General features: G+C 46.6%; 54 protein-coding genes. All 54 read left to right on the forward strand.

What is annotated here, in order from left to right; genetic code table 11:
* A partial coding sequence (fliN, locus tag L693_RS0121330; RefSeq protein ID WP_025719809.1) for a flagellar motor switch protein FliN occupies positions 1-532 on the forward strand: 532 nt, incomplete at its 5' end.
* 29 nt (positions 533-561) lie between these two features.
* A complete protein-coding gene (locus L693_RS0121335) occupies positions 562-927 on the forward strand; it encodes a response regulator (protein ID WP_010346372.1) in 366 nt (121 codons plus the stop codon).
* A gap of 12 nt (positions 928-939) precedes the next feature.
* Complete coding sequence (locus tag L693_RS0121340) at positions 940-1473, forward strand: flagellar biosynthetic protein FliO (protein ID WP_025719811.1); 534 nt, start codon at positions 940-942, stop codon at positions 1471-1473.
* Entirely contained in the window at positions 1470-2225 is a 756-nt protein-coding gene (fliP, locus tag L693_RS0121345) for a flagellar type III secretion system pore protein FliP (RefSeq protein WP_025719813.1), read from the forward strand. Before L693_RS0121340 ends, fliP begins: the two co-directional genes overlap by 4 nt.
* Before the next feature lie 37 nt (positions 2226-2262).
* Entirely contained in the window at positions 2263-2532 is a 270-nt protein-coding gene (fliQ, locus tag L693_RS0121350; protein ID WP_007430038.1) for a flagellar biosynthesis protein FliQ, read from the forward strand.
* A gap of 10 nt (positions 2533-2542) precedes the next feature.
* Positions 2543-3328, forward strand: coding sequence for a flagellar biosynthetic protein FliR (fliR, locus tag L693_RS0121355; protein ID WP_025719815.1), 786 nt, complete (start codon positions 2543-2545; stop codon positions 3326-3328).
* Positions 3328-4440 carry a flagellar biosynthesis protein FlhB gene (flhB, locus tag L693_RS0121360; protein ID WP_049825247.1) on the forward strand — a complete coding sequence of 371 codons (1113 nt, stop codon included), beginning with the start codon at positions 3328-3330 and terminating at the stop codon, positions 4438-4440. Before fliR ends, flhB begins: the two co-directional genes overlap by 1 nt.
* 23 nt (positions 4441-4463) lie before the next feature.
* The gene (gene flhA, locus L693_RS0121365; protein ID WP_025719818.1) at positions 4464-6497 is read left to right on the forward strand and encodes a flagellar biosynthesis protein FlhA; all 2034 of its coding nucleotides are present in this window, start codon (positions 4464-4466) and stop codon (positions 6495-6497) included.
* On the forward strand, positions 6494-7924 hold the full coding sequence (gene flhF, locus L693_RS0121370) for a flagellar biosynthesis protein FlhF (protein ID WP_025719819.1): 1431 nt from the start codon (positions 6494-6496) through the stop codon (positions 7922-7924). Before flhA ends, flhF begins: the two co-directional genes overlap by 4 nt.
* Positions 7921-8808, forward strand: coding sequence for a MinD/ParA family protein (locus tag L693_RS0121375; protein WP_025719821.1), 888 nt, complete (start codon positions 7921-7923; stop codon positions 8806-8808). Before flhF ends, L693_RS0121375 begins: the two co-directional genes overlap by 4 nt.
* A gap of 30 nt (positions 8809-8838) precedes the next feature.
* The gene (locus L693_RS0121380; RefSeq protein ID WP_025719823.1) at positions 8839-10377 is read left to right on the forward strand and encodes a chemotaxis protein CheB; all 1539 of its coding nucleotides are present in this window, start codon (positions 8839-8841) and stop codon (positions 10375-10377) included.
* Positions 10378-10410: 33 nt separating this feature from the next.
* A complete protein-coding gene (locus tag L693_RS0121385; RefSeq protein WP_025719825.1) occupies positions 10411-12504 on the forward strand; it encodes a chemotaxis protein CheA in 2094 nt (697 codons plus the stop codon).
* A gap of 62 nt (positions 12505-12566) precedes the next feature.
* Entirely contained in the window at positions 12567-13028 is a 462-nt protein-coding gene (locus L693_RS0121390) for a chemotaxis protein CheW (RefSeq protein WP_013370696.1), read from the forward strand.
* 3 nt (positions 13029-13031) lie between these two features.
* Positions 13032-13658, forward strand: coding sequence for a chemotaxis protein CheC (locus L693_RS0121395; RefSeq protein WP_025719827.1), 627 nt, complete (start codon positions 13032-13034; stop codon positions 13656-13658).
* Complete coding sequence (locus L693_RS0121400; protein WP_025719828.1) at positions 13651-14148, forward strand: chemotaxis protein CheD; 498 nt, start codon at positions 13651-13653, stop codon at positions 14146-14148. The genes L693_RS0121395 and L693_RS0121400 overlap by 8 nt, the downstream gene beginning before the upstream one ends.
* 2 nt (positions 14149-14150) lie before the next feature.
* Positions 14151-14564, forward strand: coding sequence for a hypothetical protein (locus tag L693_RS0121405; RefSeq protein ID WP_025719830.1), 414 nt, complete (start codon positions 14151-14153; stop codon positions 14562-14564).
* A gap of 14 nt (positions 14565-14578) precedes the next feature.
* The gene (locus tag L693_RS0121410; protein WP_007430050.1) at positions 14579-15367 is read left to right on the forward strand and encodes a FliA/WhiG family RNA polymerase sigma factor; all 789 of its coding nucleotides are present in this window, start codon (positions 14579-14581) and stop codon (positions 15365-15367) included.
* A gap of 44 nt (positions 15368-15411) precedes the next feature.
* Complete coding sequence (locus L693_RS0121415) at positions 15412-16821, forward strand: DUF342 domain-containing protein (protein ID WP_025719834.1); 1410 nt, start codon at positions 15412-15414, stop codon at positions 16819-16821.
* 79 nt (positions 16822-16900) lie between these two features.
* Positions 16901-17221 (forward strand): hypothetical protein, encoded by a 321-nt coding sequence (locus L693_RS0121420; RefSeq protein ID WP_025719836.1) that lies wholly within the window; start codon positions 16901-16903, stop codon positions 17219-17221.
* A 41-nt stretch (positions 17222-17262) separates the two neighbouring features.
* Positions 17263-17895 (forward strand): hypothetical protein, encoded by a 633-nt coding sequence (locus tag L693_RS0121425; RefSeq protein WP_025719838.1) that lies wholly within the window; start codon positions 17263-17265, stop codon positions 17893-17895.
* On the forward strand, positions 17892-18539 hold the full coding sequence (locus L693_RS0121430; RefSeq protein ID WP_025719839.1) for an endolytic transglycosylase MltG: 648 nt from the start codon (positions 17892-17894) through the stop codon (positions 18537-18539). Before L693_RS0121425 ends, L693_RS0121430 begins: the two co-directional genes overlap by 4 nt.
* A gap of 255 nt (positions 18540-18794) precedes the next feature.
* Complete coding sequence (gene rpsB, locus L693_RS0121435; RefSeq protein ID WP_025719840.1) at positions 18795-19493, forward strand: 30S ribosomal protein S2; 699 nt, start codon at positions 18795-18797, stop codon at positions 19491-19493.
* A 132-nt stretch (positions 19494-19625) separates the two neighbouring features.
* Positions 19626-20276, forward strand: coding sequence for a translation elongation factor Ts (tsf, locus tag L693_RS0121440; protein ID WP_025719842.1), 651 nt, complete (start codon positions 19626-19628; stop codon positions 20274-20276).
* 119 nt (positions 20277-20395) lie between these two features.
* Positions 20396-21124 (forward strand): UMP kinase, encoded by a 729-nt coding sequence (gene pyrH / locus L693_RS0121445; RefSeq protein ID WP_013309918.1) that lies wholly within the window; start codon positions 20396-20398, stop codon positions 21122-21124.
* The gene (frr, locus tag L693_RS0121450; protein ID WP_025719844.1) at positions 21124-21678 is read left to right on the forward strand and encodes a ribosome recycling factor; all 555 of its coding nucleotides are present in this window, start codon (positions 21124-21126) and stop codon (positions 21676-21678) included. Before pyrH ends, frr begins: the two co-directional genes overlap by 1 nt.
* A gap of 84 nt (positions 21679-21762) precedes the next feature.
* The gene (locus L693_RS0121460; RefSeq protein ID WP_025719846.1) at positions 21763-22530 is read left to right on the forward strand and encodes an isoprenyl transferase; all 768 of its coding nucleotides are present in this window, start codon (positions 21763-21765) and stop codon (positions 22528-22530) included.
* Between the two features lie 17 nt (positions 22531-22547).
* Positions 22548-23339, forward strand: coding sequence for a phosphatidate cytidylyltransferase (locus L693_RS0121465; protein WP_025719847.1), 792 nt, complete (start codon positions 22548-22550; stop codon positions 23337-23339).
* Positions 23340-23492: 153 nt separating this feature from the next.
* A complete protein-coding gene (locus L693_RS0121470) occupies positions 23493-24632 on the forward strand; it encodes a 1-deoxy-D-xylulose-5-phosphate reductoisomerase (RefSeq protein ID WP_025719848.1) in 1140 nt (379 codons plus the stop codon).
* 109 nt (positions 24633-24741) lie between these two features.
* Entirely contained in the window at positions 24742-26013 is a 1272-nt protein-coding gene (gene rseP, locus L693_RS0121475; protein WP_025719850.1) for an RIP metalloprotease RseP, read from the forward strand.
* A gap of 51 nt (positions 26014-26064) precedes the next feature.
* The gene (gene proS, locus L693_RS0121480; protein WP_025719851.1) at positions 26065-27513 is read left to right on the forward strand and encodes a proline--tRNA ligase; all 1449 of its coding nucleotides are present in this window, start codon (positions 26065-26067) and stop codon (positions 27511-27513) included.
* Between the two features lie 254 nt (positions 27514-27767).
* A complete protein-coding gene (locus L693_RS0121485) occupies positions 27768-32084 on the forward strand; it encodes a PolC-type DNA polymerase III (RefSeq protein WP_025719852.1) in 4317 nt (1438 codons plus the stop codon).
* A 311-nt stretch (positions 32085-32395) separates the two neighbouring features.
* Entirely contained in the window at positions 32396-32857 is a 462-nt protein-coding gene (rimP, locus tag L693_RS0121490) for a ribosome maturation factor RimP (protein WP_025719853.1), read from the forward strand.
* A gap of 98 nt (positions 32858-32955) precedes the next feature.
* Positions 32956-34053: a transcription termination factor NusA gene (nusA, locus tag L693_RS0121495; RefSeq protein WP_007430066.1), complete on the forward strand. Its 1098-nt coding sequence runs from the start codon at positions 32956-32958 to the stop codon at positions 34051-34053.
* Between the two features lie 23 nt (positions 34054-34076).
* A complete protein-coding gene (gene rnpM / locus L693_RS0121500) occupies positions 34077-34385 on the forward strand; it encodes an RNase P modulator RnpM (RefSeq protein ID WP_007430067.1) in 309 nt (102 codons plus the stop codon).
* Complete coding sequence (locus L693_RS0121505; RefSeq protein WP_007430068.1) at positions 34378-34701, forward strand: L7Ae/L30e/S12e/Gadd45 family ribosomal protein; 324 nt, start codon at positions 34378-34380, stop codon at positions 34699-34701. The genes rnpM and L693_RS0121505 overlap by 8 nt, the downstream gene beginning before the upstream one ends.
* Entirely contained in the window at positions 34694-37264 is a 2571-nt protein-coding gene (infB, locus tag L693_RS0121510; protein WP_025719855.1) for a translation initiation factor IF-2, read from the forward strand. The genes L693_RS0121505 and infB overlap by 8 nt, the downstream gene beginning before the upstream one ends.
* A 20-nt stretch (positions 37265-37284) precedes the next feature.
* Positions 37285-37635, forward strand: a complete 351-nt coding sequence (gene rbfA / locus L693_RS0121515; RefSeq protein WP_025719857.1) for a 30S ribosome-binding factor RbfA — start codon at positions 37285-37287, stop codon at positions 37633-37635.
* A gap of 51 nt (positions 37636-37686) precedes the next feature.
* Positions 37687-38664 carry a DHH family phosphoesterase gene (locus L693_RS0121520; RefSeq protein WP_025719858.1) on the forward strand — a complete coding sequence of 326 codons (978 nt, stop codon included), beginning with the start codon at positions 37687-37689 and terminating at the stop codon, positions 38662-38664.
* Positions 38661-39593 (forward strand): tRNA pseudouridine(55) synthase TruB, encoded by a 933-nt coding sequence (gene truB, locus L693_RS0121525; RefSeq protein ID WP_025719860.1) that lies wholly within the window; start codon positions 38661-38663, stop codon positions 39591-39593. The genes L693_RS0121520 and truB overlap by 4 nt, the downstream gene beginning before the upstream one ends.
* A gap of 159 nt (positions 39594-39752) precedes the next feature.
* Positions 39753-40691, forward strand: coding sequence for a bifunctional riboflavin kinase/FAD synthetase (locus L693_RS0121530; protein WP_025719862.1), 939 nt, complete (start codon positions 39753-39755; stop codon positions 40689-40691).
* A gap of 132 nt (positions 40692-40823) precedes the next feature.
* Complete coding sequence (gene rpsO / locus L693_RS0121535) at positions 40824-41093, forward strand: 30S ribosomal protein S15 (protein ID WP_007430074.1); 270 nt, start codon at positions 40824-40826, stop codon at positions 41091-41093.
* A gap of 230 nt (positions 41094-41323) precedes the next feature.
* Positions 41324-43426: a polyribonucleotide nucleotidyltransferase gene (gene pnp / locus L693_RS0121540; protein WP_025719863.1), complete on the forward strand. Its 2103-nt coding sequence runs from the start codon at positions 41324-41326 to the stop codon at positions 43424-43426.
* Between the two features lie 227 nt (positions 43427-43653).
* The gene (locus L693_RS0121545; protein WP_025719865.1) at positions 43654-44658 is read left to right on the forward strand and encodes a polysaccharide deacetylase family protein; all 1005 of its coding nucleotides are present in this window, start codon (positions 43654-43656) and stop codon (positions 44656-44658) included.
* 66 nt (positions 44659-44724) lie between these two features.
* Positions 44725-45984: a M16 family metallopeptidase gene (locus tag L693_RS0121550; protein ID WP_025719867.1), complete on the forward strand. Its 1260-nt coding sequence runs from the start codon at positions 44725-44727 to the stop codon at positions 45982-45984.
* A complete protein-coding gene (gene dut / locus L693_RS0121555; RefSeq protein ID WP_025719868.1) occupies positions 45968-46414 on the forward strand; it encodes a dUTP diphosphatase in 447 nt (148 codons plus the stop codon). Before L693_RS0121550 ends, dut begins: the two co-directional genes overlap by 17 nt.
* A 137-nt stretch (positions 46415-46551) precedes the next feature.
* Entirely contained in the window at positions 46552-47451 is a 900-nt protein-coding gene (gene dpsA, locus L693_RS0121560) for a dipicolinate synthase subunit DpsA (protein WP_025719870.1), read from the forward strand.
* Positions 47448-48041, forward strand: a complete 594-nt coding sequence (locus tag L693_RS0121565) for a dipicolinate synthase subunit B (protein WP_025719871.1) — start codon at positions 47448-47450, stop codon at positions 48039-48041. The genes dpsA and L693_RS0121565 overlap by 4 nt, the downstream gene beginning before the upstream one ends.
* 135 nt (positions 48042-48176) lie before the next feature.
* Positions 48177-49214 (forward strand): aspartate-semialdehyde dehydrogenase, encoded by a 1038-nt coding sequence (locus tag L693_RS0121570; RefSeq protein ID WP_025719872.1) that lies wholly within the window; start codon positions 48177-48179, stop codon positions 49212-49214.
* Between the two features lie 36 nt (positions 49215-49250).
* Positions 49251-50468, forward strand: coding sequence for an aspartate kinase (dapG, locus tag L693_RS0121575; RefSeq protein ID WP_025719874.1), 1218 nt, complete (start codon positions 49251-49253; stop codon positions 50466-50468).
* Positions 50469-50508: 40 nt separating this feature from the next.
* Positions 50509-51390, forward strand: coding sequence for a 4-hydroxy-tetrahydrodipicolinate synthase (gene dapA, locus L693_RS0121580; protein WP_025719876.1), 882 nt, complete (start codon positions 50509-50511; stop codon positions 51388-51390).
* Positions 51391-51733: 343 nt separating this feature from the next.
* Positions 51734-53413 (forward strand): ribonuclease J, encoded by a 1680-nt coding sequence (locus L693_RS0121585; protein WP_025719878.1) that lies wholly within the window; start codon positions 51734-51736, stop codon positions 53411-53413.
* Positions 53414-53643: 230 nt separating this feature from the next.
* Complete coding sequence (locus L693_RS0121590) at positions 53644-54492, forward strand: ClpP family protease (protein ID WP_025719880.1); 849 nt, start codon at positions 53644-53646, stop codon at positions 54490-54492.
* Positions 54489-54701 (forward strand): YlzJ-like family protein, encoded by a 213-nt coding sequence (locus L693_RS0121595; protein ID WP_025719882.1) that lies wholly within the window; start codon positions 54489-54491, stop codon positions 54699-54701. The genes L693_RS0121590 and L693_RS0121595 overlap by 4 nt, the downstream gene beginning before the upstream one ends.
* Before the next feature lie 103 nt (positions 54702-54804).
* On the forward strand, positions 54805-57477 hold the full coding sequence (locus L693_RS0121600; RefSeq protein WP_025719884.1) for an FtsK/SpoIIIE family DNA translocase: 2673 nt from the start codon (positions 54805-54807) through the stop codon (positions 57475-57477).
* Positions 57478-57671: the final 194 nt, after the last annotated feature.

Here is a 57671-nt window from a genome sequence, read left to right on the forward strand (position 1 = left end):
TCAGGCTCCGCAGCAACCGCCAGCACCAACCTACCAGCAGCCGCCAGCAGCCGCTCAGGCGCAGCAGCCGCCGACATATCCTCAAGACCCGGGATATGGACAGCCAGGGACTCCAGGCTATGGATCACCGGGTTATGGAATGCCAGCTGGTGTACCGCCGCAAGCTCCTTATGGGACACCTCATCATTACGGTGCAATACCGGGACGTAATGTAAATGTGCAGCCTGTACAATTTTCTAACTTGCAGTCTGGTGCATTTGCGCAAGTGGATGAAAACAATTTAAATTTATTGATGGACATTCCCCTTAGAGTCACCGTAGAATTAGGAAGGACCCAAAAGCAAATTAAAGATATTCTGGAGCTCTCACAAGGTTCAATTATTGAACTGGACAAACTTGCCGGGGAGCCGGTCGACATCCTAGTTAACAACAAACTGATTGCTAAGGGCGAGGTTGTCGTAATCGACGAGAACTTTGGCGTGCGTGTAACAGATATTGTAAGCCAATGGGACCGTATTCAAAAATTACAATAATAGCATAATTTAGGGAGGATTTATTTCAGATGGCAAACCGTATTTTGATCGTGGACGATGCTGCATTTATGAGAATGATGATTCGGGACATCCTGTCCAAAAATGGATTTGAAGTAGTAGGAGAGGCCCAGGACGGATCACAGGCGATTGAGAAATTTAAGGAGCTTCGTCCGGACCTGATTACGATGGATATTACGATGCCCGAAATGGACGGCATTGCCGCTCTGAAGGAAATCAAACAAATTGACGCCAACGCAAAGGTTATTATGTGTTCTGCGATGGGACAACAGGCGATGGTTATTGATGCTATTCAAGCTGGCGCAAAAGATTTTATCGTTAAGCCTTTCCAATCGGATCGGGTTATCGAAGCCATCAACAAAACACTGGGTGTCTAAGGCGCACCCGGTATGGATACAAAACAGGGTGCCTCTGACGCATTGAGTACATCCAGCAATATAGGCAACATCGCCTGGGTCCTTTTCGTGCTAATCTTGATCATCGTACTGATCGTGTACTTGATACGGTTTTTGAGTAAAAGAAATCAGAGCTGGTTCAGCAACCGCTCCGTTCGCATACTGGGAGGCGTGGGGCTGGGCCCCAATAAATCTCTTCAGCTTGTTGAAGTTGGTAGCAGTGTGTACCTCATTGGTGTAGGAGAGGATATCCGGCTTGTTGACAAAGTATCCGATCCTGAAGAAGTGGAGCAAATTTTGGCCGCACTGGAGCAGGAAGCTTCTCTGCAGCGCGGCCCAATTGCCCCGCTATTCGCTAAAATTGCGGATAAGCTTCGCCGGAACAACGCGGCACAGCAGCAATCTGAAGAAGAAACGTCGTTTCACGAGATGTTTGAATCCAAGCTTCGGCAGATGCCGAATCGCAAGGAAAAACTTGAAAAGCTGCGCAATGAGGAGAATACTACAGATCGGTCGGGAGATTCATGAGAAAAAAGATTATACTAGCATGTTTGCTGCTTGTCTTGTTCAGCTTCATTTCGGTGACGGCGGCCTCTGCAGAACCGATTCCGAACATTGATATTCAAGTCGGCAATTCGGACAAAGGACAGCCCGGTGCCACCTCGCTGTCTATTATTTTACTTATAACAGTCATTAGTGTAGCGCCAGCGTTACTTGTGCTTATGACAAGTTTTACACGAATTGTGATTGTGCTTGGCTTTGTGCGAACCTCGCTGGGAACGCAGCAGATGCCGCCCAATCAGGTGCTTGTCGGTCTGGCTTTGTTTCTCACTTTATTCATCATGGCACCGACGTTCTCGGCGATGAACGAAACTGCGCTTCAGCCTTATCTCAAGGGAGATATAACACAGTCTCAGGCGCTGGACAAGGCATCGGTACCGATCAAGACTTTTATGTTCTCTCATACACGTGAGAAGGATCTACTGCTTTTTATGAAATACACCAAGATGGAAAAACCAAAAAATTATCAGGAAATTCCATTAACGGTAATGGTTCCGGCTTATGCAATCAGTGAGTTGAAAACGGCATTTCAAATGGGCTTTATGATTTTCATACCATTTTTAGTTATAGACATTGTAGTGTCGAGTACACTCATGGCTATGGGGATGATGATGCTGCCACCGGTAATGATTTCACTTCCTTTTAAAATACTGCTGTTTGTGCTTGTAGATGGTTGGTATTTGGTCGTCAAATCATTGCTTCTAAGTTTTAACACATGAATATTTCCTGCAAGGACAGCAATCAAGGAGGACGGCAATGACTTCGGAGTTTATTATTTCCCTGGCTGGACAAGCGGTGTACATTGTACTCAAGGTGAGCGCTCCGATGCTGATTTTGGGGCTAGTCGTGGGTTTGATTATCAGCATTTTTCAGGCGACAACCCAAATTCAGGAGCAGACACTGGCCTTTGTTCCGAAGATTGTCGCCGTATTGCTGGCGTTGCTTTTGTTCGGACCCTGGATATTGACCACATTAGTGGACTTTACGTATAACATTCTGGACAATTTGTACAAATATATAGGTTAGGCTGAAAGCTATGAACATAGTGTTACAGAGTTTTCCTGTTTTTTTGCTGATTTTTTGTCGGATTGCCTCGTTTTTTGTAGTAGCGCCTATCTTTTCAACCCGAGGAGTCCCTAATATCTTTAAAGTTGGAATTTCAGGCTTTTTGGCTTTGATTGTGTATCTTACCTACGGTACACATCAACAGGTACCGACCGATGTAGCGTATGTGCTGTTAGTAGGTCGTGAAGTGCTGATTGGGCTGCTGTTGGGGTTTACTGCATATTTGTTCATAACAGCGATCCAGACCGCAGGTTCATTTATTGATCTACAGGTGGGTTTCGGGATGGCCAGCGTGTTTGATCCCATGACAGGGGCTTCAACGCCTTTAACGGGGAATTTCAAGTTTGCCATCGCTGTATTGTTCTTTTTAAGTATAAATGGACACCATCACCTGCTAAATGCGATCTTATATAGCTATGATTGGGTACCGCTGACAAATGATTTTTTTGTGAAGCTGTATGGTGGCAGTGTAACTGAATTCCTGGTACGTTCCTTTGCGGAATCATTTTTGCTAGCCTTCCAAATTGCTGCTCCTATTGTAGTAGCTACCTTTCTGACGGATGTGGGACTCGGCTTTTTAGCAAAAACAGCCCCTCAGTTTAACATTTTCGTTATTGGTGTACCGCTTAAAATTATTGTGGGGTTGTTCATGTTGCTGCTTCTCATGCCAAGTTTTGCTTTTATTTTCGAAAAATTGTTTTCTGTGATGTTCGAATCCATGCGCAACTTGTTGGATATTATGGGCAACCGTCCTTAATATCTGGTTTGGAGGAACGTAGTTTGTCATTTAAATATGCTATGAACCTGCAGCTGTTCTCAGGGGAAAAAACGGAAAAAGCTACACCCAAAAAGAAGCAAGATGCAAGACAAAAAGGCCAGGTTGCCAAAAGCATGGAGTTGCCCGCCTCTGGCGTCCTGCTGATTACGTTTTTTTGCCTTATGATTTTTGGCGGGTATTTTAAGGATCATGCGGTCCGCTTGTTTCGGGATATATTTATGAATCGCCTCACTATGGAGGTAACGCCAAACACAACGCTGCTGATGATGGGTGAGTATGGCGTGCAAATCATCATTATGCTGGCACCAATTTTTATTGGGGCGATTGTCATCGGGATAGCGGCGAATTACATGCAGATCGGTTTTTTATTAACCGGAGAGGGCATCACGCCCAAGCTTAGCAAGATTGATCCGATTAAAGGCTTCAAAAACATTTTTTCCATGAGATCATTGGTTGAATTCCTTAAATCTGTTTTAAAGATGACCGTCATTGGTTATCTGGTGTACAGCGTACTTTGGAAAACAAAGGCCGATCTCCCCAAGCTGGCTGAAATGTCAGGCGATCAAATGTTGAGTTTTACAGCTTCACTAACGATGGAACTGGGGCTCAAAATTGGTGTGGTGCTGTTCATTTTAGCGGTATTGGATTATATGTATCAACGCTTTGAGCATGAGAAAAATCTGAGGATGTCCAAACAGGACATCAAGGATGAGTACAAGAAGATGGAGGGTGACCCGCTGATCAAAGGGAAAATCCGCGAACGGCAGCGCCGTATGGCCATGCAGCGTATGATGCAGGAGGTTCCCAATGCAGATGTCATCATCACCAACCCTACGCACTTTGCTGTGGCTTTGAAATATGACGGTTCGGAGATGGAAGCCCCTCAGATTATTGCGAAAGGGCAAGATTACGTAGCACTCCGAATTAAGGAAATTGCCAAGCAAAACGGCGTTATAACGATGGAAAACAAGCCGCTGGCGCGGGCGCTGTTTCAAAGGGCTGAAATCGGAGATGCGATACCAGCTGATCTGTTTCAGGCCGTTGCCGAAGTGCTGGCGTATGTATATAAATTAAAAGGAAAAGTGAAATAAAGGGATCGGAGGCCTAGAGACCCGTGAAAATAAAAGAAATAACTGTCCTTGCAGGCGTCATCGGCATCGTTCTTATGATGATTCTCCCGATCCCTTCATGGCTGCTCGATATTTTACTCGTCATCAATATATCAATTGCTTTGATGATTCTACTTGTTTCTATGAACACGAAGGAAGCTTTGCAATTCTCTATTTTTCCTTCATTGCTGCTTATCACCACGTTGTTTCGTTTGGCGCTTAATATTTCCACGACCAAGCTCATTTTAGGTGAGGGACATGCAGGGGAGGTCGTGGCTACGTTCGGTAGCTGGATTGCAGGGGGACAAATTGCGGTCGGTTTTGTAGTCTTCCTGATTCTGGTGGTTGTGCAGTTTATCGTTATCACCAAGGGGTCTGAGCGGGTTGCTGAGGTAGGCGCACGGTTTACATTGGATGCGATGCCGGGTAAACAAATGAGTATTGATGCTGATCTGAATGCAGGTCTGATCAATGAGCAGCAAGCCCGTGAACGACGCAGTAAAATCGAACGTGAAGCGGATTTTTACGGAGCGATGGACGGTGCGAGTAAATTCGTTAAAGGTGACGCTATCGCCAGTATTATCATTTTGATCATTAACCTGGTCGGCGGCTTTATTATCGGTATGGCCGTTCAGGGAAAAGGATTTCAAGAGGCACTGTCGACTTATTCTGTTCTTACCATCGGTGACGGACTGGTTAGTCAGATTCCTGCACTCCTCATATCCACAGCGTCAGGCTTGATAGTTACGCGAGCTACGTCAGATGGAAACTTGGCAGAGGATTTAACCGGGCAGCTCTTTTCATATCCAAAGCTGATCTACATTGTAGCTGCTACGATTGCATTATTGGGCTTTTTCACGCCAATTCATATTATTACAACCCTCCCATTGGCCGTTCTGCTATTTTTCGCGGCCCGCAGGATGCAGGGCAATATGGAACGCAAGCAAATAGCGGATGAACAACTGGAAGAGGAGCAACAAATTGAAGAGGTACGTAGTCCGGAAAGTGTCATTAATTTGCTTCAAGTTGATCCGATTGAATTTGAGTTCGGGTACGGGCTGATTCCGCTGGCTGATACACAGCAGGGTGGGGATTTACTGGATCGGATTATCATGATCCGCCGTCAATGCGCCCTGGAGCTGGGTTTGGTTGTACCGGTCATTCGTATACGGGATAATATTCAGCTCAAGCCGAACGAATATGTAATTAAAATTAAAGGCAATACGGTAGGCGGCGGAGAACTGCTGCTGAATCATTATCTGGCTATGAGCCCGGGATATGACGACGATTCCATTACTGGTATTGAAACCACGGAGCCGGCCTTTGGATTGCCTGCGCTCTGGATTGATGAGAATACCAAGGATGTTGCGGAGCTATCAGGCTATACCGTTGTTGACCCACCTTCAGTCGTAGCTACTCATCTAACGGAAACGATCAAGAAACATGCTCATGAGTTGCTTGGCAGACAGGAAACACGGTCGTTGGTCGACAACCTCAAGGAAAATTATCCAGTGCTGGTGGACGACCTTATTCCTTCCGTGCTGGCAATTGGAGATGTACAAAAAGTATTGGCTAAGTTATTGAGGGAAAAAATTTCCATACGCGATATGGTGACTATTTTCGAAACGCTGGCTGATTACGGTACTTATACAAAGGATCCCGATGTGTTGACTGAATATGTACGTCAGGCGTTGTCCCGTCAGATTACACAGCAGTTTGCTCAGCAAGGTGAGACGCTGCGTGTCATTACCGTAGGACCGGGACTGGAGAAGAAAATTGCCGAAAGTGTGCAACAGTCTGAGCAAGGAAGCTATTTGGCCCTTGATCCGGTGTCCACGCAAAACGTGTACCAGAAGATGATGGAGCAAATCAATCGTCTCATTCAATCCGGACAGCAGCCGATCGTATTAACGTCACCAACAATCCGCATGTATTTGCGGCAAGTGATGGAACGGACAATGCAGGATGTCCCGGTGCTGTCGTATAGTGAGCTGGAGCCGAACGTTGAAATTCAAAGTGTCGGGGTGGTGAACTTATGAGAGTGAAACGATATGTAGTGGATACCATGCCGGAAGCCATGCTGCAAATCAGAGGTGACTTAGGAACCGATGCCGTCATTTTAAGCACGAAGGAAGTCAAGGTCGGCGGCTTTATGGGGATGTTCAGCAAAAAGAAAATTGAAGTGGTTGCTGCGGTAGAGGAGAAGCAGTCTCAAAAGCCTCAGCGGATGGGAACACCACGACAACAGCCCCTTTCTATAATGAAGGAACCTGAGCAGCCGGAGGTGCCGTCCACGCCTGTGGTTCCCAGACAAACCGCTCCAGAAGCTTACCGACGGGTTACGCAGATGACGGTCAGTCCCAGAGAGGGAATGGGTGATTTAACAGCTGGTTCGGAGCAAACTGCATCAGACAAAGACCATTCATCAACCGTGTCTGATTATAATCAGGAAACAACTGCTCAGCTCCTTAAAAAGGAAGCCTCGCTTTCGAACATGGAAACGACCAGTGAGCTATTAAAGCAACCAATCGAAACAAGGCTTCCAGACAAGAACGGAGCAGCGGAAAATCAGGCTTTGCTCAATGAATTACGGGAAATGAAAGCTATGATGACTCGCTTTTCCCGCAACTCTTCGCTGGAAAGTACTTGGCCGGAGCCATTGCAAGAGATTTGTGAGCGATTGTTGGAACAGGAAGTGGAACGTGATCTGCTGGAGTATTGGGTCGAACGAGTATATGAGCGTCGTAGTGAGCGCCCTTTTGCTCCGGAGTCTTTTGATTGGGAACAAGCCCTTCGTGAAGAAGTGACCGAATTTATTCAGACCAGACTGGACAAGGGCATCTCAAAAGATACCAAAATTGTGTATGTGGCGGGCCCTACGGGGGTGGGAAAAACAACGACCATTGCCAAGCTGGCGGCGGAGCAGTTGTTTAAGCATCATCGCAAGGTTGGATTTATTACCTCTGACACATATCGTATTTCAGCCGTCGAGCAACTGCGTACATATGCTACGATTTTGAATGTACCGCTTGAGGTTGTGCAATCTCCCGGGGATGTTCACAGAGCCATTCAGCGTCTGGAGCATTGTGACCTGATCCTTATGGATACTGCAGGACGAAACTATCGTAATGAATTGCTTGTTTCAGAACTGCAAAGTCTGCTTTCACCTATTAAGGAAAGTGAGACGTATCTGGTGCTCAGTCTGACGTCCAAAAGCAAGGACATGCTCAATATTACCAGTCATTTCAGTAAATTCGGTCTTGGTAAAGTAGTATTTACGAAGATGGATGAGACAGGTAGCTGTGGTGGAGTGTTTAATCTATTGCATCATTTTCCGATGCAACTGGCCTATATCACTAACGGTCAAAATGTTCCTGATGATCTTCTTCATCCAGATACAGAAATGGTGACAAGTATGCTGCTCGGAGCCAAAGCATCATCAGGAGATAACGGAGATTCTGTATGAGTGACCAAGCCCAATCACTTAGACAAATGGTTTCGGACTTGGATAAATACCGATTGCCCCCACGTGATCGCCAAGCGAAAATTGTAACGGTTACCAGCGGTAAAGGCGGGGTAGGAAAATCCAATTTCACGCTCAACTTTGCTCTGGCTTTGCAATCCCTTGGTCGAAGAGTACTTGTATTTGACGCTGATATTGGTATGGCCAACATTGATGTGCTGATGGGGGCTAACTCACAATACAATCTTCTTCACCTGCTGAAACGTGAAAAATCAATTGATGAAATTATTCAAACGGGTGTAGGTGGTCTGCCTTATATTGCCGGAGGATCGGGCTTGAGCGAGCTGTTTTCGCTATCAGATGATGACCTGAATTATTTTGCCGATGAAGTGGAGAAAATGGCGGCAAATTTGGATTATATTTTGTTTGACACCGGTGCGGGTTTGTCCAAAGAAAACCTTAAATTTATCACTTCAGCTGACAAATGTATAGTTGTAACCACACCGGAACCGACCTCCTTAACAGATGCCTATGCGCTAATCAAAGTCGTGAGCGGGTTGCAAAGGGATACGGTATTCAAAATTATAGTCAATCGTGCCGATAACGATAATGAGGCCCGTCAAGTTGCCGATAAGATTGCACTTGTAGCGAGACGCTTTTTGAAGATCGACATCCCGTTGCTTGGACATATCAGTGATGATACTCATGTCATGCAGGCAGTCAAAAGGCAAGTACCTTTTTGGGTTGCCTTTCCGGGATGTGCGGCTTCCAGGGATGTACTGAATCTGGCGCATCGTTTTGCAGCAATGCCGCAGGCTCCGCAATCTGGTACATTGAGCGGAATTAAAGGTTTTATGCAAAAATGGCTGCGACGTTCTGTCCATTGATTTTGATGAGAGGAAACAGAGGTGTTTAACATGTGTGCTTACCGGGTGCTGGTTGTAGATGATTCGGCCTTTATGCGCAAAATTATTTCAGATTTAATTGTAAGGGATGAGTCGTTCAACATCGTAGGTACAGCCGCCAACGGCAAAGAGGCTGTAGAGAAAGTAAAGGAGTTGCAGCCGGATCTGGTTACCCTGGATGTTGAAATGCCTGAAATGAATGGGCTTGAAGCGTTGCCGCTGATTATGGCTGCCCATCCGTTGCCTGTCATTATGCTGTCTGGTATTAATGAGCAAGGCATGAAGGAGACCATCATGGCTCTGGAGGCAGGAGCTTTCGATTTTATAAGAAAGCCATCCATATCTCATGCGCAAGACATTGGGCAGGTAAGCAAGGCGCTGCTGGAGCAGATGCATACGGCTATGCAAGCAGTACGCAGCCGTTTGGAGCGTGAGGAAGCGAATGAGCGCAAAGCTGCGTTGGAGCAAGTGGAAAAAACGCCACTGGAAAAACCTTTAGAAGGACAGGCTGTGACTGAGAAACAAGTGGAAAGTAAAGCGCCGGCTGACAAGGCATCTATAACTCCGCTTGCTTCTCCGCCTGCTCGATCAGTACAGCCTAAGCCAGATGCTGGCAAGCCTGTTCAGGCCAATGCCAGGCCGGAAACGCAACGGCAGCAGTCAGTGCCATCTATGGCGGTCGGTCGCAAAGACTCATCAGCGATTCAGCCAAGCAAGCCAGTGAAAGCATCTGCTGTGCAGCCGAAGCGGGAACCATCCAATGGTACGGGACGAAAGCAAGGGCAACTGAATATTTCCGATACGGCTGCTGCCAAATCGCTGCAGAGTACGGATAAGGCAGGGCTGGTTAAGCCGGAGCATCGGAAGACCGTAACTTCATCCACTCCTGCGGCGACAACTCCTCCGGTAACGGCATCTGCAGCTCCATCTGCCCCCAAGGAGCCGTCTTTTAAAAAAGGTGTGCATACGTCCAACTTTCGCAAGCTGGTGGCGGTTGGATGCTCTACAGGCGGCCCGAGGGCGCTGAAGACGTTGCTGGAGCGCATTCCTGGGGATTTTCCCGCCCCTATCGTCATCGTTCAACATATGCCGCCAAACTTTACTCGTTCGCTGGCGCAACGTCTAAATACGTTGAGTCCTCTTCGAGTGGTGGAGGCAGAGCAGGGAATGACGCTTGAGACCGGTACCGCCTATATCGCTCCAGGAGGTTATCAGTTAAGAATTGTGTCAGGAGCGGGCGGTAAATACACCGTATCACTGAAGATGGAAGAAGCTCGTAATGGCCACCGTCCGTCTGTAGATACGATGTTCGAATCTTTGCTCTCGTTAACCTCGTTGGAACGGCATCTAGTGTTGTTAACCGGTATGGGAAGCGACGGAGCCAAAATGATGAAAAAGCTGTATGATGCAGGGGTGCAGTCCACATTTGCTGAAAATGAGGAAACTTGTGTAGTGTATGGAATGCCCCGCTCAGCGGTGGAGTTAAAATGTGTGCGTCACCTTCTGCCTATGCAGGAGATCGCCCCCAAGCTTGTACAAGTTGTGAAATAATCGGAGTGTAACTCATGGAGGAGGTGTCTCACAATGGACATGAACCAATATTTAAACATGTTTATTGATGAGTCGAATGATCATCTGCAATCTCTTAACGAAAATATGCTTCAACTGGAAAGCAACCCTACAGATCTAGGCATCGTTCAGGTGATTTTCCGTTCTGCCCATACCCTCAAAGGAATGGCTGCTACGATGGGGTTTGAAGATCTGGCATCGCTCACTCACCAAATGGAAAACGTTCTTGATCTAGTTCGTAACAACAAGCTGGCGATGCATGAATTTATATTCGATACCTTATTCAAAGGATTGGATGCTCTGGAGTCCATGGTGCAGAACATTACAGAGGGCGGTGATGGAAAAGCGGATGTTTCCTCCATTGTAGCTTCACTGCAATCCATTGTGAGTGGTGATTTCCAAAAGTCCGGTACGGGCGCTGCTTCTGAGGCTTCTCCATCTACAAAAGTGGACAGTAGCGAAAGTGCTGGGCTTGTTCTGGATCAATTTCAGTATTCTGTACTGGAGCAATCTATTTCCGAGGGACATCGCGTTCACTATATACAGGTGACAATCAGCTCAGACAGCCAGTTGAAGGCGGCACGCGCTTTTATGGTATTCAACACGCTGGAAAACTCCGGTGAAATCGTGAAAGCTTATCCGTCCGTTCAGGATATTGAGCAGGAGAAATTTGAACAAAGCTTCTCGTTATATTACATAACGCAGAAAGAAGTCGGGGAGCTTGAAAAGGAAATTGCAGGTATTTCCGAAATCGACACTGTCTCCGTAGTTCAGCTGGATCAGGAATCTCTTAAACAAATGAGCGAAGTTACTGCCGGACTGGCAGAGGTTGCTGCGGTGCAGGAGGCTGTTGCCGTACAACAACCCGCTCCATCCCAGCCGCAGTCTCCAACTGCGGCCTCTGTCGCTAAGCCAGCCTCGGGTAAAGCACCAGCAGCCAAGGCTCCTGCACCTACACATAACCGTACCATTCGTGTAGATATTGAACGTCTGGACGTACTGATGAATTTATTCAGCGAGCTGCTCATTGACCGAGTGCGGTTGGAGCAGTTGGCGAGTGAGGCCTCCAATCCGGCACTGACAGAAACGGTAGAACACATGAGCCGTGTGAGCAGTGATTTGCAAAACGTCGTGCTTAAATTACGGATGGTCCCGGTGGATACGGTTTTCAATCGTTTTCCGCGAATGGTGCGCGATCTGGCCAAATCACTGGATAAAAAACTGGATCTGATTATTACTGGTGCAGAGACTGAAATGGACCGCACCGTTATCGACGAAATTGGCGATCCCCTGGTGCATTTGCTCCGTAACTCCGTGGATCATGGAATTGAGTCGGTAGCAGATCGTATTGCCGCTGGCAAGCCAGAGACAGGAACGGTGCAATTGCGTGCCTTTCATAGTGGGAACAACGTATTTATCGAGATTGAAGATGACGGGAATGGCATTAATCGCGATAAGGTACTGAAAAGTGCTATTTCCAAAGGAATTTTGACAGAAGAACAGGCAGCCGTCATGACCGATGAAGAAGCCTATCAGGTGCTGTTTGCTCCAGGCTTCAGTACAGCGGCGGTGATTTCAGACGTATCAGGGCGCGGTGTTGGTCTGGATGTTGTAAAATCCAAAATCACTGCTTTGGGTGGCAATGTTACCGTTCACTCTACCCTGGGCAAAGGCACCAATTTCTCTGTACAATTGCCACTGACCCTGTCCATTATTGCAGCAATGATGATACAGATCGGCTCTGAAAAATATGCAATTCCTTTGTCCTCCATTGTGGAGACCGCCATCGTCAAACGAACACAAATTCGTTCGGTACATGGCAATAAAATGATCGCTTTCCGTGAATCCCATATCCCGCTAATCTCCTTGAGTCAGCTGTTTGAGGTACCCGACTTCAATGAAGATGAAGAAGAAGAGACTGAGGTCGTGGTCATCCGCAAGGGAGACCGTCTGGCAGCACTTTCCGTGCAGGACTTTTTGGGACAAAGTGAAATTGTCCTTAAAAATTTGGGCAAGTACCTTCCAAACATTCAAGGAATTTCAGGTGCCACGATTCTGGGTGACGGTCAGGTTGCTTTGATCATTGACCCGAATGTCTTCATTAAATAATGTCTTCATTAAAAATGAAAGAAATGTGAGATTGCTGACATCAATAAGGAGGGTTTTTAGACATGGGAGAAGAAATTAAAGTTATCGTATTTAAGCTTGGTGAAGAGGAGTACGGTGTTGAAGTAGAAAAAGTCCAATCTATTGAACGCATGGTGCCAATTACCCGGGTTCCGAGAACATACGATTTTGTTAAAGGCGTATTCAATATGAGAGGTGTAGTTATCCCGGTCATTGATCTTCGCGGCCGTTTTGGATTGCCAGAAGCTGAATATACGGATCAAACTCGAATCATTATCGTTGCGGTAGGTGAGATGCAAGTCGGCTTTATCGTAGATTCGGCGAATGACGTTATTGACCTGAACACCGATAACATTGAGACACCACCGGAAGTGGTCGGGGGAGTCAAAGCTAAGTACCTTCGCGGAGTTGCTAAAATCGGTGAAGAGCGCCTGTTGATCATGCTGAACTTGTCCGAAGTCCTGAATCGGAGTGAAATGAACCAACTGGAAGGCTTAGAGGATTAATCTATGGAGAATCTTGGTAACCTTGAAGAGTTTAAGTTGGATGTTCTGAAAGAAGTTGGCAATATTGGTTCGGGGAACGCTGCTACAGCGCTCTCCCGGCTTCTCAATAAACCGATAGATATGGGTGTGCCCAAGGTACAAATGCTGCCCTTTGAGGAAATTGCTGAAAAAGTCGGTGGAGATGAGCAGCTTGTTGTTGCCGTGTTTTTTAGGGTCGAAGGGGAAGCCCCTGGCAATCTATTTTTTATATTGCAGCCTCAGGCGGCCAAAAGTCTGCTTTCCCGTTTGGCGAATATTCCCTCAGATGATGAGGACAGCTTTAACGAAATGGAGCATTCAGCCCTGTCCGAAATCGGAAATATTTTAGCAGGTTCATACCTGTCCTCGCTGGCGGATTTCACACGCTTGTCTATGTATCCGACAGTCCCTGCGCTGGCTTTGGATATGGCCGGAGCCATTCTTAGCTACGGACTGCTCCAATTTGGGCAAATGGGGGATGCGGCTTTATTGATTGACACATCGTTTCTGGAAGGTCAGAATCAGATTGAGGGTCAATTTTTCCTGATTCCTGATCCAGAATCGTTCGGGAAAATTTTTAGGTCGTTAGGAGTCCCGATGAACGATGATTGAGGATAAAAGCGTCATTAAGGTCGGTATGGCAGACTTAAATGTAACCAGCAACCCGAATTCGATTCGTACGACAGGACTTGGCTCCTGCGTCGGATTGACCCTCTACGATCCTCATTTGAAACTGGCAGGCATGGCCCACGTGATGTTACCGTCCTCGGATATTGCACGTGAAGGGCAATTAAACATTGCTAAATATGCGGATACAGCACTGCCAGAGCTATTTGAGCGAATGCTGAAATTGGGAGCCGAACGGCGCAGGTTGATTGCCAAAATGGCAGGGGGAGCCCAGATGTTTGCCTTCGCCGGTAGTGGAGATACCATGCGGATTGGTCCGCGCAATGTAGAATCATGTAAGGAAATGCTTGTAGATCTTGGTATCCCTTTGATTGCCGAGGATACCGGTGGTAATTATGGACGAACGATTGAGTTGGACTGTGAAACCGGCGTTTTGAATATTCGAAGCGTACAAAAAGGTGTAAAGGAATTATAATCATGTTATTTGGCAGCTTACGCATTAATCTTTGGTCTGGAGTAGTCGGATTTGTTCTGACTTTTGTGTTGTCCGTTGGCAGCAATCTGCTGACCACGAGCTTAATTCGTGGCTTGATCGCCTTCGTTTTTTGGTTCCTGCTTGCATTTGTGCTGCGCTGGACACTTGGTGTTGTAGCGCGGCCAGATCTGGGGAATGCCCAAAACCGGGCAAGCTCTCAGGTAGATGGCGTAGGTGAGAATCTGGACCTGACGACACCAGACGAAAATGAAAATCTGAATGAATTGCTGAAACCAAAACCAGAGCAGACGGACGGGGAAGAAAATGGTTTCGCACCTTTAAACCCGCCTAAGCTGGTTTCCAACAAGAACCCTGAAGAATTGGCCAAGGCCGTTCGTCACCTGACAGACAAATAAGGAGGGTGAAGCCGATGAACGAGCGAAAAGCCGCTCATTTAAACCATTCCGAGCTGTGGGAGCAATGGAAAGAACACGGTGACAAGGAAGCAAAAAAGCAGTTAATTGAAAAGTATCTTCATATCGTAGAATATGTGTCAGGTCGGCTTGCAGTAGGCTTACCAAAAAATGTATCCAAAGACGACTTGGCGAGTAACGGTGTCATGGGTTTGATTGATGCTTTGGAGAAATTCGATTATGGACGTGGTTTACAGTTTGAGACTTATGCTTCTTGGCGTGTTCGGGGAGCGATTTTGGATGGTCTTCGTCAAGGGGATTGGGTCCCCCGTTCAGTTAGGGAAAAAGCGAAGAAAATTGAAGATGCCTATCAGCATTTGGAACAGAGATATTTGCGCACGGTAAGCGATGAAGAGATGAGCCATTATTTGGATGTTTCCGAAAAAGAGTTTCAAAATATGATTCAGGAAGTCGCCGTTATGTCGATCGTTTCACTGGAGGACCCAATCCGCGAGGAAGAGTCGGAAACACGGCTTTCTCTTTTGGTGGACGAAAAGGCGAAAAATCCGGATCATAAAGTCAATGAATTTACACTTCGTGATGCTCTTGCACAAGGCATTGACAAATTGACTGAAAAAGAGCGTATCGTTGTTTCTTTATTGTATTACGAGGATTTGTCACTCAGTGAAATTGCTGAGGTCATGTCGCTCTCTCCATCGAGAATTTCACAGTTGCATTCCAAGGCAATATTACGCCTGAGAGCGACATTGGACAAACAACGGGATTTGCTAATGCGTAAAGATTAACGTACGGGAGGTTACAGTAACAGTTAGACGGAAGGAGCACCCCTGTGGAGAAGCAATATGCTTTGGACCAGTTTTTAAAAGTGGTTGTCTCACCTGACAAACAAACCGCCTATTTGGAGTTTGCCAAACGTGAAGAAGGCTTTAACTGCACTGTGGAAGAACTAGAGCGTTTTCTGAGCAGCCAAAAAATATCCTATGGTTTAATTACTGATGCGATTCATGCATTTGTGGCACGGCCGGAAGATCATTTCTTCACCAAATTGTTAATCGCTCAGGGAAAGCAGCCGATCCATGGCAAAGACGGAAAAATTAATCTGGCCGAGATCGTGACTGGAGAATATGCACATAAGCCGCTCGAAACCATTGATGGACGGGTGGACTATAAAGAATTAACTCGTTTGAGAAATGTAAAGCGTGGACAACTGATCGCCGAACGGGTTGATCCTCTGCCGGGTGTACCGGGTATTGCTGTAACTGGAGAGGAAATTCCTTTTCTTCCGGGTAGAGAGGCTCGCTTTAAAATTGGAAAAAATGTAGTGATTCATCCAGAAGGCGTTGCGATGTATGCGGCCATTGATGGATTGGTAACTACAACTGAAAAGGGCAAACTTAATGTCTTCCCTGTATATGAAGTGAATGGGGATGTAGATTATAGTGTAGGTAACATTGATTTTGTTGGAACCGTCGTCATTCGTGGGAATGTTTTGACAGGTTTTCGTGTTCGGGCTGCTGGCGATATCCGTGTCATCGGTGGTGTGGAAGGTGCTGAATTGGAAGCGGAAGGTTCAGTGGAAATCAGTGGCGGCATTATTGGATACCACAAGGGTTTTGTCAAAGCAGCACAAAATGTAAAATGCTCCTTTATACAAGACGGTAATGTCATTGCGGGAGGCGATATTCTCGTATCCCAGAGCATTATGCATTCCCAGATTAAAGCGAGTAAAAATGTAATCTGTGAGGGGACAAAAGGACTCATCGTGGGTGGCAATGTACAAGCTGGTGAAAAGGTAGTGGCGCGTACCATCGGTAATACGATGTCCACAGCTACCATTGTTGAAGTGGGTGTGCTTCCAGAACTGCGTGATGAGCTGACAGAGCTGCGTGCACGTTTGAAGCAACAGACAGCCAGCCAGGATAAAACCAATAAGGCCCTCACCATATTGGATCAGCTGGCTGCCAATGGACAGCTTGCACCTGACAGAATGGCCATGCGAATTAAACTGACATCTACTAAAAAATCTAATGAGCATGAGCTTTTGGAAACCAAGTCCAGAATGCTGGAAATTGAACGAACATTGGAAGATACGAGCCGTGCACGGGTAGAAGTAAAAAATGTAATTTACGGCGGCTCTAAAATAGTTATCGGCAGATATACGAAATTTATTAAAGATTCAGTGGAAAGAATGGCGTTTTATTATCATGAGGGAGACATCAGCATGTCCTCTTATGTATAATTTGGTATACAGATTCTAACTCAACATTGTATTCCTCGGAAAACATACACGGATGCTCAATCGGAAAGGGTGTGGTCCAATGAGCTTGAAAGCTGTTGAATTGCAAATTGCTGTGCCTCGTACCAGTGAAGCAGGTAGATACCAAAGTGAGTCCCAGCAGCGGCCGATGAATGACCAGGCACTGCTAGGACAAAAGACCGCGCTGGAGACGGAGAACATGCGTCAGCGAAGCAGTGCGGTAGATGAGTCTGCGGAAACATTTGTTGATGAACGGCAAACAGGAGGCCAGAGCAGGGAATCTTCACAGCAGAACCGTTCACGAACTGCTGAGAACGAGCTGCCAAAAGAGCATCCGGCAGAGCATCCGTACAAGGGACACCACATTGATTTTTCGCTCTGATGACAACAGGGGAGAAGCATAATTAAAGGAGACGATGGGCAGTGGACCAACCATGGATTTATATTGTTCTGCTGGGCGTTGCAGCTGTTGTCTACGCCTGGCTGCTGCCTAAGCGTCAGCCGGATCGGGGAACAGAAGAGGTCGTCGTCCAAAAGGTCGAGGCTATACTGGAGCAATACATGGCCGATATTGAAAGCGATAATGACGAGTTGATTGAACTCGTATCTGGTATGAAGCAGGAACACGCAGCTAAGCAGGCGGCATTACAGGAGCAGGTGGCTGAGCTGCGGAACCGAATCGTCGAGCTCGAGCGACAGACTGCGATTGCTGCGGCCTCTGCTCAAATGGAGCCTGTGTCTGAGGAAATACGCTATACAGGTATTTCTCAACAGGCAGCGGCTGCCTATGGCCAGTTCCACAGACCGCAGTCTTCTATGTCCATACAAGAAGAGCATTCTGTTTCAAACGCTCCTCTTATAGCTGGTCATGACCAGACGGCGTTGCAAGAGCCTGAAACTGAACAGGAGCCAGAATCAATCCGTGATCGTTATCAAGAGCTGTTTGCGCTCTATGAGCAGGGGAAATCGGTGGATTACATAGCTAAGCAATCAGGTATCCAGCGGGGTGAGGTACAGCTCATATTGCAACTGGCAGAACGGGAGGATCTGAAGTGATCAAAAATCGTTCATTTATGCTGGGCATGGGTACCGGACTTGTAACAGGCGCACTGCTGCTGCAACTGGCGATGATCGGTCAGGGACAATCACAGCCATCCTCAATGGATCCGAAAAACATGACCCGTGAGCAATTGGAGAAGGCGGCAGCCGGATTAAATCTTCAGATCAGTGACAGTTCTGATCCGAAGATGACGGAAGAGGAATGGCGAAATAAGGTGATCAAGGAAGGCAGCAAAACACCGACTACACCCCAAAAGGCAAAACCAGCCCAAACGCCATCAACACCAAAAGCACCTGCGAACAGCGCGCCTTCGACTGCTTCCAAGCCTGCGGCCAGTACGACTATAATGAAAAATCCGGAACAGCCGCAAACGAAAGGATCTGGTGCTGCAACTACTCCAGATACCCCTAAGCAGCCTGCTACTCCGCAAGTGCGATATAGCATTGCATCGGGAAGTAATTTGAGAAGTGTGGCATCTGGATTGGAAAAGGCGGGCGTTGTGTCAGATGCCAGTGCATTTGAGGCTGCGGCTAAGGCTCAAAAAATCAATACCAAAATTCGTACCGGTACCTACCAGTTTGCCAAAGGTGAGGATTTCGGTTCTATTATTACTAAAATTACGAAGAAGCCGTCCAACTGACCAGTACGGGAAGTGGACGGCTTTATTTTTTTTGCTAAAAAGCTCGACAGATTGAAGTAAACGGGTCGCTTTTGCATGGATTCAACTATTGTCGAAAAGTTAGTTGCAACGATGCAAGTGTTATGGTATATTAATTGACGGTGTTAAAAACGCACGTCGGTTAATTTCGTAAAGGGTGCTTTCAATAGAAAGTCTTTATGAAAGATGATGTCGGCGGAGGACACACAAAAAACCAAACTTAGGAGGTGTGTGAAGATGGCAGTAATCTCCATGAAACAGCTTTTGGAAGCTGGGGTTCACTTTGGTCACCAAACACGTCGCTGGAACCCGAAAATGGATCGTTATATCTTCACTGAAAGAAACGGTATTTACATCATTGACTTGCAAAAGACAGTGAAAAAGGTTGAGGAAGCTTACAACTTTGTAAAAAGCATTGCAGCTGAGAATGGTACAATCCTGTTCGTAGGCACAAAGAAACAAGCGCAAGATTCTGTTAAAGAAGAAGCAGAACGCGTTGGTCAATTCTACATTAACCAACGTTGGTTGGGTGGAACTTTGACTAACTTCCAAACCATTCAAAAACGTATTGATCGTTTGAAACAGCTTGAATCTTGGGAAGAAGACGGTACATTCGCAGTTCTTCCTAAAAAAGAAGTTATCATTCTTCGCAAAGAAAAAGATCGTCTTGAAAAATTCCTGGGCGGTATCAAGAACATGAAGGGTCTTCCAAGCGCCCTGTTCATCATTGATCCACGCAAAGAACGTATTGCGGTTGCTGAAGCCCGTAAATTGGGTATCCCAATCGTTGGTATCGTTGATACTAACTGCGATCCAGATGAAATCGACTATGTTATTCCAGGTAACGATGACGCGATTCGCGCTGTTAAATTGCTGACTGGTAAAATGGCTGATGCAGTTATGGAAGCAAACCAAGGCGAAGAAACTACAGCATAATATTTCCTTTAGGAAATACCTATATGAATTAAATGAAAAGGGTGGTTGGCAGGTGTATAACCTCTCACTACCCTTTTTTTAAGGGATAAAACTTGTGTATACCACGGAAAACCAAATTTGGAGGGAAATAATATGGCAGTTAATGCTAGCGCAGTAAAAGAGCTTCGTGAAAAAACAGGCGCAGGAATGCTGGATTGCAAAAAAGCGCTTGAAGAAGCAAATGGTGATTTGACAAAAGCGGTTGAAGTTCTGCGCGAAAAAGGACTTGCAGCTGCAGCCAACAAAGCAGGTCGTATTGCTACTGAAGGCGTTGTCGAGTCCTACATCCATGCAGGCGGTCGTATCGGCGTACTGGTAGAAGTAAACTGCGAAACAGACTTCGTAGCTAAAACTGACCAGTTCAAAGATTTTGTACGCGACATCGCAATGCACATCGCTGCATCGAACCCTCGTTATGTTCGTCGTGAAGAAGTGCCACAGGAAGAGATTGAAAAAGAAAAAGAAATCCTGAAAGCACAAGCTTTGAACGAAGGTAAACCAGAAAAAATCGTTGAAAAAATGGTTGAAGGCCGCATCGGTAAATTCTACGAAGAATTCTGCTTGCTGGAGCAATCTTTCATCAAAGATCCAGACAAAACAATCTCCACACTTATCAACGAGAAAATCAGTACGATTGGTGAAAACATTTCCTTGCGTCGCTTTGTTCGTTTTGAGCTGGGTGAAGGTCTGGAGAAAAAAGAAGACAACTTCTACGATGAAGTTATGTCTCAAGTAAAACAATAATTACCAATGAATGGTAATCGAATATAAAAAACGGAAATGGAACACATCAGTGTTCCTTTTCTTGCAACAGGACACTTATCCTGTTACATAAAATATAAATAATATTGGAGGGTGATCATTTGGAAAAACCTGTGTTTAAGCGTGTAGTCCTGAAAGTTAGTGGAGAATCGCTGTCGGGACCAAACGGTTATGGAATTGATGCAGACACGATCGCATCCATTGCCGAGCAAGTCAAAGATGTTGTGGAACTGGGTGTAGAAGTTGCTATCGTATGTGGAGGCGGTAATATCTGGCGTGGTATCGCTGGTAGCGCCAACGGGATTGATCGGGCAACGGCAGATTACATGGGTATGCTGGCAACGGTAATGAACTCACTTGCCTTGCAGGATGCTTTGGAGCAAATTGAAGTACCTACACGTGTGCAGACATCCATCGCGATGCAACAAATTGCAGAGCCTTATATCCGTCGTAGAGCTATCCGTCATCTGGAAAAAGGCCGGGTTGTTATCTTTGCTGCAGGTACAGGGAATCCGTTCTTCTCGACTGACACTACAGCTGCTTTGAGAGCTGCTGAAATTGAAGCCGAAGTGATTCTGATGGCTAAAAATAAAGTGGATGGTGTATATTCAGCCGATCCGTTTAAAGATAGCACAGCCGAGAAATATGAGCAGCTCACGTATTTGGATGTACTCAATAAAAACCTCGGTGTCATGGATTCCACAGCTTCCTCGCTGTGCATGGATAACAATATTCCGTTGATTGTCTTTGCTATTACAGAGCAAGGTAACATTAAACGTGTCGTGCTGGGTGAGAAAATCGGTACGATCGTCAAAGGGAGTGTAAATTAATGCCACAATCCGTGAAAAAAAGCGCAGAAGAGCGCATGCAAAAAGCAATTCAGGCATTGCAACGTGATCTTTCATCTTTGCGTGCAGGGCGAGCGACACCAGCTTTACTGGACCGTGTGCAGGTTGAGTATTACGGCGCAATGACTCCAGTCAACCAACTGGCGAACGTAAACACCCCTGACAGTCGGACCTTGATGATTCAGCCTTGGGACAAATCCTCCTTGGCAGACATCGAGCGTGCTATCCAAAAATCCGATCTGGGTTTGACGCCTTCGAATGATGGGAATACCATCCGTCTGAGCATTCCTGCTTTGACAGAGGAGCGCAGAACTGAGCTGGTAAAGATGACGAAAAAGAACGGTGAAGAAGCGAAGATCGCTATTCGTAACATCCGCCGCGATGCAAATGATGATATCAAAAAAATGGAGAAAAGTGATATTTCCGAGGACGAATCTCGTAAACATCAGGAAGATATCCAGAAGACGACCGATAAATATATCGCTGAAGTGGATAGAGTTTTAGCTGCAAAAGAAAAAGAAATTATGGAAGTCTAAAAGAATGGCAGCCCCTCCCTTACGGTGGGGTTTGTCTCTTTTCAAGCCTGAGGCACATTTTCAGAGAATGCTGGAGGAACTGGAATGATCAAACGGGTTCGGTCTTGGTGGAACAGGGAACAAAATCAGCAAACACCGGCCATTTCAAAAGACAATATTCCGCAGCATGTTGCTGTCATCATGGATGGAAACGGCAGATGGGCCAAACGGATTGGAATGCCGCGGATTGTAGGGCATCAAAATGGAATGAAGGCGGTGAAACGCACAGCAATTGCAGCGGATGAACTGGGCATTAAGTATTTGACTATGTTTGCTTTTTCGACTGAAAATTGGACGCGTCCAAAGGACGAGGTTGATTTTCTAATGAGGCTACCACAGGAATTTCTGGCTATTGAGCTGGATGAGCTGATTGAAAAAAATGTGCAGGTACGTATGATGGGAAACAAGGAACACTTACCTTCTCATACCGTTGATGCGCTGACTGAAGCGATTCGGCGAACCGAAAATAATACCGGACTTGTTCTTAATTTTGCATTAAATTATGGAAGTCGACTGGAAATCACAGAATGTATGCAGACGTTGGGACGCCAAATTGAGAGCGGGAAGCTCAAAGCGGAAGATATAACGTCCGATATGATCGGTAACACATTGCTTTCCAGTGATATGCCAGACCCTGATTTACTGATTCGGACAAGTGGTGAGCTTAGGCTTAGTAATTTTATGCTCTGGCAGCTTGCTTATAGTGAGTTATGGTTTACGGATATTTATTGGCCTGAATTTAAGAAAGAGCATTTATACGAGGCAGTGATCGAATATCAGCAAAGATCACGACGGTATGGCGGACTGAAGTAAATGGAGGATGAAAGCCGTTGAGACAGAGATTAATTACCGGTATTCTGGCAGGCGTATTCTTTTTGGCGATGGTCCTGTGGGGCGGCTTGGCCTACCATTTGCTTATTTTGGCAATGGCCCTTATCGGATTTTATGAGTTCGCACGAATGACGCATGTATCTCCTTTTGGGGGTACGGCATTACTTGGGTACGTGAGCATACTGGCTTTTGTGTTCCCTTATCAACCTTTGGGTTTGCATTCACCACTATCCTTTGCCAGCATGCTTTGGCTGCTAATGATAGCTTTTATGATCATTACAGTAGGAACAAAGAACAAAATCCCTATTCAAACGGTAGCTATGCTATTCCTTGGTACCGTTTATATAGGTTTTGGATTTTCGTATATTGCTGAATCACGTCATATGGAACATGGGCTATTATGGACTTTTTTATTGCTGGCTTGTATATGGGCAAGTGATGCAGGGGCCTATTTTGTAGGTAAAATGGCAGGAAAGACGAAGCTATGGCCTGCGATTAGTCCAAACAAAACAGTCGAAGGGTCCATCGGTGGGATTGTTTTAGCACTGGTTATAGCTCTGCTATTCGCCGGATTGTCAGGAGGACTGCTGCCATGGTCCAAAGCCTTCGGTATTGGCTTGGCTTGTGCGGTTGTGGGGCAACTGGGCGATTTGGTACAATCTGCGTATAAACGAGTGTACGGCATTAAAGATTCCGGTAATCTGCTGCCAGGACACGGCGGGATATTAGACCGCTGCGACAGCTGGATTGTCGTTTTTCCATTTGTACATATGCTGATGCTGCTTCCATGAAACTTACCTGGTGATTATTAGTTCATGCTCAGGATTAATCTCTATGCTGCTCACGCCGCGTCATTCTAAGGATGAAACCAATAGCATAGCTGCCCTGAATAACAAACAATGAGCTCCTGGATAAAAGTGATTTTCAGGATAGGAAGGTGCATCATGAAAAAAATTACGGTACTCGGTTCAACCGGATCTATTGGAACACAAACGCTGGATGTAGTTTCCATGCACCCGGATGAGTTTGCTGTTGAGGCTTTGGCGGGCGGTTCTAATATAAAGCTACTTGCTGAACAGGCGCATTTTTATCAGCCTAAAAAAGTGTCTGTCGGTACCAAGCAGCTGGCGGAGGAAATTCGTCCTTTACTGCCATCCGGCATGGAACTGCATTGGGGAAATGAAGGACTCGTTGAGCTGGCTGCAAATACAGAAGCAGATATGGTTGTGACGGCTGTAATGGGCAGTGTCGGATTGCACTCCACGCTGGCCGCGATTGAGGCTGGGAAGCAGATTGGAGTGGCCAATAAGGAAACACTGGTTACTGCCGGTCATCTGGTCACAGAGCGAGCTCGGGCGAAAGGAGTGCCGTTGCTGCCGATTGACAGTGAGCATTCAGCTATCTTCCAATGCTTGAATGGTGAGCGCATGAAAGATGTGGCACATATCACCCTCACGGCATCGGGCGGTTCTTTCAGAGATTTGACAAGAGAACAGCTTCGTACAGTTACGGTGGAAGACGCACTCAAGCATCCTAATTGGTCGATGGGCGCCAAAATTACGATTGATTCAGCAACGATGGTAAACAAAGGGCTGGAGGTCATAGAGGCACACTGGCTGTTTGGGCTTGACTATGAGCAAATTCACGTGTTGCTTCATCCGGAAAGCATCATTCATTCCTATGTGGAGTTTCAGGATACAAGCATTGTTGCCCAACTAGGGAATCCGGACATGAGAGTACCCATTCAATATGCATTGACTTATCCTGAGCGGATGAAATCCCCGGCAAAACCGCTGTCACTAGCAGAGGTGGGAAAGCTCCATTTTAAGGAAATGGACTTTAATCGTTTTCCTTGTTTAAGACTTGCCTGTGAATGTGGTAAAATGGGTGGTACAGCACCAACCGCATTTAATGCAGCTAATGAGATTGCTGTTACCCGTTTTCTGCGTGGAGAAATTCCTTTTCTGTATATTGAGTCTATTATTGAACGTGTGCTGGAGCGACATGTCAATGTGGCTAACCCTGATCTGTCTGAGATTGAAGCCTGTGATCGTGAAACTCGCAGCATAGCTGCCGGGCTATAAGGCTGACTTGGGATTGGAAAAGCGAAATGTGATTCTCTTGTGCAGGATTGGAGAATAATGATAATCTAGGAGTACAAACTCGATCTCATTGAAAGGGGAACGAAAACGATTGGAAACGATTCAAATAGTGTTGATGACGGTGCTCATGTTTTTCGTCATAGTGACGGTGCATGAATGGGGGCATTATTATTTTGCCAAACGCGCCGGGATTCTGGTACGGGAGTTTGCGATCGGTTTCGGTCCGAAACTGTTTTCTTATAAAAGAAACGAGACGCGATTTACGCTACGATTGTTGCCTTTCGGTGGTTTTGCCCGCATGGCGGGAGAAGATCCGGAGGTCAATGAAATTGAAGCCGGACAAACGATTGCTGTACGCGTAACGGACGGTGTCGTTAAAACCATTTATCTGGATCAGCTGGATAACCGTAAAAATGTAGTGCGTGGTGAAGTGTTGGATATTGATCTGGAACAGGCGCTGACTGTAAAATTGGATGTGGATGGCGAAGATCAGCAATACACTGTGCACCCGCAAGCGATGATGGTAACCAAAGGACAATCCATTCAAATTGCTCCGAAGGACCGGCAGTATGGCAGTAAAACGGTGGGACAGCGTGCAATGGCTATTTTTGCTGGGCCACTGATGAATTTTATTCTTGCTTTTATTCTGTTTGGTCTGCATATCCAAATGGTCGGGATACAAGTGGAAAACCCCACTTATGTTCAAATTAGTGAAATTACAGCGGGGATGCCTGCTGCTGAGGCTGATTTGCATAAGGGAGATATCATTGAATCGGTTAATGGTACTGCAATTGGTGCGAATGTTGAAAATTTGATCAAGCTGATTGCTGATTCTCAGGATAAGCCGATGAAGTGGAAAGTTCGCCGGGATAATCAAACATTCGATCTCACTATAACACCTCGTGCAATGGAGGGGCAAAAGGGCGGCAAAGTAGGTATCGTGCCTGAACTTCCAAAGCGTCAGGCAGGCGTTGGAGAGACGTTTAAATTTGCCGGTCAATCCATGGTAAGAACAACCGATATTATTTTCCAAGGATTTAGCCAGCTCATTCAACGCTTTTCTATTAATGATCTGGGCGGCCCAGTACGTACTTTTGAAGTGACGGGACAAATTGCCAAGCAGGGCATTGAGCAGTTAACGTATTGGACTGCTATCATGAGTCTCTATCTGGGGATATTTAATTTGTTGCCGATCCCGGCACTGGATGGTAGCAGACTTGTGTTCCTCGGTGTGGAGGCGGTTAGAGGACGTCCCATTGATCCGGGTAGAGAGGGAATGGTCCATTTCGTTGGTTTTGCTATGCTGTTCCTGCTTATGATCGCGGTCACGTACAACGATATTTTACGCTTAATTAATGGTTAATTAGAAGCGGACTTATATAAAAACGGTCTGTATGGGAGGACATGCATTTCTATGTCGAACGATAAACAGTTTGTCGAGGAAATTACGCCACAGAGCGAAGATTTTTCCCGATGGTATATTGATGTTATTAAAAAAGCAGAACTGATGGATTATTCCCCGGTTCGCGGGTGTATTGTATTCCGCCCAGATGGTTTTGAAATTTGGGAGCACATCAAGGAAGCCATGGATGTACGTTTCAGAGAAACGGGGCATCGAAATGCCTATTTTCCAATGTTCATACCCGAAAGCTTTTTCCAAAAGGAAAAAGAGCATGTGGAAGGATTTAATCCTGAGCTTCCTTGGGTAACCGAGGCTGGAGGGGAAAAGCTGGAAGAGCGTCTTGCAATCCGTCCGACTTCGGAAACGATGATTGGACATATGTACTCCAAATGGATTCAATCCTATCGAGATCTGCCTGTGCTAATTAACCAATGGGCTAACGTGGTACGTTGGGAAAAACGGACATTGCCTTTCTTGCGTACAAGTGAATTTTTGTGGCAAGAAGGTCACACAGCTCATGAAACAGAGGAAGAAGCACGCGAAGAAACGATGAAAATGCTGGAAGTGTACCGAGAGGTCATCGAAGAAGTTCTGGCTATTCCGGTTATTACTGGGCAAAAAACACCATCTGAAAAATTTGCAGGTGCGAAGGATACCTTCTCATTGGAAGCGATGATGAAGGATGGGCGTGCAGTACAAGCTGGGACTTCCCATTATATGGGGACCAATTTTGCGGTTGCATTTGATATTAAATATTTGAGCCGTGAAAACAATCTGGAGTTCGCACATACAACTTCATGGGGAACAAGTACACGTTTGATTGGTGCACTGATTATGGTCCATGGAGACGATCGTGGTCTGGCTTTGCCTCCTAAAGTTGCACCTACGCAAGTCGTTATGGTTCCAATCGGACCACCTAAGAAGCGTGATGCAGTTATCGCGCGTGCAGATGAACTGTTCACTGAGTTGAAGCAAGCAGGTGTACGTGTGAAAATGGACGACCGTAGCGATGTAAGTCCGGGTTGGAAATTTAATGAATATGAAATGCGCGGTGTACCGGTACGTTTGGAAATCGGACCTCGTGATATGGAAAATGGTGTTTGCGTACTCGTATCCCGTATTAGCGGGGAGAAAAAAATTGTTCAGCAGGACAACCTGGTAGAGGAAGTCCAAGCAATGCTTGCACAGGTACAACTTGAAATGTATGATCGCGCGAAGAATTTTATGGAAGAAAACTTCTATTCCGTCGATACGCTGGATGAAATGAAGGCGCTCATGGAAGAAAAACGTGGCTTTACTTTGGCAGGTTGGTGTGGATCTGAGGAATGTGAAGACAAGGTCAAAGAAGTAACAGGTGCTACAAGCCGTAATATACCGTTTAAAACAACCGAGCAAAAGACCATATGTTTGTGCTGTGGCAAACCAGCCAAGCATACTGTAGTGTTCGCACGGGCGTACTAATAAAGAAGTAAAGCAAACCCATTATACTCGCTTCATTTTCTCTGCCAGCAGTATAACTGTACGTGGCAATGCCCCGTAGGATTTATATTGCCGTGATGGAGGGGTGAGGTGGGCTACGAAAAGCTTTTGCGGTCGGAGATGTTTTTGACGCAGAAGCTTTTCATGTTTTCAGAATGTAGAATTGAACATGAGGAGAACAGCTGTACACTAAGAAGACAGCTAGGCTAGCATCATTAGAAAATGGGGGGAAAGCCATGGGCGGAGCTGAAGAAAAAAGAAAGCGGCTGGAACTGCTGATGAAACAGGTTGTGATGCCTGCAGGAGTGGTTGAACCTTACTTTTTGGACGGTTGGATTGATCAGGTGGAAATTAGTCTTACCAATAAGGATTGGAATATCATCATTGTCAAGGAGACACTTGTCCCTGCTCAGGTGTACCGTACGTTTTGCATTCAGGTACAGGAAAAGATGAATCATATCGCTAAAATAACGTTTCAGTTTCATTATAGTGAGCAGGTTCAACCTGGTGATATTATCGGCGAATACTGGAAGCTTTTTCTGGAGTGGGTGCATCGTGAAATTCCCTCTGTAAACGGTTGGATGAATCGGGCTGTGCATGAGTGGGAAGATGGGCTATTCATACTGACGATGAGCGATAGCATGTCGCTGGAGCTGGCACGTAAAAAACAGATTGACCAAGCTATTATCAAATTTTACGATAAATATTTTGGACTCTCCATGCGCGTTAAAATTCAGGTGGGTGAAAGTAACCAGGAGGCGTTGCAGCAGTTCCAAGAGAAGAAGATGCAGGAAGAACGCGAAGTTATTCAGAAGATGATGGAAAGTATGGAATCTGAAATGCCGCCTGAAGATGAGGAAGAGGGAGATGTCCGGCTTCAATTTGGTTATGAAATCAAAGAACCACCTGTTCCGATGCAGGATATTCAGGACGAAGAAAAGAAGGTCACGTTACAGGGAACAATCTTCGGTCTGGATAGTAAAGAGCTGCGTAATGGCAGTACACTGTTTACATTCTATTTGACGGACTTTAGTGATTCGCTACAGATGAAAATGTTTGCAAAAACAAAAGAAGATCTAAAGATACTTAGCCTGCTGGCTAACGGAAAATGGGTCAAAGTCCGCGGTCGAGTAGAATACGATCGTTTTATGCAAATTCCCGAGCTGGTTATGATTCCTTCCGATCTGGTTGAAGTACAGGCTCCACCTACTCGCAAGGATAATGCAGAGGAAAAGCGGGTTGAGTTCCATCTGCATACGAAGATGAGCGCAATGGACGCTGTAGCCTCGATTGACCAATATGTCAAAACAGCCGCCAAATGGGGTCACAAGGCGATTGCGGTCACCGATCATGGTGGTGTGCAATGCTATCCTGATGCTGCTAAGGCAGCAAAGAAAAACGGAATTAAAATGATCTACGGCATTGAGGCCAATGTGGTTAATGATGCAGTTGAGGTTGTGATGCAGGCGCAGCCGTTAAATTTGAAAACAGCGACTTATGTCGTTTTTGATATTGAAACTACCGGTTTGTCCGTCACGCAAAATAAAATCATTGAGATAGCGGCTGTCAAAATGCATGAAGGCAAGGAAGTTGACCGTTATGCTACCTTTGTTAATCCGCATGAGCGTATTCCCTACAATATTCAGCAATTGACCAACATTAACGATGAAATGGTCAAGGATGCACCCGATGTGGAACCAGTTATGAAGGAGTTCGTAGCTTTTGCTGGCGATGCTGTGTTGGTTGCCCATAATGCGAGATTTGATGTCGGTTTTATCCAGGCAACTCTTCGAAAGATGGGTTTGCCTGAAATGACCAATCCGGTACTGGATACGCTGGAACTGGCCCGTTTGCTTTTTCCAACCATGAAAAATCACCGCTTGAATACACTGACGACCAAATATAAGGTTGCGCTTGAAAGCCATCACCGAGCCATTGATGATACGGTTGCTTTGACAGAGGTGTTGAATGGTTTGCTGAATGATGCGGAACAAATTAAAGGTATGAAAATGCTCGACCGTTTGAATGACTATGTGGGAAAGGATTTATCGACCGCTCGTCCGTTCCACTGCTGCATTTATGCCCTTAATCCGATAGGTAAAAAAAATCTGTACAAGCTGGTATCGATGTCTCACACCGAATATTTTAAGCGTGTGCCTTGTATTCCTAAATCTAAATTGTCTGAAATGAGAGACGGACTGCTCATCATTTCCGGCTGCGAAAAAGGAGAATTTTTCGAGGCCGTGTTGAATAAATCCGAGGAGGAAGCCGAGGAAATCGCCCAGTTTTATGATGTGCTGGAGATTCAACCTTTAACGATGTATATGCATCTGGTGGAAAAGCAGCTGGTAAGCGGACCTGATGCCCTGAAAACGGCCTTACGCAAAGTATGCGAAATAGGAAAACGACTTGATAAGCCCGTGATTGCTACAGGCAATGTTCACTATTTGGAGACTCGCGATAAGCTGTACCGTGATATCACCATTCATGGCATTACGGGATTTAGCCCGCTAAAGGATATCCGTAAGCCGGATGCTCATTTGCGGACAACGGATGAAATGCTGGCGGAGTTCGAGTTTTTGGGTGAGGAAAAAGCTTATGAGGTCGTTGTGACAAACACCAGCGAGCTTGCGGACCGTTTTGAGGAACTGGAACTGTTCCCTGACAAGCTGTTTACGCCATTGCTGGACGGAGCCGACGAGGAAATCCGTAATACATGCTATGAGACGGCTCAATCCATTTATGGTGAACCCTTGCCTGAGGTCGTTGTAGCTCGTCTTGAAAAAGAATTGGAACCTATTATTAAATACGGTTTCTCCGCTAACTATCTCATTTCCGAGCGTCTGGTTAAAAAGTCTAATCAGGATGGATACCTGGTAGGTTCACGGGGGTCTGTTGGCTCATCTGTGGTAGCTACTTTTCTCGGTATTTCTGAGGTTAATCCATTGCCTGCCCATTACATTTGTGGTAATCCTGAATGCAGACACAGCGAATGGTTTTTGGACGGAAGTGTACCGAGCGGGTTTGACTTGCCAGATAAAAACTGTCCGAATTGCGGAGGCAAGCTCAAGGGTGAGGGGCAGGATATCCCCTTTGAAACGTTCCTCGGCTTTAAAGGAGATAAAGTTCCCGATATTGACTTGAACTTCTCCGGAGAATATCAGCCTGTCGCACATAACTATACGAAGGTGCTGTTTGGTGAAAAAAGTGTTTTCCGTGCAGGAACCATCGGTACGGTTGCCGAGAAAACGGCGTTTGGTTTTGCAAAAAAATATGAAGAGGCACACCATAAAAAATGGCGCGGGGCCGAGCTGAACAGGCTGGCTTCCGGCTGTACAGGTGTAAAACGCAGTACGGGACAGCATCCAGGCGGGATCGTTGTTGTTCCCGATTATATTGAGGTCGAGGACATTACACCGGTGCAATATCCGGCTGATGATACGAGCTCGGAATGGAAAACGACGCATTTTGATTATCACGCTTTTGATGCGAATTTACTCAAGCTCGATATTCTGGGCCATGATGATCCGACCATGATGAGGATGCTTCAGGATTTGACCGGGGTTGATCCTACGACAATTCCTATGAATGACCCTAAGGTGATGAGCATGTTCAACTCCACGGAGGCACTCGGTGTAACACCGCAGCAAATCCGTACACCTGTTGCAACCTATGGTGTTCCAGAGATGGGGACAAAGTTTGTACGCCAGATGCTGGTAGAGTCGCAGCCGAGTTCTTTTGCCGATTTACTGCAAATATCCGGTTTGTCTCACGGTACGGGCGTATGGCTGGGGAACGCGCAGGAATTGATCAAAAATAATACCTGCAACATCAAAACCGTAATTGGTTGCCGGGATGATATCATGCTCTTTTTGATTTACAAGGCGGGGATGGATGCAGGTCTGGCCTTTAAAATTACGGAGAGCGTGCGTAAAGGTAAGGGACTTAGTGCCGAATGGATTGAGGAAATGAAAAAATGCAAGGTGCCACAATGGTACATTGATTCCTGTCTGAAAATCCAGTACATGTTTCCAAAGGCGCATGCTGCAGCCTATGTTATTTCAGCGGTGCGTACAGCATATTTCAAGCTGTATCATCCGATTGAATATTATGCGACTTATTTCTCAGTACGTGCAGCCGATTTTGATATTGAGCTGTGCTGTCAGGGGTATGATGCGATCGCGAGGAAGATTGTCGAAATCGAGCAGCTTGGTTTTCAGGCACCGCCAAAAGAAAAAGGGATGCTGCCGATCCTGGAAATGGCTTTGGAAATGACAGCTCGCGGTTTCAGTTTCAAATCCATTGATTTGTACCGTTCCGAAGCTACACGCTTCAAAGTGGATGGAGATTCGCTCATCCCTCCGTTCGGAGCCCTTCAGGGGATTGGTGATAATGCGGCGCGTAACATCGCAGCTGCCCGCGAGCAGGGTGAGTTTTTGTCTGTCGAGGATTTTCAGCAAAAGTCGAAGTCCAGTAAAACCATTGTCGAAATGCTGTCCCAGATGGGATGCTTCCGTGGTCTGCCGGAGAGTAATCAGCTGTCTCTGTTTTAATTCGTACCATAGTAGTCAAGCTCTGGCACTTGTCACATAACTACGGTTATGTTATAATTTTTTTGGTAATCATGGAGATAAAACCGTTGCTAAAAGAGTGGGGAAACCCACTCTTTACTGTTTGATATACAGTTACAACGTGAAAACGTTATTTTTGGGCCAAAACCGGTACGCCGGTTTATTTGCAGTGAGCCCGAAATGAACATTACATCAAATAAAAATGGAAAATGCCGGTGATGAAGAAGCATTGTCCATAGTAATGGGGCGTCTTTTTTCACCACAGGAAAGTTTACTTTTGGAGGTTATAATCTTTGAGCACACCAAAGATCAAATCAGCAGTAGAAGAAATGGCCCAACCTTATCTCGATGAGCATGGCTTTGAACTGGTCGATGTCGAGTATGTTAAAGAGGGCAGCAATTGGTTTCTTCGCGTTTTTGTAGACAAAGACGGAGGAATTGATCTGGACGACTGTAGTATGATCAGTGAGTATCTGGGCCAAAAGCTGGATGAGAATGATCCGGTTTCTACAGCATATTTTCTGGAGGTATCTTCACCAGGCGCCGAAAGACCGCTGAAAAAAGCGGAGGACGTTGCTAAAGCGGTAGGCAAAAATGTATTTGTTACTACATACGAGCCGATCAACGGCCTGAAGGAATTTGAAGGTCGTCTGCTTTCTTTTGAGGATGGAGAGCTTACCGTTCAAAGCGGACAAAAGAAGCATGCCATACCTTATGAAAAGGTAGCTGGTGCAAGGCTCGCGATCATATTTTAATTCGGATTTGATTGTTGCTGTTTGACATCTTCATGTTTTATACCTCGTGTGCTGACCAGGACACAGGTGCCATCATTTGAAAGGGGGAGCAGTAATCCATGAGTATGGATTTTATTGAAGCAATGAACGAGTTGGAAAGAGAAAAGGGGATCAGCAAGGATGTGCTGTTTGAGGCCATTGAAGCAGCCTTGATTTCCAGCTACAAACGGAATTTCAACACTGCACAGAACGTGCGTGTTGATATGAACCGCAACTCGGGAGTCATTAAGGTATATGCACGCAAGCTGATTGTTGAGGAGGTTCTGGACCCTCGCACCGAGATTTCGTTGCCGGCGGCTCGTGAAATTAATCCGCATTTTCAGTTGGAGGATATCGCTGAAATTGAAGTTACACCACGTGATTTTGGACGGATTGCTGCACAAACAGCGAAGCAGGTCGTGACCCAGCGCATCCGCGAAGCGGAACGGGGATTGATCTACAACAAGTTTGTGGACAAGGAAGAAGATATTGTAACAGGAACCGTACAGCGCCAAGACCCGCGCAATATTTATATTGATTTGGGCAAGGTAGAAGCGGTTCTGCCGTTGAGCGAGCTGATGCCGAATGAGAAATTTAATCATCTGGATCGAATCAAGGCTTATATTACCAAGGTAGAGAACACAACCAAAGGGCCGCAAATTATGCTGTCCCGCTCACATCCGGGTCTGCTAAAGCGTCTGTTTGAACTCGAAGTGCCTGAAATTTTTGACGGTGTTGTAGAGATTCGTTCTGTAGCGCGTGAAGCAGGCTTCCGTTCTAAAATCGCGGTTCATTCCCGCAATGAAGAGGTTGATCCGGTAGGCTCCTGTGTAGGACCTAGAGGAACACGGGTACAAACTATTGTGAATGAGCTGCGTGGTGAAAAAATCGACATTGTGCGCTATTCCGATAACGTTGACGAATACGTTGCTAATGCGTTAAGCCCATCTAAAGTACTTGAAGTACAGGTGTTTGAAGAAGAAAAGATGGCACGCGTCATTGTACCGGATTATCAGCTTTCTCTGGCTATTGGCATCAAAGGGCAGAATGCTCGTCTTGCTGCTAAGCTTACGGGCTGGAAAATTGATATTAAGAGTGAAACACAGGCGGAGGAAGAGCTTGGCAGACCAAGAACTTCCACCGATGAAATGCATCAGGATTCCGTGTCAGTAGATTAAGCGGAGTGTAGGGGGGTTAATGCATGAAACAGAGAAAGATACCTTTGCGCAAATGTGTGGCCTGTCATGAAATGATGCCAAAGAAGCAGTTGATCCGTGTCGTCAAAACCCCTGAAGACGAAGTGCTGATTGACTTGACCGGTAAAAAGTCAGGACGCGGCGCTTACTTGTGCGGCAAAGCCGCCTGCTTCAAGCTGGCTCAAAAAAGTAAGGCACTGGATCGAGCATTGAAGCACTCGGTTCATCCTGACATCTATGAGCAGCTAAGTCGTGATTTTGCTGCCGTCGAGGAAGAATTCCTGGCGGCACAAGGCAGCGTGCAGGATGAATAAGGCGCTGTCTGGATTGGGTCTTGCCATGAGAGCTGGCAAGCTGCTAACAGGTGATGAGATCGTTTATAAAGCGATCAGGTCTTCAGAAGCCAAGCTGGTCATTCTTGCGAAAGATGCTTCAATGAATACTCAAAAGAAATTCCGCGACAAATGCGGGACGTACAAAATCCCCTTATTGATAGGATTTGACCGGGAAAGCTTGGGAAGCAGTATCGGCAAACCTGAACGGGTGGTGCTGGCTGTGACAGATCAAGGATTCGCGAAATTGATCATGAAACATGCGGGGATAATGTCGGAGGTGGAGTATATTGAGTAAACAAGAAAGCAAAGACAAAGTGCGGGTATACGAATACGCCAAATCGTTGAACATGAGCAGCAAAGAAATTATCACCATTCTTAAACGGCTGGATATTCCCGTGAACAACCATATGAGCGTCATGGAACATGATGCCGTAGGTAAAGTGGAAAACTTTTTTAAGAATATCAAATCCAATGCTGCGGTCAAGCAAGGTGGAGCAGACACGGCGCAAGTAAGCTCGAACCAGACTCGTTCAAGCCAAACCGGTTCAAGCCAGGCCGCTTCAAGTCAGACCGGTTCAAGTCAGAACAGTAATCATTCAACTGAGCAAACCAAAAATCAACAGGAAAAGCAGGTAAGTATGAATAGGACAAACAACAACCAAAACAGTAATCGAAGCAGTGCTCCAAGAGCGCAGGGTAGTCAGCAGGGCGGTCAAAACCGCAGTCAGCAAAGTACGAATAAACCGAGTGGTCAGCAAGGCAGCCAGAACCGCAGTAATGGTCAACAACAAGGAGGACAACAGCGTTCCACTAGTAGCACAGGTACGCGTTCTCAAGGAAGTAGCCAGGGTGGTACGGCAGTAAGAACATCTTCATCTACGGGGAGCAGCAATGCGAACCGTAATAGTGGTGGTGGCAACCGTACAGGCAGCAGTAACGGTAATAACCGTTCCGGTCAAGGCCGTTTCGATGATAACCGTCAAGGCGGAGGACGCGGTGGTAACGGTGGCCGTGGTGGTAATAACCGCGGTGGTAACAATCGTGGTGGTAAATTTAACAACCGTGGTAAAGGCCAACCGCAGGAGCGTCGTGAGAAGATCGACAACACGCCTAAGAAAATTATTGTGCGCGGTGAGATGACCGTAGGCGAAACAGCCAAGCTGCTTCACAAGGACGCGTCAGAAGTTATCAAAAAGCTGATTATGCTCGGAACAATGGCGACAATCAACCAGGAATTGGATATGGATACCATTCTTTTACTGGCTGGAGATTTCGGCGTTGAAGTAGAAGTGAAGATTCCGGTGGAAGAAGATCGCTTTGAAACTGTGGAAGAAAATGATGATCCAGCGGATCTGAAAACACGTCCACCAGTTGTAACAATCATGGGTCACGTCGATCATGGTAAAACCACTTTGCTGGATGCTATTCGCTCCACGAATGTAACGGGTGGCGAAGCCGGTGGTATTACACAGCATATCGGTGCATACCAGGTTGAAATCAACGGTAAAAAAATCACCTTCTTGGATACACCGGGTCACGAAGCCTTTACTGCAATGCGTGCTCGTGGTGCTCAAGTTACAGATATGACGATTATCGTGGTTGCAGCTGACGACGGTGTTATGCCACAGACGGTCGAAGCCATCAACCATGCTAAAGCAGCAGGCCTGCCTATTATCGTGGCTGTGAACAAGATTGACAAACCGGATGCGAACCCGGATAAAGTGAAGCAAGAGTTGACGGAATATGAGTTGGTACCTGAAGAGTGGGGCGGAGATACTATTTTCGTCAACGTCTCAGCGAAACAAAGAATGGGTCTGGAAGATCTGCTCGAAATGATTCTGTTGGTAGCTGAAGTGAATGAATACAAAGCGAATCCGGACAAACGGGCACGCGGTACCATCATTGAGGCTGAGTTGGATAAGGGGCGCGGTTCTGTAGCTCGTGTGCTCGTGCAGAACGGTACTCTGAAAGTCGGCGATGCCTTCGTAGCGGGGAACTGCTTCGGGCGTGTACGTGCCATGGTCAACGACAAAGGTCGTCGTCTTAAGGAAGCTGGACCTTCTACACCAGTTGAAATTACTGGTTTGACAGAAGTTCCACTTGCTGGTGATCCGTTCATGGTGTTTGAGGATGAGCGCAAAGCCCGTGCTATCGCTGATAGACGTGCGATCACGCAGCGTCAGTCCGATCTGGGCAGCAACACCCGCGTAACGCTGGATGACCTGTTCCAACACATCAAGGATGGTGAGATGAAGGATCTGAACGTCATTATCAAAGGTGATGTACAGGGTTCTGTCGAAGCGCTGAAGGGCTCCTTGAACAAGATTGAAGTTGAAGGTGTACGCGTAAAAATTCTTCACAGTGGTGCAGGTGCAATCACCGAATCCGATATTATTTTGGCTGCGGCTTCCAATGCTATCGTCATTGGTTTTAACGTTCGTCCAGATAATCAGGCCAAATCTACAGCAGAAGCTGAAAAAGTGGACATTCGTCTGCATCGCGTTATTTACAATGTCATTGAAGAAATCGAGCAGGCTATGAAAGGCATGCTGGATCCTGAGTATAAAGAAAATGTGATCGGACACGCTGAAGTACGTAACGTGTTCAAAGTTACTAAAGTCGGTACGATTGCTGGCTGTATGGTGACGTCCGGTAAAATTACCCGTTCAGCAGAAGCACGTCTGATTCGTGACGGCATCGTGATTTTCGAAGGCAAAATCGACTCACTGAAACGCTTTAAGGACGACGCAAAAGAAGTTGCCCAAGGTTACGAATGTGGTATTACCCTTGATGGCTATAATGATGTTAAGGAATCCGACATTATTGAAGCGTTCGTCATGGAAACAGTGGAGCGCTAACGGCAGAGAGGTGAGCATCCATGGCTAAAATACGTACAGGTCGAGTTGGCGAGCAAATTAAGAAGGAACTAAGCCTACTCATACAAACCGAATTAAAAGACCCCCGTATCGGTTTTATTACGGTGACGGGTGTCGATGTCACAAACGATTTGTCCCAGGCGAAAGTATACTTGAGTGTACTTGGGGATGAAGAACAAAAAACTTCTTCCCTGAAGGCATTGGACAAAGCGAACGGTTATCTTCGTTCTGAACTTGGCAAACGGATACGGCTTCGCCATGTTCCTGAGCTGATTTTCAAAATTGACGAATCTATTGCTTACGGCAGTCGAATTGAAAAGCTGTTGAGTGATATCGACAAGGACGAAAAATAGGAATTCCTGTTGGTCCGAAGAAACCATGAACTGAATGTAAAGGAGACGGCAATGCATACCTATGAACAGGCGCTTCAACAAGCGAAGGAATTTATTCTGGAGCATGATGATTACCTGATCGTATCGCATGTACAGCCGGACGGAGACGCAGTCAGCTCCACCGTAACGGTGGGCTGGCTTCTCTCATGTCTGGGGAAGAAATTTACCATGTTGAATGAGGGAGCTATTCCCAAACGCATGGACTTTTTATGGCATGCCGATGAGATTATGGATATGAGCCAGCAACCGCCAGAACGGAAATACAACCGGATCATTTGCGTGGATTGTGCAGACTACCGTCGTGTTGGTTTGACAGAACAGTTTTTTGCGGAAGATGCCGTTATCCTGAATATTGATCATCATCCAACGAATGATGCGTATGGTACGGTGAATGTAATTAAGTCGGATGCAGCAGCAACAGCGGAAATCCTTTTTGATTTACTGGAAATTTTTGCCGTAAAGTGGAACGTTGAAGTAGCGACTTCTGTGTATACAGGACTGCTGACGGATACAGGAGGCTTCCGGTATTCCAACACTTCGCCAAAGGTGATGTCTATTGTGTCACAGTTGCTCACTTATGGTGTAGATGGTCCATCTTTGTCTGAAAATTTGCTGGAAGAAATGACATTCCCGCAAATGAAGGTGCTGACCAAGGCATTGCAGACGCTCACCATGTCGGAGGATGGTAAAGTCGCCTGGGTGGTTGTTACACCTGAGGATATGGAAGAGTGCGGAGCTGTGAACGAGGACTTGGAAGGGATTGTTAACTATCCAAGAAATATTCGTGGCGTTGAAGTAGGCATTTTCTTTAAAGTGATCAATGAACAAGCGGTTAAAGCCAGCATGAGATCGGCAGGCCGTGTTGATGTAGCTGCGTTAGCCCAGTCGTTTGGAGGCGGAGGCCATGTTCGTGCGGCGGGCTGCCGGCTAGAAGGCAAACTGGAGGATATTATCAAGATCGTTGTAGGGCGGGTGAAGGACGAGCTATGAACCCGTTGAAGAAGGAACAGGCAAGTTGGGAAGGCGTTCTGCCCGTCTATAAACCCGCTGGATTTACCTCTCATGATGTAGTGGCGAAGGCTCGTCGTTTACTGGGGATGAAGCGAATCGGACACACCGGAACGCTTGATCCGCAGGTAACCGGTGTGCTGCCCTTGTGTCTGGGACGTGCTACCCGAGTCGTGGAATACATGCAGGAGCGGCCCAAGGAGTATCGGGCTATGCTGAGATTAGGCATTGCAACCGATACCGAAGATCTTACGGGGACAGTTATTGAAGAAAGTGAACGTCCGGTAGAAGTAACGGAACTGGAAGCCAAAGCGACGCTGGAGCGTTTTGTTGGTACGATTTCTCAAGTGCCGCCGATGTATTCCGCACTCAAAGTGAATGGCAAACGTCTATATGAACTGGCTCGAGAAGGCAAAACCGTAGAGCGCAAAAGCCGCGAAGTAGATATTTACGAGCTGGAAATGACAGGATTTGCGCAGACAGGATCATATGTGGACATTTCCTTCCGTGCTTTATGCTCCAAAGGGACATATATCCGTACACTATGTGTTGATATTGGCCGTGCCTTGGGATATCCTTCGACGATGGTCAAGCTGGAGCGAACCATGTCTGCGGGAATTTCCGCAGAACATTGCCTGACGTTCGAAGAGATAGAGCGCTGCGTAGCGGATGGCAGTTTGGGTGAGCGGCTTATTGCAACCGATCAGGCGATTGACTATATGCCTGAGCATACGGTGGCCGAAGCGAAGGCAACTGCAGCTTTGCAAGGCCAACGTTTATCGCTGAGTATGATTTCACCACCTGTGGACGACAGCCAGCCCTTCCGTTTGTATAAAGAGGATAAAACGTTTTTAGGTATATATGGACGAGATGAATCAGGGGCAATTGCTCCAATTAAAGTTTTTTTATAAATTTTCAGCGGAGCTGAACAATTCTATAATTACAAGAAAAGCTTCCGCTGGGCGTGGTCGCTTCTGTGAAAGTAACGTCGATAGACGTTTTTCTTACCCCGAATTGTGCTATAATTTTGACGAAGTTAGTCAAATGATGTGAAATGCAGGTGAATGAATATGATTACCGTTTCGTTGTCTTATCCATTGAGCGATGAGCTTTTACAGCAATGGGGGCGTCCACAGGTCACGGCGATTGGTCAGTTCGACGGTCTTCATCTGGGGCACGCAAGCGTCATACACCAAGCCGTTTCGCTGGCTCGGGAACAGAAAGTGCCGGGTTCTGTCATGACATTTCATCCTCACCCAAAGGAAGTCATGAAGAAAGGTGACTATGAAGGTTATTTAACACCGCTTGCGGACAAGCAGACTATTTTGGCCGAAATGGGTGTGGATGTTCTTTATATTATGAGCTTTAACGAGGATTTTTCCAAGGTCAGTCCTGAGGCGTTTATGACAGATGTACTGCTTCCTTTGCAAATTCAAACGGCAGTAGTGGGCTTTGACTTTCGGTTTGGCTACCGAGGGGCAGGGCATGAGGATACGCTTCGCAAGCTTGGTGGGGAGCTGATGACTGTGCACACTGTACCCCCGTTTGAACTGGATGGGGAAAAGGTGAGCAGCTCTGGCATTCGCCGTGCTTTGCAGACCGGGGATCTAACACAAGCGTCTCGCTGGTTGGGACGTCCTTACCGTATACGGGGGACTGTTATGGATGGAGAGAAGCGGGGTCGTACCATCGGATTTCCGACCGCCAATCTCAAATTAGATGATACTTACGTAATTCCGGTCAAGGGTGTATACGCTGTACGGGCACTCGTAGGCAACCGTTGGATAAGCGGTGTCATGAATGTAGGAGTCAAGCCTACCTTTCATGAAGGCGTGCTGAATCCGTCGTTTGAGGTGCATCTATTTGATTTTGATCAGCAGATTTATGGGGAGTCTGTGCTGGTTGAGCTTCATCATTACATCCGTCCTGAACGTAAATTCTCTTCAGTGGATGAGCTGATCAGTCAAATTGGCAATGACGCACAGACAGCTAAAAAGCTGTTGGGCTAAATTATTTACATAAGACAGGCGCTGTGTTATACTGACTTATGTTGTGTAAACAACGATGAACCTTAGCTTGGTTGTCCGCTTTCACCGGCGGCTACGAGGCTAGTGGCGATTATAATGAAGGAGGTGAACAGGATGGCATTGACTCAAGAGCGTAAACAGCAATTGATCGAGGAGTACAAAACTCATGAATCCGATACAGGATCACCTGAGGTACAAATCGCTATCCTTACTGAAAACATCGTCAACTTGCAAAGTCACTTTCGTTCGCACAAGAAAGACCATCACTCCCGCCGCGGGTTGTTGAAAATGGTCGGTCAGCGTCGTAAGCTTTTGGCTTACCTGAAGAAGACTGATGTTAAACGTTACAGTGCGTTGATCGAACGTCTCGGACTGCGTCGTTAATTTTCAGACATGTAATGTGAAAAGAAGCCTGGTTGTTCACCGCTTGTCCCTGCTAAGGCGACGGCGGACAGCAGCCGGGTTCTTTTTTGAAATGGGAGTCTTTTTTGAAATGAGAAACTTTTTTAAAATTACATATCTTATTTGAATGTGAATTTCTTATGAATAAGACTTGCGCAGGAAATACTGGATATGTATAGAACTTTTACAATGGAACGAAATGGAGGGATACCATGGAGCAACGTGTAGAAATGCAGCTCGGCGGAAGAAAGCTGGTGCTGGAAACAGGACGTCTTGCGAAACAAGCCAATGCGGCAGTTAAAGTAAGCTACGGAGAAACAGTTGTGCTTTGTACCGTGACTGCTTCCCGTGAACCGAAAGATCTGGACTTTTTTCCGCTGACAGTAAACTATGAGGAAAGATTATATGCTGTTGGGAAAATTCCAGGTGGATTTATTAAACGTGAAGGACGCCCAAGTCAAAAAGCGATTTTATCCAGCCGTTTGACAGACCGTCCGATTCGTCCATTGTTTCCAGAAGGCTTCCGGAATGACGTACAGGTATTGAATCTGGTGATGAGTGTTGATCAGGATTGTGAGCCGGAAATTGCAGCAATGATCGGAACCTCGGCGGCACTTAGCATTTCGGACGTGCCTTTTAACGGGCCGATTGGTGGAGTTGCTGTAGGCCGTGTAAACGGACAATTCGTGATTAACCCGGACATTGCCCAACAGAATACCAGCGATATGTACCTGGTTGTAGCCGGAACGAAAGATGCCATCATGATGGTAGAAGCTGAAGGTGACGAAATTCCAGAGGAAGTCATGCTGGAAGCCATTATGTTCGGCCATGACGAGATTAAGAACATTGTCGCAGTCATTGAACAATTGGTTCAAGTGGCAGGTAAAGAGAAAATGCAGGTTAAGCTGCATACTGTTGATGAAAAAGTGAACAGTGAAGTACGTGCTTATGCAGCTGGACGTTTGGTGGAAGCTGTTAAAATTGCAGAAAAACATGCCCGTCAAGAGGCAATTGATGCAGTTAACGAAGAGACAGTTGCCCACTTTGAAGCACAATACATAGAGACGCCTGAGCTTCTGAAAGACGTGAGCGAAGTTCTCTATGATATCGTTAAAGAAGAAGTTCGTCGTCTGATTACGCATGATAAAGTGCGTCCTGACGGTCGTAAGCTTGATGAAATTCGTCCGATCGAAAGCGACACGAGCATTTTGCCACGTACGCATGGCTCGGGCTTGTTCACACGTGGCCAAACGCAAGCGCTTAGCGTTTGTACACTTGGCGCATTGGGTGACGTACAAATTCTGGACGGGATTGATCTGGAAGAAACGAAACGTTTCATGCACCATTACAATTTCCCTCCATTCAGCGTAGGTGAGGCTCGTCCTTTGCGTGCGCCGGGTCGACGTGAAATTGGACATGGTGCTCTTGGGGAGCGTGCGCTTTCCAAAGTAATCCCTTCCGAAACTGAGTTTCCATACACCATCCGTCTGGTTTCCGAGGTGCTGGAATCGAACGGTTCAACCTCCCAAGCTAGTATTTGCGCAAGCACACTGGCTATGATGGATGCAGGTGTACCGATCAAGGCTCCGGTTGCAGGTGTAGCTATGGGATTGATCAAGGACGGAGATCATGTTTCCGTGCTTACGGATATCCAAGGCATGGAAGATCATCTGGGTGATATGGACTTTAAAGTGGCTGGTACAGCAGAAGGTGTAACTGCTATTCAAATGGATATTAAAATTGACGGTATTGACCGTGAAATTTTGAAGGATGCGCTCAAGCAAGCTAGAGAAGGACGTTTGTTCATTCTTAGCAAGATGATGGAAGCCATCCAAAAGCCACGCGAGCAGTTGTCTCCGTATGCTCCAAAAATTATGACGATGCATATTAATCCAGACAAAATCCGTGATGTTATTGGCGCGGGTGGTAAAATCATTAACAAAATCATCGAAGAAACCGGCGTGAAAATTGATATCGAGCAAGATGGCCGTGTGTTCATCGCTTCCACAAACCAAGAGATGAATGAAAAGGCGCGCTCCATTATTGAAGGTATCGTTAAGGAAGTTGTAGTCGGAGAGATTTACATCGGTACAGTGAAACGGATTGAAAAATTCGGTGCATTCGTCGAGATTTTACCGGGTAAGGACGGTCTGGTGCATATTTCTCAACTGTCTACTGAGCGTGTAGCCAAAGTTGAGGATGTAATTGCTATTGGAGATACGATTACGGTGAAAGTAACTGAAATCGATCAGCAAGGCCGTGTCAATTTGTCCCGTAAGGCGGTTCTGACAGCTGAAGCTCCTGCAAAGTCCTAGGTTCTGATACCGCGGACCACAGTAACAGAAAGTCTATCCGTTTTTTACAGAACACGGGATTTGATAGTATTATTTAAGCTTTTGGAAAGAGGCAGAGCTACGTTTCTGGCTCTTTTTTCATACATATGCACAAGTGTGCCGAAGTGGGCTGCTAGAAGCTTACTGCGTCATAGTTCTTGTCCTCTCCGCATACAATGTGGACAAACGGGCGGGAGGATGAAGGGACCATGAGAAGGGCAAAGACAGCGGCGTGGGTTGTAGCCAGTTTGGCCATCACGCTGATCATCGGGCAGTTTAGCGGGGTTCGTGATTACATTGGTCAATTACGTGACGGACAAGGTACAGAAGTTAACGAGCCTGAGGCTGTAACAACGATGGCGGTTGCGGCTTTACCTGATAATGCGCTTATGCAGCGACTACGTACTGAAGCAGCCCGTCAGCGGCGGGAACCAGTTGATGCCAAGATCGACAGAGTATGGAAGGCTATTCCGGGTTATAACGGACTGGAGGTGGATCTGGAGGCGACCTATCGTAAAGCGATAAAGGCCCCAGACCGCCCAATCCAGTATGTGTATCGGCAATTGGCGCCCAAAGTACATTTGAACCAGCTGGGTAATGTGCCAATTTACAGGGGAAATCCCGAGAAGCCGATGGTATCTTTCATGATCAATGTGGCTTGGGGAAATGAGTATATCTTGCCGATACTGAATACGCTGGATCAGGAAAAGGTCAAGGCTACGTTTTTTCTGGATGGAAGCTGGTTGAAAAAAAATCCTGAACTCGCCAAGGAGATTCAAAAAAGAGGACATGAGCTTTCGAATCATGCCTACTCTCACCCCGATATGAGTCGTCTGAGTCGGGAAAGGGCCACACAAGAAATACAGAAGACGGAAGTGCTGCTTCAAGAAACTTTAGGCGTGAAAAACAACTGGTTTGCCCCGCCGTCAGGTGATTTTAATCAGCAAACAGTTGATCTGGCCGCAGAACTCGGACTCAAAACCGTGCTGTGGACATTGGACACCGTAGACTGGAAGCATCCGTCACCAGAATCGGTGGTTAATAAAATCAGCAGCAAGGTTGAGTCAGGCTCCCTGATATTGATGCACCCGACAGATTCCTCAGCGGCGGCTCTTAAAGGCATGATTCATGCGATTCGGAGTAAGGGACTCGTGCTCGGAACTGTCAGTCAGACGCTTTCCCCTGATCGGCAGCTGCCTGCTCCGGTTGAGTGAACGTCTTTTTTCTGTTAGGATTGAACATTATGGCAAAGTATGCAATTCAGTTTAGGAGGGCCAATCGTGGAAAGAATTCAACTCAAAAACGGCCTAAGAGTGGTCATTGAAAAAATTCCAACCGTGCGTTCAGTTTCTTTTGGTATCTGGGTTAAAACCGGCTCCCGGAATGAAACACCGAACAATAGCGGTATTTCTCATTTTATTGAACACATGCTTTTCAAAGGAACAGAGCGCTTCAGCGCAAAGGAAATTGCTGAGCAATTCGACGCCATCGGAGGAAATGTTAATGCGTTCACTTCGAAGGAATATACCTGCTATTATGCAAAAGTGCTGGATGAGCATCTGCCAATCGCGGTCGATGTGTTGTCTGATATGTTCTTTCATTCCAAATTGGATCGTGATGAACTAGCAAGAGAGAAAAATGTGATTCTTGAGGAAATCTCCATGTATGAGGACACACCGGATGATATGGTGCATGATCTTGTATCTCGGGCAGCTTATGGTGAACATCCACTGGCTTTTCCAATTCTCGGAACCGAAGGGCATCTGCTTGCTATGGATAGTTCACATCTCAGCCACTATATGAAGGAGCATTATACCATTGATAATACAGTTATCAGTGTAGCTGGCAATGTGGACGATCGACTGATCGAATTGCTGGAGCAACATTTTGGACACTTTGATAATCATGGCACCGCTTCGCCGCTGACAGTGCCTGCGTTTAACGGTGAGCTGCTGTATCATGAGAAAGCGACAGAGCAAAATCACATTTGCTTGTCCCTGCCCGGATTTGCAACTGGCGACGAACTGCAGTATGCTATGGTCTTGCTGAATAATGCGATCGGCGGCGGCATGAGCTCACGTTTGTTTCAAGAAATTCGGGAAAAGCGCGGGCTGGCTTATTCGGTTTATTCCTATCACAGCTCTCATGCAGATAGCGGCTTGTTCACGATCTATGCAGGGACGGCCCCTAAGCAGACGAAGGACGTGCTGGATTTGACGCTGGAGCTGCTACAGGATGTGGCTATCAACGGATTGGACGCTAATGAGCTTCATAAAGGCAAGGAGCAGTTAAAAGGAAGCTTGATTTTAAGTCTTGAAGGTACAGGCAGCCGGATGAACCGTCTTGGAAAAAATGAGTTGATGCTAGGCCGGCATTACACGCTGGATCAAATGATCGAACATATTGAGCAAGTGACGGCTGATGATGTGAACAAGGTGCTGGATCGGATGTTCTCGGAGCCGTTTGCTCTGTCGATGGTCGGAGCAAGTGATTCAGCGGTTAAGGATATGAGGAGGGACTATTTTGTTAACTTACGTTGAAATTAACAGACTTGAGGGCAATGAAGATATTGAGTTGCCTCGTAAAATGTCAGAGCTTGCATCCGGGTTTGACCTGTATGCAGCGGTACAGGAGGAGCTGGTGCTGGAGCCGGGCAAACGTTGCCTCGTGCCAACCGGATTTGCAATAGCGATGCCAGCGGGACTGGAAGCACAAATCCGTCCGCGTAGTGGACTAGCTCTCAAGCATGGTATTACCTGTCTCAACACACCGGGGACGATAGATGCGGATTATCGTGGGGAAATAAAGGTACTGCTTATTAATTTGGGCGAGGAATCGTTCACGATTACACGTAATGAGCGAATTGCGCAAATGGTATTTCAGGCTGTACCTGAGGTGGAATTGAAACAAGTAGACCAGTTGTCTGAGACAGTGCGTGGTGCTGGGGGCTTTGGCCATACAGGACGCTGAGTCTATGATCATTTTATGCATATAAATACACAAAAAAAGCTGTCCCATCATCATGGGCGGCTTTTTTTGCTTTTCACCCCTTTCCGGGCGCTTGCATAGAATAAAAGCATATCGTGTCTCGGAAAGGAGTGATCCGGATGCTAACAGGAATACGCATCCTTGTTTTGGGTGGCGATGCAAGGCAGCTTGAAGTCATCCGCAAATGTGTGGACATGGATGCTACTGTCAGCGTGGTTGGTTTTGATAAGCTTGAAGCGCCACTTAAAGGAGTATCACTAGAGCCATTGTCAGTCAAGCTGCTGGAATCGTCAGACGCGCTGATTCTGCCGGTTGTGGGATGCGATGAGGAAGGGAACGTGACTGCACTTTTTGGAGCGCAAAAGCTCCAATTTTTGAATGAGCATGCTGCTGCTCTTCCACCGCATTGCGTTGTGTACACAGGGATGGCGAGGACATACTTAAAAGATATTTGTAACAGGCACGATTTGAAGCTAGTGGAGCTGCTGGATAGAGATGATGTAGCCATATACAATTCCATACCTACGGCCGAAGGCGCATTGATGATGGCCATTCAGCATACAGATTTTACGATTCATGGTGCCGATTGCATGGTTCTGGGCATGGGACGGACTGGATTTACCATGGCAAGGGTACTGCAGGGCTTGGGAGCCAAGGTGAAGGTTGGAGTACGGCGGGCAGAGGAAGCGGCGAGAGCGGTGGGAATGGGATGGAGCCCTTTTATGACAAGGGATCTAGCGTGTGAGACACAGGGAGTTGACTTGATTTTTAATACGATACCCTCTATGATAATCACAGCGCAAATCCTGTCTAAATTGCCACTGAGCACCGTGATTATTGATCTTGCCTCCGCCCCGGGCGGATGTGACTTCCGTTATGCGGAAAAACGTGGAATTACGGCTGTGCTTGCCCCCGGCCTTCCCGGTATTGTTGCTCCCAAAACTGCTGGTACCATTATAGCGAATACACTGGTGCAGTTGTTAATGGAAGATAATCCTGAGCGGGGGGATGCACAATGAGTTGGCAAGGGAAAACAGTAGGTTATGCCATTACAGGCTCACATTGCACATTTGAAGAGGTAATGCCTGTTATACAGCGCTTTGTTGATGAGGGTGCTAAGGTCATTCCCATTATATCCAATACGGTACTAACAACGGATACTCGCTTTGGTAGTTCGCAAAGTTGGCAAAAACAGTTGAAAGATATAACAGGGAATGATATCATTTCTACAATTGTGGAGGCTGAACCACTGGGGCCCTCCCAAATGCTCGATGTGCTGGTGATTGCACCTTTGACGGGGAATTCGATGAGCAAGTTGGCGAATGCGATGACAGACAGTCCGGTTTTAATGGCTGCCAAGGCGCATCTACGCAATGGTGGTCCACTTCTTTTGGCCATATCTACTAATGATGGTCTGGGTCTGAATGCTGCCAATATCGCCAAGTTACTCGTAGCTAAAAACATCTTTTTTGTGCCGTTTGGACAGGACAATCCACTTAAAAAGCCAAACTCGCTTGTGGCTAATATGGAGCTGATTCCGGAGGCTGCTTACGAAGCAATGCAGGGCAAACAGCTTCAGCCGATGATTGTGGAACGCAAGACCCTATGAAGTACTATAGTTAACTGCTGAGCATCCCTCGCCTAGAAGATGATTCGATTATGTATCGGGTCTAATTTCTTGTTGGCGGTGGATGCTTTCAGAATAAAAAAATGGTTTTTTAGTCGAGAAGGGGAGATACACCAGATGAGCAATAGAAAGTTTAATGTAGCTGTCGTTGGAGCGACAGGCGCTGTAGGAGAACAAATCGTAAATCTGCTGGAAAAAAGAGATTTTCCTGTGGACAAAGTCAAATTTCTTTCTTCGCCTCGTTCTGCCGGCACGTTAATTAACTTTAAAGGTCAGCAGATTCCAGTAGAGATTGCTACCCCCGACAGCTTTGAAGGAATCGACATTGCCTTGTTTAGTGCAGGTGGAGACGTAAGTAAGGAACTGGCACCACATGCAGTTCGTCACGGGGCAGTTTGCATTGACAATACGAATGCATTCCGAATGGAACCGACAGCTCCTCTTGTAGTACCTGAGGTGAACAGCGACAAAATTGCCGAGCATCAGGGTATCATTGCCAACCCCAATTGCTCCACCATTCAGATGGTAGCTGCTTTGAAACCATTATATGATAAGTATGGCATTTCTCGTATAATTGTATCCACATATCAGGCAGTTTCCGGCGCTGGAAGTCGTGCCATTGATGAATTGAATCGTCAAAGTGCAGCGATCCTTCATGGTGAGGAAGTTCAGCCTGATCTGTTGCCGGTGGGTTCATTGCCAGTGAAGCATCAAATTGCTTTCAATGCTATCCCGCAAATCGATAAATTCCAGGACAACGGTTATACACTGGAAGAAATGAAAATGGTGCGTGAAACGAAAAAAATACTGGGTGACGAATCCGTAGACGTAACGGCAACATGTGTACGTATTCCTGTCGTATACGGTCACTCGGAATCTGTCTATGTAGAGCTTAAAAAAGATTATGATTTAGAAGAAATCCGCAATCTGCTTGCTTCAGCTCCTGGAGTAACGCTGGTGGACGATCCTGCTGCGCAGCTTTATCCGCTGGCATCCGAAGCTGCAGGAAAGCCGGATGTATTTGTGGGACGTGTACGCCGTGATTTGGGCAATAGCCGTGGATTAAATTTGTGGGTTGTATCCGACAATCTGCTCAAGGGAGCGGCATGGAACGCGGTGCAAATCGCGGAAATTATTGCTGCAAATGCGGAGTAACGTTCCCAAGGCAGGGAGTAAGATGGGGGAAGAATGATGGGTATTTTAGTTCAAAAATTTGGGGGGACCTCGCTGTCCACACCCGAAGCACGCCAACTTGTGCTGGGACATGTGAAGAGAGAACTGGAACAAAATGTTCAACTGGTTGTTGTTGTATCGGCCATGGGGAGGAAAGGAGAGCCTTATGCGACGGACACGCTGCTCGATTGGGCGGCGTCTAACGGCGATAGTCTTCCGAAGCGCGAACGGGATTTACTGCTGTGCTGTGGTGAAATCATTTCTGCTGCTACATTATGCAGCCTGATGGAGAAGGAAGGTATTCCTGCTACGGTGCTGACTGGTGCACAGGCAGGTTTTGTTACGGATGATCAATACGGCAATGCCCGTATTTTGGATATAAAGCCGGATCGAATTGTGGAAGAGCTGAATCAGGGCCGGGTCGTTATTGTGACAGGTTTTCAGGGACAGACGGCAAACGGTGATATGACTACACTGGGCCGGGGTGGCAGTGATACATCAGCCACTGCGCTAGGTGCTGCTCTTCATGCGGATATGGTTGACATTTATACGGATGTAAACGGCATATTGACCGCAGATCCGCGTATTGTAGAAAATGCCAAGCCGCTTTCGCATGTTAGCTATACGGAAATTTGTAATATGGCTCATCAGGGAGCAAAGGTTATCCATCCACGTGCTGTTGAAATCGCTATGCAGGCGAATATTCCGGTTCGTGTTCGGTCCACCTTTTCTGAAGGAGAGGGTACGCTGGTTACACACCCTGAAGGCTTCAAGGATGTGAAGGCAGACATCGTAGACCGTTTCGTGACCGGTATTGCGTATGTCGGCAACGTCACTCAAATTACCGTAGTATTAAAGCCAGGTTTGGAACATTTGCAGCTGCAGGTATTCAAAGCTATGGCTGAGCACGGAATCAGCGTTGATTTTATTAATGTCACTCCATCCGGAGCGGTTTATACTGTGTCGGATCAGGATGGAAGCAAAGCAGTTGAAGTATTGAACAATTTGGGTCTAGAGCCTAAGATTCTGGCCGGATGTGCTAAAGTTTCAGTCATAGGTGGAGGTATCAACGGGGTACCGGGCATTATGGCGACGATTGTAGAGGCATTAGCAGATTCAGATGTACAGATTCTTCAATCGGCAGATTCCAACACGACCATCTGGGTACTTGTAAAAAAAGATGATATGGTGCAGGCTGTACGCGCATTGCATAATAAATTCGAACTCCATCAGTAGGCGCATGTCCGTGCTCGGACTTGCAAAAAAAGGAGGCAGCATGGTGAACTTCGGCAGACTGATTACCGCGATGGTGACACCTTTTGATCAGCAAGGAGAGATTGACTGGGCTGCATTGTCCTCGTTAATTGATTATTTAATAGAAGAACAACATTCAGAGTCACTGGTCGTATCAGGGACAACAGGCGAGTCCCCTACTCTGAGTGATGATGAAAAAATCAAGCTATTTGCATTTGTTGTAGAAAAGGCAGCCGGACGATGTAAAATCATTGCCGGAACTGGAAGTAATAATACACGTCATTCAATACACCTGACCCGTGCCGCAGAGCAGGCAGGAGCAGACGGTGTGCTTCTGGTAGTGCCTTATTATAACAAACCGAATCAGGAAGGGATGTTCCGGCATTTTGAAAGCATAGCGAACTCTACTTCCCTTCCAGCTTTATTGTATAATGTTCCAAGTCGCACCGCAGCGAGTCTGACAACTGAAACGACGTTGCGTCTTGCACAAATCCCGAACATTGTGGGCACCAAAGAATGCGCATCACTCGCGCAGGTTACACAGATTGCAGCGGCAGCCCCAGAAGGCTTTGTAGTTTATTCAGGTGATGATGCGTCTGGACTACCCGCTATGGCTGTAGGCGCATACGGTATTATCAGCGTAGCCAGCCACGTGGTAGGCGCAGAAATGAAGCAGATGATCGAAGCACTTGTTGAAGGGCGTGCGCAGGAGGCAACAAAGTTGCATCAGCAGTTGTTTCCGGTTTTCAAAGGCTTGTTTGGCTGTCCTCATCCTCTGCCTAATCCAGTCGCTGTAAAATACGCATTGGAATTGCGGGATGTTAAGGTAGGTTCGGTTCGGCTGCCGCTTCTTCCTCCTACCGAGGAGGAAGCGGAGTTTATTAAGAAGTTATTTACTCGATAATTAAAAATCCCGCAGTGAGAGTTGACTCATAGTAGGAGTATATTGTCAGAGGTAATCCTATCAGCAAAACCGAGAGAATTTATAGCCTGAAGATCCTTCGGCATGAAGGGCGTTCTTATGGAGCGCCCTTTTTGTCGTGCTTTTAACCATCTGTCTAGATAAATGGACTGGACTAATGCTTTTAAACAGCGATGGCAAACCTAACGTAACAGACAGGATGACTTGTTTTTTCGTATTTTAATCATGTATAATGGGGTCAAGTGACTGGGTGCGGTATTTTTTTGAAAATTAAATAAACAAATCAAGGTACGACGTCCAACTACCATAGGAGGTTTAGATTCATTTGTCTAAAAAAACAAACAACGATAAATTGATGATTTTCGCTTTGGGCGGCGTCGGAGAAATCGGGAAAAATATGTATGTCGTTCAATACGGCAATGACATTGTCGTGGTGGATTCCGGTCTGAAATTCCCGGAAGAGGACATGCTTGGCATTGATATCGTTATTCCTGATATTTCCTACCTTACAGAGAACCGCGACAAAGTAAGAGGCATTGTGCTGACTCATGGTCACGAGGACCATATCGGCGGTTTGCCTTACGTGCTGAAACATTTGAATGTACCGGTATACGGTACCAAATTGACGCTGGGATTGGTGGAGAACAAGCTGAAGGAAGCGAATCTGCTTGGCGAAACCAAACGTATTTTGATCAATGCTGATTCCGAAATCAAGCTGGGTTCCACGCTGAAGGCCACATTCTTCAAAACAAACCATAGTATTCCGGATTCTGTAGGTGTATGCATTGATACTCCTGAAGGTGCTGTTGTTCATACAGGCGACTTCAAGTTTGATCATACTCCGGTTAACGGACAATATGCAGACTTACAGCGTATGGCTGAAATCGGTGCACGTGGCGTACTGGCTCTTTTGTCAGATAGTACCAATGCTGAGAAACCGGGCTTTACACCTTCGGAAAAGAGCGTTGGCATCGTGCTGGAAGATATTTTCCGTAAGTCGAGACAGCGTGTGGTTGTAGCAACTTTTGCTTCCAACGTTCACCGTATTCAGCAGGTTATTAATGCTGCGGAAGCGACAGGACGCAAAGTGACGGTTATCGGTCGCAGCATGGTTAATGTTGTAGGAATTGCTTCTGATCTGGGCTATTTGGAAATTCCAGATGGAATGCTGATCGAGCCTGAAGAAGTTGGCAAAATGTCGGCAGATCGCGTAGTTATTCTCTGCACAGGCAGTCAGGGCGAGCCAATGTCCGCTTTGACAAGAATGGCTCGTTCTACACATCGTAAAGTAGATATCCTTCCGGGAGATTCGGTTATTATTGCAGCTACTCCGGTACCTGGTAATGAAAAATATGTGGGTCGCACGATTGACGAATTGTTCCGTTTAGGTGCCAATGTATATTACAGCGCAGCTAATCCGGGGATCCACGTATCCGGGCACGGAAGCCAGGAAGAACTCAAGCTGATGTTGAACCTGATGAAACCTAAATTCTTCCTGCCAATTCACGGTGAGTTTAGGATGCAACGCCGTCATGCTCTTCTTGCTGAAGGAGTAGGTGTAGAGCCTGAAAATATCTTCATCACAGATATAGGTGAAGTCATTGAAATTCAGAACGGCGGGGCACGCAGAGCTGGTAAAGTTACAGCAGGCAACGTCCTAATCGACGGACTGGGTGTAGGGGATGTAGGAAATATCGTATTGCGTGACCGTAAATTGCTCTCACAGGACGGTATTCTGGTTGTTGTTGTAACGCTGAGCAAGCAAGATGGCACGATTAAATCGGGCCCGGATATCATTTCCCGTGGTTTCGTATATGTTCGTGAATCGGAAGGCTTGTTGGATGAAGCCAATCGTATTGTCTCAAGTACATTGCATAAACTCATGAGTGAAAATGTAAATGAATGGGCTTCCCTCAAGACAAATGTCAAGGATGCACTGGGTCGCTTCTTGTACGAGCAAACTCGTCGCAGACCGATGATCCTGCCAATTATAATGGAAGTGTGAGTCAATTGAAATTTGTTGGAAAACCTGAATTAAAAACTTAAGTCACAGGCACACAGTCGCCTCTCTCCCGCAGGAAATATTGGACGGTTTCCGCGGGTTGAGAGGCTTTTTTGGCTTTTTTAGCTGAGTCGAACGTATGGGAGTGGGTATAAAATATTCCATTTTCATCCCATACTATAGGGTGAATACGGGTCACATAGATGCGTAAAGCGAAAGGAAGATCACCCAATATGGAACAATACAGCAACTTATCATCTGGCAACGAGGAAACGGAAGCGCCGGATCAACCTGAAGTTGGGCAAAGACCTGCTTTACCTGCAATGGAGGCCTTACAGCAGTTGGGACAAACCTCCATGCCTGGAAGTGAATCCAATATTTTTTGCATGACGATTATCGGCCAAATTGAAGGACATCTCATTTTACCGCCTCAAAACAAAACGACAAAATATGAGCATATCATTCCTCAACTGGTCGCGGCAGAGCAAAATCAACGGATCGAAGGCTTAATGATATTGCTCAACACAGTTGGTGGTGATGTAGAGGCAGGGCTGGCTATTGCTGAAATGATCGCTTCCATGAGTAAACCAACGGTGACCATCGTCATTGGCGGAGGGCATAGTATCGGTGTGCCGATTGCCGTATCATCTACCTATTCCTATATTGCCGAGAGTGCGACAATGACCATTCACCCCATTCGTATGAGCGGACTGGTCATCGGAGTACCGCAAACGTTTGAGTATATGGAGAAAATGCAGGAGCGTGTCGTGCGTTTCGTCGTTTCCCATTCCCGTATCACGGAAGAGAAGTTCAAGGAACTGATGTTCAAAACCGGGGAATTAAACCGCGATATTGGTACAGCAGTTGGTGGAGCTGATGCAGTAAAATATGGATTGATGGATGCGGTTGGTGGCATCGGAGAGGCACTGAAACAGTTGAACACCATCATTGAAACACGACGCCAGCAAAACGGGATGCCAGGGACTCAGCAGCAGGCCCCATTTGCTTCTTTTTCACCCAATGCTACGGGTAGCCCTACAGGGACACTTTCAGGTGAGCATAATGGGGGGATGCCCCAATGACCTTATATACTGTGATGCCAATGGAAATGGTGTGGGAAGGTATGTGGAAGGAGCCAGAGGGGGTTGCTGAGGTTCGGGTGGATGGTTTGCTTATGCAGGTGCAGCCTCTCGAAAGTCGCCGAGGAGTCATTGTCCGATTGTTGGACTGTCCACTGGAAGCCTACCTGAATCCGCGTTATGAGCCAGGGAAAGTCATCGAGTGGTCGTAGAAGGTGTCGAATAACACAAAAATAGGTCGTGTATTGTTGAAAAAGAACATATGTGCGGATACCGAGTGACGTGGTATAATATTCTTCTGGGGGGTGACCTTGTATGTCCAGAAGAAGAAAAAAGAAAAAGAAAGCAGTGTTTGGCGGAGTACTAAAATTTGAAATTTACGGCATTGTGCTGATTACATTGGCGGTCATTGCGCTATCGGGTGAAGCGGCGGTTGGTCGGTCGCTATCCAAGATGTTCGGGCTTGTACTGGGAAAATTCTATTTTGTTATCCCTCTGATTGGCATTTATTACGGTCTGATGGTGATGATTCACCGTAAATGGCCGAACCAGTGGAACTCCCGTAAAACGGGATTGCTGTTACTGGTATTTGCCTTTACACTTATGAGTTCTATATCATCCATGGAGCAGCGTTTGGGGCCGATTAACGCGCTTCAGCCGGGCGGAGTGATGAGCCAAATACATATAGATATGCGTGAGCAGTTGCTGTCGCCTGACAAGCAAGGTCATACCTCCATGCTGAACAAGGATATTAGCGGTGGGTATGTCGGCGCATTGCAGCTTACCGTTCTGTTGTGGCTGTTCGGTCTTACAGGAGCCAAGCTGATTATGATTGTAATGTTTGTTATTTGCTTCATGCTCTTGACCCAGCTGTCTTATGTGGATTTGGTACGGATTGTACGAACCAAGCTACTGGCAGCAGGGGGGATCATACGAAAAAAGTGGAATGGTAAAGCTACTCCACTTTCGGCATCTGGCAGAAGCAATAGAAAAGTTAAGTCCGAGCCCATTCCTGCTTATGAGGAGGATATGGATGATGACTTTGAAGAAATGCAGCCTCCGGCAGGCAAGCAGCCGATTTTCTTTCAGTTGTTTGGTCTTAAAAAATCAGATAAAGCTGACAAGGAAGAGCATTCCGTCCACATGAATGAGGATGATCATGAGCCTCCATATGAAGCTGAGGTTGCACAACCCCATTGGAGAAACGCAGGTCATGGGGAAGAGCGGCCTGATATGGTCGAGCATGCTGAGGAGGAAGCTTCAACTCCGGTAAAAAGGTCACCGATTATTCGGGATTTCTTTGAACAGGTGAAGCATGAGGAAAGAAGATCAGCAGCTGAATCTGAGGAGTCTTTGGCAGGGGCAGAGCAGTCGGATTCTGTCTATGATGAGCGGCTGGATGATAACTTCACGGATGCTGCTGTGAACACAGATATGGATGATGCACCAGCGGCTCAGAGTCCAACGGGAGGTATTGAAGGACAAGCTCAGACGACTGCGACCGGACTAACTGGTGTAGAGACTGAAGGTGTCGATACAGCTATGCCTGCTCCACCGCCGCCTAAACCGTATAAGCTTCCATCGTTTCGTTTGCTGGCCAAACCGCAAAATACGGGCAAAGGTATGGGGCAGAAGGATTACATGCAGACGGCACGCAAGCTGGAGGCAACGCTGGAAAGCTTCGGTGTGCGGGCGAAGGTACTGGAGGTTGTCCGTGGACCTGCCGTAACACGTTATGAAATTCAGCCGGACATTGGTGTGAAGGTCAGCCGGATTGTGAGCCTGACGGATGATATTGCGCTTGCGCTTGCTGCAAAAGATATCCGTATGGAGGCTCCGATTCCTGGCAAATCTGCTATCGGAATTGAGGTTCCGAATAATGAAGTTTCCATCGTAACGATGCGTGAGGTAATGGAGACGACCGTTTTCCAGGAATCAGCTTCCAATTTATCTATTGCATTCGGACGTGATATTGCAGGTCAGACGATTGTCGGTAATTTAGCCAAGATGCCCCATTTGCTTGTAGCCGGAGCAACAGGCTCGGGTAAATCAGTGTGTATTAATGGGATTATCACAAGTATCTTGTACAAAGCAAAGCCAGATGAGGTCAAATTCTTGATGGTCGATCCTAAAATGGTGGAGTTGAACGTGTACAACGGAATTCCGCATTTGTTGGCTCCAGTCGTGACTGATCCGAAGCGTGCCTCACTTGCTTTGAAAAAAATCGTAGTTGAAATGGAAAAGCGCTACGAGTTATTTTCCAAATCAGGAACACGTAATATAGAAGGCTATAACAATCTGATGAAAGATAATCCGGCTGCATTTTTGCCTTACATTGTCGTTATTGTCGACGAGCTGGCGGATCTGATGATGGTAGCTGCCGGAGATGTGGAGGATGCGATTGCCCGGCTTGCCCAAATGGCGCGTGCCGCAGGCATTCATCTTATCATTGCAACGCAGAGACCTTCGGTTGACGTGATCACCGGAGTTATTAAAGCCAATATTCCTTCACGTATTGCCTTCGGTGTTTCTTCGCAGGTGGATTCCCGTACCATACTGGACATGGGCGGAGCCGAGAAGCTGCTTGGACGTGGTGATATGCTGTTCATGCCGATGGGAGCCTCCAAGCCGGTTCGCGTTCAGGGGGCGTTCATGAGTGATCAGGAAGTGGAGAACATCGTTAACTACGTGCGTGAACAGGGTGAAGCGCAGTATGATGAAACGCTGGTGCCGGAGGTGGGGGAGGTATCGGCTGATGCAGATGAAATGCTGGATGAGCTGTATGATCAAGCCGTCAACATCATTTTGGAAGCTAAGCAGGCCTCTGTATCTCTTCTTCAGCGCCGGATGAGAATCGGTTATACACGTGCTGCACGACTGATTGACTCTATGGAGGCTCGCGGAGTAATTGGCCCTTACGAGGGCAGCAAGCCACGGGAGGTATTAATCTCAATAGAGCAATATCAGCAAAATAAAGTTAGCTCCTGATTATTCGCTTTTATCCAGAACAACATTAAATCGCTGTTTGTACGCTTGGGTGGTTGCTTCAATGTGGCAACTTCATCCGTACAGACAGCGTTTTTTTGTGCTGTTTTTTCAGGTGTTGCGGCTGCTTGTTGAAAGAAGATTAAAAGGGTGAATAGCTTCAAGCGGAGCTTGTCATAATAAACGTAGCCATCCTG

The organism is Paenibacillus sp. 1-18, assembly GCF_000520755.1.
Taxonomy (GTDB): domain Bacteria; phylum Bacillota; class Bacilli; order Paenibacillales; family Paenibacillaceae; genus Paenibacillus; species Paenibacillus brasilensis.

Bases quoted from the DNA above. Each gene is read 5' to 3' on its own strand.
- L693_RS0121340 (WP_025719811.1), top strand. From the start codon at position 940: ATGGATACAAAACAGGGTGCCTCTGACGCATTGAGTACATCCAGCAAT.
- flhF (WP_025719819.1), top strand. From the start codon at position 6,494: ATGAGAGTGAAACGATATGTAGTGGATACCATGCCGGAAGCCATGCTG.
- tsf (WP_025719842.1), top strand. From the start codon at position 19,626: ATGGCAGTTAATGCTAGCGCAGTAAAAGAGCTTCGTGAAAAAACAGGC.
- L693_RS0121395 (WP_025719827.1), top strand. From the start codon at position 13,032: ATGGAGAATCTTGGTAACCTTGAAGAGTTTAAGTTGGATGTTCTGAAA.
- L693_RS0121400 (WP_025719828.1), top strand. From the start codon at position 13,651: ATGATTGAGGATAAAAGCGTCATTAAGGTCGGTATGGCAGACTTAAAT.
- L693_RS0121385 (WP_025719825.1), top strand. From the start codon at position 10,411: ATGGACATGAACCAATATTTAAACATGTTTATTGATGAGTCGAATGAT.
- L693_RS0121380 (WP_025719823.1), top strand. From the start codon at position 8,839: ATGTGTGCTTACCGGGTGCTGGTTGTAGATGATTCGGCCTTTATGCGC.
- L693_RS0121405 (WP_025719830.1), top strand. From the start codon at position 14,151: ATGTTATTTGGCAGCTTACGCATTAATCTTTGGTCTGGAGTAGTCGGA.
- L693_RS0121565 (WP_025719871.1), top strand. From the start codon at position 47,448: ATGAGTTGGCAAGGGAAAACAGTAGGTTATGCCATTACAGGCTCACAT.
- L693_RS0121545 (WP_025719865.1), top strand. From the start codon at position 43,654: ATGAGAAGGGCAAAGACAGCGGCGTGGGTTGTAGCCAGTTTGGCCATC.
- fliR (WP_025719815.1), top strand. From the start codon at position 2,543: ATGAACATAGTGTTACAGAGTTTTCCTGTTTTTTTGCTGATTTTTTGT.
- pnp (WP_025719863.1), top strand. From the start codon at position 41,324: ATGGAGCAACGTGTAGAAATGCAGCTCGGCGGAAGAAAGCTGGTGCTG.
- L693_RS0121375 (WP_025719821.1), top strand. From the start codon at position 7,921: ATGAGTGACCAAGCCCAATCACTTAGACAAATGGTTTCGGACTTGGAT.
- truB (WP_025719860.1), top strand. From the start codon at position 38,661: ATGAACCCGTTGAAGAAGGAACAGGCAAGTTGGGAAGGCGTTCTGCCC.
- dpsA (WP_025719870.1), top strand. From the start codon at position 46,552: ATGCTAACAGGAATACGCATCCTTGTTTTGGGTGGCGATGCAAGGCAG.
- L693_RS0121460 (WP_025719846.1), top strand. From the start codon at position 21,763: ATGATCAAACGGGTTCGGTCTTGGTGGAACAGGGAACAAAATCAGCAA.
- L693_RS0121530 (WP_025719862.1), top strand. From the start codon at position 39,753: ATGATTACCGTTTCGTTGTCTTATCCATTGAGCGATGAGCTTTTACAG.
- proS (WP_025719851.1), top strand. From the start codon at position 26,065: ATGTCGAACGATAAACAGTTTGTCGAGGAAATTACGCCACAGAGCGAA.
- dapA (WP_025719876.1), top strand. From the start codon at position 50,509: ATGGTGAACTTCGGCAGACTGATTACCGCGATGGTGACACCTTTTGAT.
- dapG (WP_025719874.1), top strand. From the start codon at position 49,251: ATGGGTATTTTAGTTCAAAAATTTGGGGGGACCTCGCTGTCCACACCC.
- L693_RS0121570 (WP_025719872.1), top strand. From the start codon at position 48,177: ATGAGCAATAGAAAGTTTAATGTAGCTGTCGTTGGAGCGACAGGCGCT.
- rpsB (WP_025719840.1), top strand. From the start codon at position 18,795: ATGGCAGTAATCTCCATGAAACAGCTTTTGGAAGCTGGGGTTCACTTT.
- L693_RS0121595 (WP_025719882.1), top strand. From the start codon at position 54,489: ATGACCTTATATACTGTGATGCCAATGGAAATGGTGTGGGAAGGTATG.
- rpsO (WP_007430074.1), top strand. From the start codon at position 40,824: ATGGCATTGACTCAAGAGCGTAAACAGCAATTGATCGAGGAGTACAAA.
- L693_RS0121420 (WP_025719836.1), top strand. From the start codon at position 16,901: ATGAGCTTGAAAGCTGTTGAATTGCAAATTGCTGTGCCTCGTACCAGT.
- fliP (WP_025719813.1), top strand. From the start codon at position 1,470: ATGAGAAAAAAGATTATACTAGCATGTTTGCTGCTTGTCTTGTTCAGC.
- L693_RS0121600 (WP_025719884.1), top strand. From the start codon at position 54,805: ATGTCCAGAAGAAGAAAAAAGAAAAAGAAAGCAGTGTTTGGCGGAGTA.
- L693_RS0121410 (WP_007430050.1), top strand. From the start codon at position 14,579: ATGAACGAGCGAAAAGCCGCTCATTTAAACCATTCCGAGCTGTGGGAG.
- L693_RS0121590 (WP_025719880.1), top strand. From the start codon at position 53,644: ATGGAACAATACAGCAACTTATCATCTGGCAACGAGGAAACGGAAGCG.
- rnpM (WP_007430067.1), top strand. From the start codon at position 34,077: ATGAAACAGAGAAAGATACCTTTGCGCAAATGTGTGGCCTGTCATGAA.
- L693_RS0121470 (WP_025719848.1), top strand. From the start codon at position 23,493: ATGAAAAAAATTACGGTACTCGGTTCAACCGGATCTATTGGAACACAA.
- L693_RS0121520 (WP_025719858.1), top strand. From the start codon at position 37,687: ATGCATACCTATGAACAGGCGCTTCAACAAGCGAAGGAATTTATTCTG.
- L693_RS0121505 (WP_007430068.1), top strand. From the start codon at position 34,378: ATGAATAAGGCGCTGTCTGGATTGGGTCTTGCCATGAGAGCTGGCAAG.
- frr (WP_025719844.1), top strand. From the start codon at position 21,124: ATGCCACAATCCGTGAAAAAAAGCGCAGAAGAGCGCATGCAAAAAGCA.
- L693_RS0121485 (WP_025719852.1), top strand. From the start codon at position 27,768: ATGGGCGGAGCTGAAGAAAAAAGAAAGCGGCTGGAACTGCTGATGAAA.
- L693_RS0121390 (WP_013370696.1), top strand. From the start codon at position 12,567: ATGGGAGAAGAAATTAAAGTTATCGTATTTAAGCTTGGTGAAGAGGAG.
- nusA (WP_007430066.1), top strand. From the start codon at position 32,956: ATGAGTATGGATTTTATTGAAGCAATGAACGAGTTGGAAAGAGAAAAG.
- rbfA (WP_025719857.1), top strand. From the start codon at position 37,285: ATGGCTAAAATACGTACAGGTCGAGTTGGCGAGCAAATTAAGAAGGAA.
- L693_RS0121335 (WP_010346372.1), top strand. From the start codon at position 562: ATGGCAAACCGTATTTTGATCGTGGACGATGCTGCATTTATGAGAATG.
- fliQ (WP_007430038.1), top strand. From the start codon at position 2,263: ATGACTTCGGAGTTTATTATTTCCCTGGCTGGACAAGCGGTGTACATT.